The organism is Psychrobacter pulmonis (assembly GCF_904846465.1).
Taxonomy (GTDB): domain Bacteria; phylum Pseudomonadota; class Gammaproteobacteria; order Pseudomonadales; family Moraxellaceae; genus Psychrobacter; species Psychrobacter faecalis.
This window is the reverse complement of record NZ_CAJHAT010000001.1, coordinates 1-57,671: the sequence shown is the minus strand read 5'-3', so window position 1 is coordinate 57,671 and position 57,671 is coordinate 1. Positions and strand designations below refer to the sequence as shown.

General features: G+C 44.7%; 45 protein-coding genes, 2 tRNA genes and 1 rRNA gene (1 of these 48 running past the window's edge). 16 read left to right on the top strand and 32 right to left on the bottom strand.

Annotated features, from left to right (window positions below; translation table 11 throughout):
* The 3 genes in view from JMX70_RS00240 to JMX70_RS00230 are tightly spaced (each overlapping or abutting the next) and all read right to left on the bottom strand, a layout consistent with a single transcriptional unit that may run on beyond the window.
* A protein-coding gene (locus JMX70_RS00240) for an SDR family NAD(P)-dependent oxidoreductase (protein WP_201588619.1) crosses the window boundary here: on the bottom strand, nt 1-515 show its 5' portion. 298 nt of this gene lie to the left of the window's left edge; only the first 515 of its 813 coding nucleotides appear in the window; it begins with the start codon at nt 513-515; the stop codon falls past the left edge of the window.
* Nucleotides 512-1,714 (bottom strand): patatin-like phospholipase family protein, encoded by a 1,203-nt coding sequence (locus tag JMX70_RS00235; protein ID WP_201588616.1) that lies wholly within the window; start codon nt 1,712-1,714, stop codon nt 512-514. The genes JMX70_RS00240 and JMX70_RS00235 overlap by 4 nt, the downstream gene beginning before the upstream one ends.
* Nucleotides 1,707-4,478: an alpha/beta fold hydrolase gene (locus JMX70_RS00230; RefSeq protein WP_201588613.1), complete on the bottom strand. Its 2,772-nt coding sequence runs from the start codon at nt 4,476-4,478 to the stop codon at nt 1,707-1,709. Before JMX70_RS00230 ends, JMX70_RS00235 begins: the two co-directional genes overlap by 8 nt.
* A 223-nt stretch (nt 4,479-4,701) precedes the next feature.
* On the opposite strand from JMX70_RS00230, the gene JMX70_RS00225 reads away from it, so the two are divergent.
* A complete protein-coding gene (locus tag JMX70_RS00225; protein WP_201589612.1) occupies nt 4,702-5,610 on the top strand; it encodes a lysine exporter LysO family protein in 909 nt (302 codons plus the stop codon).
* A gap of 25 nt (nt 5,611-5,635) precedes the next feature.
* Here the strand turns inward: JMX70_RS00225 and JMX70_RS00220 are convergent, their stop codons facing one another.
* The 4 genes from JMX70_RS00220 to JMX70_RS00205 form a co-directional block, all read right to left on the bottom strand.
* Entirely contained in the window at nt 5,636-6,328 is a 693-nt protein-coding gene (locus JMX70_RS00220; protein WP_082894253.1) for an OmpA family protein, read from the bottom strand.
* A 66-nt stretch (nt 6,329-6,394) separates the two neighbouring features.
* Nucleotides 6,395-7,030: an OmpA family protein gene (locus JMX70_RS00215; protein ID WP_068404156.1), complete on the bottom strand. Its 636-nt coding sequence runs from the start codon at nt 7,028-7,030 to the stop codon at nt 6,395-6,397.
* 39 nt (nt 7,031-7,069) lie between these two features.
* Complete coding sequence (locus JMX70_RS00210) at nt 7,070-8,362, bottom strand: FAD-dependent monooxygenase (protein WP_201588611.1); 1,293 nt, start codon at nt 8,360-8,362, stop codon at nt 7,070-7,072.
* Between the two features lie 97 nt (nt 8,363-8,459).
* On the bottom strand, nt 8,460-9,707 hold the full coding sequence (locus JMX70_RS00205) for a UbiH/UbiF/VisC/COQ6 family ubiquinone biosynthesis hydroxylase (protein ID WP_201589610.1): 1,248 nt from the start codon (nt 9,705-9,707) through the stop codon (nt 8,460-8,462).
* Nucleotides 9,708-10,277: 570 nt separating this feature from the next.
* Here JMX70_RS00205 and JMX70_RS00200 point away from each other — a divergent pair.
* Entirely contained in the window at nt 10,278-11,411 is a 1,134-nt protein-coding gene (locus JMX70_RS00200; RefSeq protein ID WP_406947858.1) for a PhoH family protein, read from the top strand.
* Nucleotides 11,412-11,538: 127 nt separating this feature from the next.
* Nucleotides 11,539-12,195, top strand: coding sequence for an rRNA maturation RNase YbeY (gene ybeY / locus JMX70_RS00195; RefSeq protein WP_201588605.1), 657 nt, complete (start codon nt 11,539-11,541; stop codon nt 12,193-12,195).
* 15 nt (nt 12,196-12,210) lie between these two features.
* Here ybeY and JMX70_RS00190 read toward each other — a convergent pair whose 3' ends face one another.
* Nucleotides 12,211-13,086: a mechanosensitive ion channel family protein gene (locus JMX70_RS00190; RefSeq protein ID WP_201588594.1), complete on the bottom strand. Its 876-nt coding sequence runs from the start codon at nt 13,084-13,086 to the stop codon at nt 12,211-12,213.
* 123 nt (nt 13,087-13,209) lie between these two features.
* Entirely contained in the window at nt 13,210-14,097 is an 888-nt protein-coding gene (locus tag JMX70_RS00185) for an energy transducer TonB (RefSeq protein ID WP_201588592.1), read from the bottom strand.
* Between the two features lie 550 nt (nt 14,098-14,647).
* On the opposite strand from JMX70_RS00185, the gene JMX70_RS00180 reads away from it, so the two are divergent.
* Nucleotides 14,648-15,427, top strand: coding sequence for a hypothetical protein (locus JMX70_RS00180; protein ID WP_201589607.1), 780 nt, complete (start codon nt 14,648-14,650; stop codon nt 15,425-15,427).
* Nucleotides 15,428-15,558: 131 nt separating this feature from the next.
* On the opposite strand, the gene JMX70_RS00175 is transcribed toward JMX70_RS00180, so the two are convergent.
* The 14 genes from JMX70_RS00175 to ndhC form a co-directional block, all read right to left on the bottom strand.
* Nucleotides 15,559-16,401 (bottom strand): ferredoxin--NADP reductase, encoded by an 843-nt coding sequence (locus tag JMX70_RS00175; protein ID WP_201588591.1) that lies wholly within the window; start codon nt 16,399-16,401, stop codon nt 15,559-15,561.
* Between the two features lie 216 nt (nt 16,402-16,617).
* Entirely contained in the window at nt 16,618-18,096 is a 1,479-nt protein-coding gene (locus tag JMX70_RS00170) for an NADH-quinone oxidoreductase subunit N (RefSeq protein WP_102077392.1), read from the bottom strand.
* A gap of 3 nt (nt 18,097-18,099) precedes the next feature.
* Entirely contained in the window at nt 18,100-19,728 is a 1,629-nt protein-coding gene (nuoM, locus tag JMX70_RS00165; RefSeq protein ID WP_068406513.1) for an NADH-quinone oxidoreductase subunit M, read from the bottom strand.
* A 1-nt stretch (nt 19,729) separates the two neighbouring features.
* The gene (nuoL, locus tag JMX70_RS00160; RefSeq protein WP_198329005.1) at nt 19,730-21,604 is read right to left on the bottom strand and encodes an NADH-quinone oxidoreductase subunit L; all 1,875 of its coding nucleotides are present in this window, start codon (nt 21,602-21,604) and stop codon (nt 19,730-19,732) included.
* A 4-nt stretch (nt 21,605-21,608) separates the two neighbouring features.
* A complete protein-coding gene (gene nuoK / locus JMX70_RS00155; protein WP_102077418.1) occupies nt 21,609-21,917 on the bottom strand; it encodes an NADH-quinone oxidoreductase subunit NuoK in 309 nt (102 codons plus the stop codon).
* 98 nt (nt 21,918-22,015) lie between these two features.
* On the bottom strand, nt 22,016-22,783 hold the full coding sequence (gene nuoJ, locus JMX70_RS00150) for an NADH-quinone oxidoreductase subunit J (protein ID WP_201588589.1): 768 nt from the start codon (nt 22,781-22,783) through the stop codon (nt 22,016-22,018).
* Nucleotides 22,780-23,328, bottom strand: coding sequence for an NADH-quinone oxidoreductase subunit NuoI (nuoI, locus tag JMX70_RS00145; RefSeq protein ID WP_068406521.1), 549 nt, complete (start codon nt 23,326-23,328; stop codon nt 22,780-22,782). The genes nuoJ and nuoI overlap by 4 nt, the downstream gene beginning before the upstream one ends.
* A 68-nt stretch (nt 23,329-23,396) precedes the next feature.
* On the bottom strand, nt 23,397-24,392 hold the full coding sequence (nuoH, locus tag JMX70_RS00140) for an NADH-quinone oxidoreductase subunit NuoH (RefSeq protein ID WP_102077419.1): 996 nt from the start codon (nt 24,390-24,392) through the stop codon (nt 23,397-23,399).
* Between the two features lie 49 nt (nt 24,393-24,441).
* Nucleotides 24,442-27,528 (bottom strand): NADH-quinone oxidoreductase subunit NuoG, encoded by a 3,087-nt coding sequence (nuoG, locus tag JMX70_RS00135; protein WP_201588587.1) that lies wholly within the window; start codon nt 27,526-27,528, stop codon nt 24,442-24,444.
* A gap of 10 nt (nt 27,529-27,538) precedes the next feature.
* Entirely contained in the window at nt 27,539-28,963 is a 1,425-nt protein-coding gene (gene nuoF / locus JMX70_RS00130; protein WP_201588584.1) for an NADH-quinone oxidoreductase subunit NuoF, read from the bottom strand.
* Nucleotides 28,960-29,469 (bottom strand): NADH-quinone oxidoreductase subunit NuoE, encoded by a 510-nt coding sequence (gene nuoE, locus JMX70_RS00125; protein ID WP_068406529.1) that lies wholly within the window; start codon nt 29,467-29,469, stop codon nt 28,960-28,962. Before nuoE ends, nuoF begins: the two co-directional genes overlap by 4 nt.
* A 174-nt stretch (nt 29,470-29,643) precedes the next feature.
* A complete protein-coding gene (gene nuoC / locus JMX70_RS00120) occupies nt 29,644-31,425 on the bottom strand; it encodes an NADH-quinone oxidoreductase subunit C/D (RefSeq protein WP_201589604.1) in 1,782 nt (593 codons plus the stop codon).
* A 142-nt stretch (nt 31,426-31,567) separates the two neighbouring features.
* A complete protein-coding gene (locus tag JMX70_RS00115; RefSeq protein ID WP_068406534.1) occupies nt 31,568-32,236 on the bottom strand; it encodes a NuoB/complex I 20 kDa subunit family protein in 669 nt (222 codons plus the stop codon).
* 124 nt (nt 32,237-32,360) lie between these two features.
* Nucleotides 32,361-32,972, bottom strand: a complete 612-nt coding sequence (gene ndhC, locus JMX70_RS00110; RefSeq protein ID WP_102077400.1) for an NADH-quinone oxidoreductase subunit A — start codon at nt 32,970-32,972, stop codon at nt 32,361-32,363.
* A 943-nt stretch (nt 32,973-33,915) separates the two neighbouring features.
* Here ndhC and JMX70_RS00105 point away from each other — a divergent pair.
* The 5 genes from JMX70_RS00105 to argB all read left to right on the top strand — a co-directional run bounded on the left by JMX70_RS00105 (nt 33,916) and on the right by argB (nt 40,956).
* Complete coding sequence (locus tag JMX70_RS00105; protein ID WP_068406542.1) at nt 33,916-35,949, top strand: UvrD-helicase domain-containing protein; 2,034 nt, start codon at nt 33,916-33,918, stop codon at nt 35,947-35,949.
* A 93-nt stretch (nt 35,950-36,042) separates the two neighbouring features.
* Nucleotides 36,043-37,446, top strand: coding sequence for a magnesium transporter (gene mgtE / locus JMX70_RS00100; RefSeq protein WP_191692301.1), 1,404 nt, complete (start codon nt 36,043-36,045; stop codon nt 37,444-37,446).
* A gap of 149 nt (nt 37,447-37,595) precedes the next feature.
* Nucleotides 37,596-38,060, top strand: a complete 465-nt coding sequence (gene dut / locus JMX70_RS00095; RefSeq protein ID WP_201588581.1) for a dUTP diphosphatase — start codon at nt 37,596-37,598, stop codon at nt 38,058-38,060.
* 129 nt (nt 38,061-38,189) lie between these two features.
* A complete protein-coding gene (locus JMX70_RS00090) occupies nt 38,190-39,938 on the top strand; it encodes a phosphohexomutase domain-containing protein (RefSeq protein ID WP_201588578.1) in 1,749 nt (582 codons plus the stop codon).
* 106 nt (nt 39,939-40,044) lie between these two features.
* Complete coding sequence (gene argB / locus JMX70_RS00085; RefSeq protein ID WP_201588575.1) at nt 40,045-40,956, top strand: acetylglutamate kinase; 912 nt, start codon at nt 40,045-40,047, stop codon at nt 40,954-40,956.
* An 81-nt stretch (nt 40,957-41,037) separates the two neighbouring features.
* Here the strand turns inward: argB and JMX70_RS00080 are convergent, their stop codons facing one another.
* Nucleotides 41,038-41,409 (bottom strand): arsenate reductase, encoded by a 372-nt coding sequence (locus tag JMX70_RS00080; RefSeq protein WP_201588572.1) that lies wholly within the window; start codon nt 41,407-41,409, stop codon nt 41,038-41,040.
* Nucleotides 41,410-41,636: 227 nt separating this feature from the next.
* On the opposite strand from JMX70_RS00080, the gene leuS reads away from it, so the two are divergent.
* From leuS to JMX70_RS00045, 7 genes are all read left to right on the top strand, one after another.
* On the top strand, nt 41,637-44,354 hold the full coding sequence (gene leuS, locus JMX70_RS00075; protein ID WP_227671099.1) for a leucine--tRNA ligase: 2,718 nt from the start codon (nt 41,637-41,639) through the stop codon (nt 44,352-44,354).
* Nucleotides 44,355-44,451: 97 nt separating this feature from the next.
* Entirely contained in the window at nt 44,452-45,171 is a 720-nt protein-coding gene (locus tag JMX70_RS00070; RefSeq protein ID WP_227671098.1) for an LPS-assembly lipoprotein LptE, read from the top strand.
* Nucleotides 45,172-45,333: 162 nt separating this feature from the next.
* Entirely contained in the window at nt 45,334-46,413 is a 1,080-nt protein-coding gene (locus tag JMX70_RS00065; RefSeq protein WP_201588569.1) for a DNA polymerase III subunit delta, read from the top strand.
* A gap of 326 nt (nt 46,414-46,739) precedes the next feature.
* Nucleotides 46,740-48,137 carry an efflux RND transporter periplasmic adaptor subunit gene (locus JMX70_RS00060; RefSeq protein ID WP_191692458.1) on the top strand — a complete coding sequence of 466 codons (1,398 nt, stop codon included), beginning with the start codon at nt 46,740-46,742 and terminating at the stop codon, nt 48,135-48,137.
* A gap of 100 nt (nt 48,138-48,237) precedes the next feature.
* The gene (locus JMX70_RS00055; RefSeq protein ID WP_201588566.1) at nt 48,238-50,232 is read left to right on the top strand and encodes a MacB family efflux pump subunit; all 1,995 of its coding nucleotides are present in this window, start codon (nt 48,238-48,240) and stop codon (nt 50,230-50,232) included.
* A gap of 365 nt (nt 50,233-50,597) precedes the next feature.
* Nucleotides 50,598-50,673 (top strand) — tRNA-Lys (locus JMX70_RS00050).
* Between the two features lie 156 nt (nt 50,674-50,829).
* Nucleotides 50,830-50,905, top strand: a tRNA-Lys gene (locus JMX70_RS00045).
* 96 nt (nt 50,906-51,001) lie between these two features.
* Here the strand turns inward: JMX70_RS00045 and JMX70_RS00040 are convergent.
* The 8 genes from JMX70_RS00040 to rrf form a co-directional block, all read right to left on the bottom strand.
* Entirely contained in the window at nt 51,002-51,784 is a 783-nt protein-coding gene (locus JMX70_RS00040; protein WP_201588563.1) for an MBL fold metallo-hydrolase, read from the bottom strand.
* A gap of 264 nt (nt 51,785-52,048) precedes the next feature.
* A complete protein-coding gene (locus tag JMX70_RS00035; protein WP_201588560.1) occupies nt 52,049-54,136 on the bottom strand; it encodes a catalase in 2,088 nt (695 codons plus the stop codon).
* A 457-nt stretch (nt 54,137-54,593) separates the two neighbouring features.
* Nucleotides 54,594-55,244 carry a DUF938 domain-containing protein gene (locus JMX70_RS00030; RefSeq protein ID WP_201588558.1) on the bottom strand — a complete coding sequence of 217 codons (651 nt, stop codon included), beginning with the start codon at nt 55,242-55,244 and terminating at the stop codon, nt 54,594-54,596.
* 12 nt (nt 55,245-55,256) lie between these two features.
* Complete coding sequence (locus tag JMX70_RS00025) at nt 55,257-55,721, bottom strand: flavodoxin family protein (protein WP_201588555.1); 465 nt, start codon at nt 55,719-55,721, stop codon at nt 55,257-55,259.
* Nucleotides 55,722-55,744: 23 nt separating this feature from the next.
* Nucleotides 55,745-56,152 carry an OsmC family protein gene (locus JMX70_RS00020; RefSeq protein ID WP_201588552.1) on the bottom strand — a complete coding sequence of 136 codons (408 nt, stop codon included), beginning with the start codon at nt 56,150-56,152 and terminating at the stop codon, nt 55,745-55,747.
* A gap of 541 nt (nt 56,153-56,693) precedes the next feature.
* Nucleotides 56,694-57,041: a hypothetical protein gene (locus tag JMX70_RS00015; RefSeq protein WP_201588549.1), complete on the bottom strand. Its 348-nt coding sequence runs from the start codon at nt 57,039-57,041 to the stop codon at nt 56,694-56,696.
* 86 nt (nt 57,042-57,127) lie between these two features.
* On the bottom strand, nt 57,128-57,301 hold the full coding sequence (locus tag JMX70_RS00010) for a hypothetical protein (RefSeq protein WP_201588546.1): 174 nt from the start codon (nt 57,299-57,301) through the stop codon (nt 57,128-57,130).
* Between the two features lie 252 nt (nt 57,302-57,553).
* A 5S ribosomal RNA gene (rrf, locus tag JMX70_RS00005) occupies nt 57,554-57,668 on the bottom strand.
* Nucleotides 57,669-57,671 lie beyond the last annotated feature (3 nt).

Genomic DNA, 57,671 nt, shown 5'->3' with positions numbered 1-57,671 from the left:
ATCATCGCGCGTTTGCTTTTGGCATAAAGACTGGCGTAAGGATAATCCATTGTACCGGCGATAGAAGCAATACAAATTAGGCTTAGGCTGCTGTTTTCGTTGAAATCCAACGCACAGCTTTGCCGCCTTAATTGCTCACTTGCCCATCTAAAAACCTGCTCAAACGCTTGCAGATTAATTGCTAGCATTTGATCGCTGTCCGCTTGACTCAGATGGTGAACACGCTCATTGGTATAACTACCCGCACTATAAATCACTCTTTGAAAACTGATATTTGACAAGCTCTCTAACAAACTTTGTGTTTGCACGTTATCAGTCAAATCACAGCAATAAGTAATAATGTTAGGATGCTGACTATTGAGACGATCTATCTTTGCCGTGCTATGACCAATCACACTCACTTGCCAGCCAAGCGCCTGATGATGCAGTGCCAACGCCAAACCAAGACCACTCGTACCACCAACGACAATAATGTGTGGTTTATCTATTGAGGCGGGCTTTGTGGCATTCTTCATAGACTATGCTGCTGTATGTAGTCAGTGGTTCGCTGATAGCCATACTGCCATTGCGCCTGCATTTGCTGCACAAAGCCATCATAGTCACTGTGAATGAGCTCAACGGTCATTTGTCTGATGTTAAAACGCTTTTGTACATGCTGCCTTGCCAACTGCTGAGCATTATCTGCAAAAGGTAACCAATGGAGTTGATTCACTCGAGGACTGGTTTCAACAGAATCAGCGCGGGTTAACGTTTCTGTTGAATCCAAACCCTGCACCTGTACCAAACGCTCGTTGGGGTCAAAACCAAAAACACGTTGAATGGCTGGTGCGGCAAGCCATGAATCATAACCTGCCTTGGTTTCTGCAAATACGCTATGACCCAATTGACACGCCAGCTCAATGGGCGTGAGATTAATCACCCCACCTAAACACCAACCAAGCGCTGCAATATGCGTCGGTGGTAGGTAATACATATCTGCCATAGAAGCACGAATCGCAGGGGCAAAATCCCATTTGGTCAGCGTTTTGACAGACTGAGTTATACGTCCAGTAGCAAATGTATGAGCCGGTGAATTCAGTTTTTCTGCAATGAGATCTAATGCTGCCAATCGCGGCGGAGCAAATAATAATTCTTGTAGCCTAAAATCATTGTGAAAAGCATTATCAACAGTAGTCCCTTGGCTAGCTGTTGGATGCAGGCGACTGGCGATAATAGCTATCTCTGGCGCGGTAGGATTACACAAATTATTATTTTGCTTGAGAGAAAAACCAGACAACTCGTCAAGCCATTTTTCTTCCTTATCAACTCGAAACATCGCTAGCTGCTGCAATTCATCCAAAATCCGCTCATAGTTATCTACTTGCCGCAGTCTTTGTCCGTTAGCTTTTTGTTTTGTGAGTCGCCAGCGCTTGAAAGCCTGAGTCATGCAACGTATTTTTAATCGCTTACTTACTTCGTCTGGCGCGACATGTCTGATGGCAGTAATGACACGATACAACTCACGACTGCACATGAGCTCCTGCAAATCCCTGGGATCGGGCGCCAAATTAACCAAATAAGCCGATAGACTACCACCGCAGGTGCCAACAATCATATCCGGCGTCAAATCATGAGCCACCAATGCTGCATAGCTACCTAAATAATAGCCAAAACGGGAACCGCCCCCTGAAAAAAGCTGTACACGCTCATAGGGTTTGGCATGCGTATTATTCATGATTGGTTGAGGCGACTTTAATCGCTAGTGACACGGTAAAAATACCAAAGCGATCGATACGCATTGCTATTTTTTGAAAGCCAGCACTCTCAACCAACTGATCCATCTCTGCTTGTGAACGACAACGCATCACCCAATCGCTGCCACGATGATTGTTTAAGGTTTTACTGATAAATTCTTGTTCAGGATGCCAAGGCTGATTGGTATAAAGCAAATAACCACCAGATTTTAAACTATCGTAAATGCCTACCAAAGCCGTCGTTGGTAGCGTATTGTCAGAAAACAATTCAAAAACACCAGAGGCAATGGCGATATCGAATTTTGTTTCATCGGCACTGCCAGTCTCTTTCTGCTCATTAACATAACTGGCAGGGTTAAAAGCATCTTTTTGACAGGCAATCACGCGATCAGCAATTTCTAGCTGCTGTGCTTTTGACTTTAACGCTTGAATATTATGCTGCTCATAATCACGTAGCTCAGCATGCAAGGCTGTAAACTCTGTCAACAAATCAAACGCATAAAAGCCATGGCCACTAGCAATATCTAGCAATCTTGGTTGGTATGACTTAGCACTATTTTGGTTCTTATTTTCAATATCTGCTAAAGCTTGACGTGTTAGCTCTAATATATGCTCACGGCGGATACGAATCCCTTGCCAACCGATATTATTGAGATAAAATTTATCGACTGCCTGTCCAAATTTATTCTGACCACTCGGCTGATTGTAATAGACATGATCGAGCGAATGACCCGAATCAAAGCCATGCGCAAGCCCTGTGGCAATGGCATCGCTGACATGACCAAATTTTTGCATGGCAAATCGGGTAATGGCAAAGCTTGGGTTAAAAGGTTTAATCGCTAAGCGATCAACCTTATCCTTACTGGCACTGTTTAGATGAGCGGCGCTCAAATCCGATGCTTTAACGTCCGTACTGAATACCTGCTCAGCGAACTCGATACAATCAGCGAAGACGTCTGCTTTATTGGTTTCATGAAAGATCGCATGATAGCTGTCTGGATATAATTGCCAACGCTTAGTAGTCGTATTAATCGCGTCATAAAAATCGCGTTCAGCCTGCTTATCGACCACATAATCCTTGCCTGCGCACAATACAAACGTCGGTACGGTAATGGCACCAGCATCATCGAGCAAGCGTTGACCCGTCGCATGAGTATCAATGAGCAAGTCAGTCGAGATGCTATTGGAGATAAGCGGGTCGGCATTGTAGGCGTGCTGTGCGTCTTTATCATGGGTCAGCACTTGCGCTTTGACGTAGCTACTCACGCGTGACATCAGTCCAAGCGCGCGAGCCACCTTTAACGACGGTATGGCAAAGGGTAGATACAAACGAATCTTCAATGCAGGTGTACCCAAAATCATCCCGCGGATATTGGGCGCGTAATCATGTACCCATGCTGCCGCGAGTACCGCACCGATACTACTGGCGATGAGTAAAGTATCGTCAATGGCAATGCCAGTTTGAGCAACGACCAATTGCACAAAGTCGTTTAAATCGCGCTCTAGCTCGGTGACGCTCTCGGCATGGTCTTTGATACCGCCTGAGCGCCCATTACCGCGTGCATCCCAAGCAAATACCTGATAGCCAGCCGCAGCAAACTGCTGTCCTAACTCTTCCAATCGTCCTGAATGCTCATGACCACGATGTAACAGAATGACTTGGCGCTGTTGTGTGTGTTGCTGACTGATTTGTTTTATAGCCTCTAGAGGCATCGTCAGCCAGTAACGATAATATATTGCCGTGCCATCATAAGCATTATAACTACTTTCACCATGAATAGTTTTGGGTGAGAACTGCTTTGATGAAGGTTGCTTTGATGAGAGTTTCTTTGATGACGTCTTTTGGGATGGGTCTTTATGATTACTATCGTTAAGCAGATTTATTTTATTTTCTGCACTATTAGAGGTCGCTGACATAATATTGGATTCCAAAAGAAAAGCATTAGTAGAAGAATGAGGTAAAGCGTTATGAGCGATGAAACCATCAATGACGCTAGGAGAAAATTCAGCATGGTTGGAAATGTTTGAATGATGACAAGTATTTAAGGCACTCAGTGTTGATTTAGGCACTGGCGGTTTACGCATTACGTATAAATTCACCATATAACGCAAGCGATTGAGGCAAGTTTTTAAGAGCATTGCTTCTGTCAGTAGGCACAGCTGCCCTATTCTTATAGGTGATAGCGATAACGGTACTTTGACACCAACCAAGATGCCAAGCACACCCAGCAAAAAAGCACGGTCACTTTTGCCTAATGGCCCATGGTTGGCTCGAGTACCTAGCGCTGTATTACTGGCTATGCCCAGTAGCTCGGTACCAATACTAAAACCAATCAAACCGACAATATGGCGCTGACTGTGAGATAGGTTTTCTGCGATATTTATCAGTCCAACGGGCGTTTCTTGATTATCAATATGCGGCAACAGACTGGCCAATAATGCTGTATCGGCAACAATATCGCCCAATTCATTAAGCACTGCACCAAGTTTGGATGCCTGCCCGTGCTCACGCGCCATCATACCATCAATAGCATTGAGCGCCATACGCACAAACAATGATGACGGCATTAACAGCCATAGCGCTTGATTTCTGGCTGCGGGCTTAGCTATCACATAGGCCGTTCCCACACTCAACAATACTGCTGAAACCGTCACTTGGTTGGCGGTAACACCTTGCCCAGCTAGAGTATCGCTTATAGGACGCAATTGATCTTGGAATTGAGACTTGAGTTGATATAGCGACATAATACGTGCCAAAACGTTTGATGCCTTCAATGTAGCAACAAAAGTTTGTCAGGTAAAGAATAACCAGCCACTTAGAGGTCATTTACTACTCAAACAACCGTCATATTTTGCGATGAATATGATGTGCTGATAGCCGTATTTACGAGCTAATATGATACAATCCCCAGCTTCTGAGAAATGCCCTCCCAAAAACGCCTTGTTTAAAAATGACGAGTCTGCCGACATGCAAAGCCTAATTACCCTTGTTTTGGTATTAATGCCAATGTTTATTGGCTTTGCCATTCCCTCAAACCCAACCATGACTAAGCTTGCCGATAAAGGCTTGTCTTATTTGGTCTTTATCATTTTAGGGTTGATTGGTATTGAGCTGGCGCAAGTTGAAGGGCTTGGTAGCCAAATAGGCGAAATTGCGCTTTATGTGACCATATTGTCGATACTGACGATTGGCACCGGCTTATTTGCCTTGATGCTGTTTGACCGTCTGCGTCCATGGCATGCCAAAAAACCCAGCGTCAAATCTAAAGAGCACCGTGTCAGTATTCGCGGCAGTCTAGCACAAGTATTTTGCGTGGCGATCGGTTTTGTGATTGGCTATTTCTTGCCAGCCGATTATATGCCACCCGAAAACACTATGACCGCCATGTTGATGATATTAATCTTGCTTGTTGGTATTGGCCTCAAAGGCTCGGGGATTACCTTAAAAGAAGTATTACTCAATAAACGCGGTGTTGAGATGAGCGTGATCTTTACGCTCTCGGTATTGGTCGGCGGGCTTATCTTTGCGCTAATGTTTAGCGATGTCTCTTGGACGAAAGGCTTGGCACTAGCATCAGGGTTTGGGTGGTATTCGCTATCAGCAATTATCATGACCGATGCTTATGGCGCGGTTTGGGGCAGTGTGGCGCTATTTAATGACTTGGTACGTGAGTTCTTTGCGCTATTATTTATCCCCGTCTTTATGCGCAAATATCCATCAGCAGCGGTTGGTCTTGGCGGTGCGACCAGCTTGGATTTTACCTTACCAATTATTCAACAATCAGGCGGGCTAAAAGTTGTGCCACTGGCGATTAGTTTTGGCTTTATTATTAATATTGTCTCGCCAGTGTTGATGGTGCTGTTTTCGGCTTTTTAAAAATCAACCGTTTTTTTTGACGTTATTATTCAGATTTAAATATCTCGCAGCGCTTTAGATATGGTTCATAGTTTTTCCAATCACTTGGGTTTTCTATATTGGCTAGGTCGTTGACTTGCGTACTTGCTTTGACAGTTACCCTTCTATCTTTCGACTCTATACCTGCAAGATCACTTTCGCTAAAGTCTGTAGCTATAAACGGATATCTATCTGAGCAATCATAAGTGGAGATACGATCAGAGGTAATGTGATGCTTTTCTACTAACCTATTCCTGATATTAATGGCACGGTTACGCGATAAATTATTTTTATTAGGCGTTATCGCAAGCTCGTTTGATGCTACATGACCAAAAATAAAAACCTTGGCATCTGGTTGCTCATGAAGGTTTTCTTCAATTATTGCAAATGCTTGATCATATTCGTCAGATAATTGACTGCTCATCGGTTCAAAAAATCCTTGCAACTGCATTTCTAGCGAACCTGTATAAACCTCTACTGGACAGCCTTTCGCATCGACCACTACGTTAGGTGGCGTGTCAGGGCACTCGTCTATATCATCAAGCACTCCATCGCCATCTGGATCAATCGCTGCTTGCATCGTCCTGATGTTTTCATGTTGAGGTAACTCTTTAGACGGCGCAGTTGAAGTGGTTTGGCAGCCAGCTAACGCTATAGATGTTGCTAGCAGCAATAAAGTGCTACAGTTATTCATTCGCATGGTTACCCTCTCTGAATACCTTCAAAAACAATTCTTTGTTTATGTTGAGATGACAGCTATTTATCATTAAAATTCAACGCAGATTCCGTCTTTTAAATTGATAGGATAGTCACTGTCAGGCTCAGTTAATAAACCATAAACCCGACGATTAAAAGCTCTGCCCTCCTCAGTCTCATTAGGTGCAATGGGCGCTCTAGCGTCACAATTTAAAGTCATCAATCGACTAGATTCTATACTATGCTTTAATAAAAGGTAGTTTTTGATTATCAGTGCTCTGTTTTTAGGTAATGAGCTTAACTCTTTATTAATTTCATCCTCTGAAATGTGCGCTTCAATTTTAAAAATAGCGGTATCATACTCTTTCATTCTTGCGGCTACTTTATCCAGTTCAGCCTGATATTTAGAGGTTAGTTCACTGCTACCTTTAGCAAAAAAGGCACGATACTCCATTTGTAAGCCAGTTCCAATAGTGGTAAGAGGACAACCATACGGATCAACCTTGACCCCTTCAGGAGTGTTCGGACAATTATCTATGATGTCAGGGACACCATCATTGTCTGTATCTGCATGTGGCTCTATCATGACTTTAGGGATGTTATATGATTCTTTGTGGATTAAACCTTTTGTTGGTACGGATTGGCAAGAAGTTAACATAAAACTAGCTATTACCACTCTTATCGTCATCCATAACTTAGTTTTCATACGCCATCCTTAGTTCAATTATTAGCTTCAATTAAAACGCTAAACCCCACTCGCTTGCTTAGCAAACAACCGCATCAATGGTTTAATTTTGCTGACGCGATACATACCTTCATTACGAAGTTGTTGAATCGGACGCATCTGCGCAAGCGAGCCGGCAAACAGCCAATTAAGCGCCGAAAAGCTATGCATCATCAGGCTATTATGCGGACGACGCAGACGCTCATAGCTTCGTAAGGTTTGGTTCGTACCCCACAGCTTATTGCCACTGCGCGCATAATCATGGCTGAGTTGTTCGCTTAACACTTTTACATCAAGCATTCCCAAATTTAGCCCCTGACCTGCCAGCGGATGCACACCATGTGCGGCGTCCCCAATTAATACTAGATTATCGGCGACATAGCTTTTTGCTTGCTGCGCGGCTAACGGAAAGCTGGCGATGGATTCAATCTCGCGGATAGCACCCAGCTCATAATTACTGGCAGCAGCCAATTTATCAGCGATGTAGCGCGGCGTTTCTTCCAACAATGCCAATGCTTGGTTGCGGGGTAATGTCCATACGATCGACTGCCAGTGTTGTGGATTGGCTTTATCTTCATCCGTGATATCAGCAAGCGGCAACAATGCCAATGTACCTGTCGGTAGCATGGCTTGACGGGCGGTTGCTCGGTGCGGCTTATCGGTTTGAATGGCACAGCAAATCGCCGTTTGCTTATAATCAAGCACATCTAGCTCAATGGCCGCCTGCCTGCGTACAAACGAGCCGCGACCGTCAGCACCAACTAATAAACGCGCGTCAATCACACTGCCATTATTTAAGGTCACACGGTAACCTTGCGCGCTACCAAGCCAGTCCATGTCGACAACCTTGTGCCCATCGATAACGGTTAAATATTGACTGACATCAGATGCAGATAAACGCTGCCACAATGCATATTCGATAACGGCTGGCTCAACCATACTACCGAGCATTTTTGTCTCAGAGTTATGATTGCTGTTACTGCTGTCATTACCATTATTAGCATCATCACTATCGCCGAACAGTAACTCGCCGCGACCGTTTAGCTGCCAAACCTGCATTTGGGTATAATCGGCTTTGCGCTCTGATGCCGCTATCTTTTGCCAAGCGCCCACGTCTTTGAGTAAGTTGATACTGGCAAGACTTAATGCATAAACACGCGCATCCCGCTTGCCAAGCACTTGTTGCCAATCTGCCTCGCTACGTTTAGGGCGCGCATCAATAAGCGTCACTGGCATCTCAGCTTGTGCCAGTTTTAGCGCAAGGGTTGCACCGACGATACCGCCGCCGATAATGAGCGTATGGTTATTTTTCATAAAACATCCTTTGTCGCGTTATTCATGCTATCTGCCATATTGATGGGATTTAGCAGCAGCTGAAATGTTGGATTTTATTTTTAAAGGCTGATAAATACTAAGATTTCAAGCCCATCGCATAGTTGGCAATCAATGGCTTAATATTTGGCAGTTTATCAAAGGCAACTAGAGCCACGTTACGTGCCAGCTTCACGGCTGGATTTGGATGGGTAAAGCCATGGACGACGGCATCACAAAAGCGAATGACGCGTTTTTGATCGGTTTGACGGGCTTTTTCATAGCGCTCAAGCAAAGTCGGATTACCGATATCCTCACCTTTTAGCACCTGTCGACTCATCATTTTTGCCAGTACATGGGCATCACGCATACATAGGTTAAACCCTTGTCCAGCGACCGGATGTAAGGTGTGAGCCGCGTTACCCATGATGACGCAACGACCGTCAACTTGTTTGTCAGCCAGTACCCGTGTCAATGGATAAGCGCCGCGGCGACCGGCTTTTTTAAACGTACCAGCGCGCTCGCCAAAGGCTTGCTGCAAAGTCGCTAAGAAATGCGCATCGTCTTCTAAATATTGCGTTTCTTCCCCAGTTGGACAAACCCAAACTACTGAGCGTCGATAGCCTTTTTGGTACTCATTATTGCCGTCGCCTTCTGGATCAGTCAATGGCAACACCGCAAGTGGCCCTGCCGGACTAAAACGCTCAATGGCGATATGTTCATGCGGCTGATCGGTTTCTACCACCCCAACGATAGCGGTTTGCTTATAGTCATAAGTCGTAGTGCCGATATTTAACAACTGACGTACGGTAGAGTCACGACCATCACAAGCGACTAACACGCTGGCTTGTAATTGCTGCTCATGCTCTTCTTCACCATAATAGCTAAAGCTTAGCGTCACGCCATCGTTTTGTTGATCAACGGCTATCACATTGGCATTATCAATCAAAGTAATCAGCGGTTCTTGCTGAGCCGCGAGCAATAGCTTACGTCCAAGCCACGCGTTTTCCATCACTTGCCCAAATGACTCGACCTGCTCCTCAGCTTTATTTAATTGCGCGCGCCCAAAGCTACCTTGCTCACTAATCTGTACCGCATCAATCCGGCAAGCATGACTTTGTAGCTCATCCCATAGCCCAATCTCTTGATAAATCTGTACCGTACGCCGTGACAGTGCGGTATTGCGACTGTCTAAATAATGCGTGCGTTTAGCGTCATCATTTGGACTGATGGTTGGATAGCTATTTTTCTCTAGCAGAGTGCTAGCGATACCATGATGGGCGAGTAACAGCGCAAACGACAAGCCGACATGGCCGCCGCCGGCGATAAGGACTTGCTGTTCAGTCATAGCCGCTTTATTAGGCTGTTCAGATTTAGCAGGATTGGTTTTTGATAAATTTGCTTCAGTATGTTGCATGGTTATTATTCCTATTATTTCCCATTTAGCACGCGTTTAGACGCGATGACTTTACATTCAAAAAATATCTTGTTCTTCTACCTTTACAAACTTAGCTTTTACACCGCCATTATCTAAGCTCTAGATTACCACAAATCATCCCTTATTCTGTGCTCCTGACCATAACCATAGTGGCTATTTAGTTTTGTTGCCGTTTTCGCTCTAAGGTGTATCATCTACAGTTGCAATCACCATACAAAAACAAAGCCCTGCCTGCCTGTAAATGGCTTGAATTTTAAATTCTATCTACCATAATGAAGACAGGGCATTTACTTATCACCGTCATCTTATCAACAACTATTTTTAGCAAAATTTTGCCGTCATATTTATTAGCACTACTTTTAGTATTTACATAACCGTTATAAACGCAATGAAAAAGCATTGAAACACGACGTATTATTTTATTTTTAAAGCCCGCCTGACTATCATGCACAGAAGCACTAATGCACTGAAGTAACGAACATGCAACGGGCAACCAAATACAAGGATAATCGCTTGACTGATTCCATAAGCCGCCGTATACATTTTGAATCGTTGTCCCCAGCACAGCTGAAAACCGTGCTCGGCGAATATAATAACCACATGAAATATATCCAAGAACGCCTCGATATTAAAATCAGCCAACGCCAAGGCGACTTCTGTTTAAGTGGCGATATTTTGGGCGTTGAGCGCGGCGAACGCATCATTTATAAAATGGTCGATGAAGCGCAAAACACCAAAGATATTAGCGCCGAAGAGCTGCATCTTATTATCCAATCGAGCATCGCCCGCGATGAAGATATAGAGGCTGATAAGCAATCGGCTGCCGAGGAAGATGCTGATAATTTAGAAACCGCTACTGACTTTACGCCCATTAGTCTGCGTACCCGTAAAGGTAAAATCATTCCGCGCGGTGGTAATCAGCAGCGTTATGTCAGAGATATTTTAGCCTCTGATGTGTCGTTTGGTATTGGGCCTGCTGGTACGGGTAAGACCTATCTTGCTGTTGCTTGTGCGGTCGATATGCTTGAGCGCAACGAGATTGAGCGTATTTTATTGGTGCGTCCGGCGGTAGAAGCTGGCGAAAAACTGGGCTTTTTACCCGGAGATTTGACCCAAAAAATCGACCCGTATTTACGTCCTTTATATGACGCTCTTTATGAGATGCTTGGCTTTGATAAAGTCGGTAAAATGCTTGAAAAGCAAATTATTGAAGTAGCCCCCCTTGCTTATATGCGCGGTCGTACGCTAAATAATTCGTTTGTTATCTTAGATGAAGCGCAAAATACCACGCCTGAGCAAATGAAGATGTTCTTGACGCGCTTAGGTTTTGGCTCGCGGGCGGTTATTACTGGTGATATCACCCAGGTCGATTTGCCGCGTGGACATAAATCAGGTCTGGCGCAAGCGATGGATATCTTAAGCGGTATTGAAGAGATTCATATCACTAAATTTGACTCAAAAGACGTCGTGCGCCATCAATTGGTGCAAAAAATCGTTGAAGCTTATGATGTTTTTGATGAAGAGCAACTTGCCTTACAAGAAAAGCGTAAGTTTGAGCGCATGAAAGAGCAAGAGCGTAAACAAGCCATTTCTGACGCCGCCGCTAAGTTATAATCTATTTTAAAAATCCATATTTATATACGAAAAGACCGGATTTGATATCCGGTTTTTTAGTGTTAATCATTTATTGCTAGTTAATCAATCTTAGATATTTTTACATTGACATAAAAAGGAGGGTGACATGAGTCCAGCCGGACAGAATGACGCTGACAATCACTTAGATGAGAATATTAATAGCCATTTTAATCATGATGAGAAAGGTGAGAACTTAGGCGCACTTAATACTAATGACAGCTTAGCCGTGCTTGATATTAGCGCCGCCGATAGCATCGATGACGAGATACTTGAGAGCTTTTATAATCGCGAAAAACTGTTAAAAGTCATGATGGCGACATTGGAACATATCGATGAGCGTATTAACCATGGTCTGACGCTGCCTTACTTTGCTGATATCGATAGTGAGATATGGCAAGAAAAAACCAAAGCGCTCGATATTTATATTACCGATGCCCTCGAAGGTCAAGAGCTAAATTTAGAGGCGCGCGGCAAAGATTATGCCACCAATATTTTATCCTACCCAAGCGACTTGCCAGCGGCAATCATTGGGCTGATGCCAACGTTGCCGCTAGGCGAGCTGGTGATTTGTCATGCTGTGGTGGTACGTGAGGCAGCTGAGCAAAAAAAGACCGTGGCACAGCATATCAGCCATTTATTGATACACGGTATACTGCACCTACTGGGCTTTGACCATGAGCTCGGACAAGCTGAGCAAGATGAGATGGAAAGCTTTGAGATTGCTATTTTGGCAGGGCTAGGCCTACCAAACCCTTATCTCTAAGATTTTTAGCCTTGTTTAACCTTTCTTTAACATGGTTTTTTGCGCTTGATCCATCTGATTAATCATCTGATCTAAGCCTTTGACATGCACACTGCGCTGCGGGAATGGGATGTCAATCTTGTTATCATCAAGCGCGTTTTTGAATTGTTCTAATAAATCACACTGCATCGCCCACCAATCATCATTGGTGGTCCAGACATTCAAGGTTAAATCGACTGAATTATCGCCCAAATTGGTCACGCGTATCACAGGCGCTGGATCCGTAAAGGCCATTGGATTGTTTTTTGCCAAATTTAGCATAATATCTTTGGCAGTTTTGATATCGGCGTCATAACCAATACCAACAGTGATATCGACGCGGCGGTTGGGTAACGCCGTATAGTTAATCACCGCCGAGGTAGTGATATCACCATTTGGAATGATAATGTCGTGATTATTGATGGTCGTCAAGTGGGTATTGACCAAGGTAATCTCGGTGACCGTACCAGTATAGCTGCTAATTTGTACATAATCGCCGCGCACAAACGGACGAAAGGTCACAATCATGATACCAGCGGCAAAATTCGATAGCTGGTCTTTCAGTGACAAACCAATCGCCACCGCCGCGCCGCCCAAGATAGCAACGACCGAAGTAGTCTGCACGCCGACTTTGCTAAGCGCAGCCAAAATCACGATGACCAATAATATGCCATATAATACGCGGCTTAAAAAATTGGCCGCTGTCGCCTCTAAATGGCTGCGTAGCATAATGCGATTGCTGATAGCAACGATTTTCTTTGCTAACCAGCGCCCTATCATAAATATTAATAAGGCAAATGCGATTTTAAGCGCAATGCTGAGCGCACTTTCTGTTAAGGTAGCAAGATCGACGGTAAAACCTAAAAATTCCATACTGGCTCTTTATTTCCAAACTGTTTTATCATTAATTTTTGTCTTTTTAATGTTTATTATCATTTAACCTTTTTTAAAAAATGCATAATAACTATATAAGACCGGCACTAAATTTAAACAAAGTTAATAGGTGACGTCTACTCTATCACTGTAACGATAGGTACGTATCAGACGCAGCTCAACAATATCATTCATATCTTCGGTAAATTTACCAAAGGGCGCCGCTTGTCTGACCGACTGCTTGGCCGCCTCATCTAGTATCGTCGAGTTTGAGCTCTCAAGTAAACGAATGGCTTTAATATTGCCATCATTGCTGATAATTACCATCAAACGTACCTCACCGGTGATACCTTGGGCGCGTGCTTGCGCAGGATATTGCAAGTTACCAACGCGCTCGACGTGCTCGCGAAAGGTATTGATATAATCAGCAGCGGCGCCGCGGGTGGTCGAGTTGCTATCGACGGTCACAACTTTTGATTTGGTCGCATACAGCTGTTGCCGCTGTGACAGCTGCGCCTCTAAAGTCGCGATTTGCTTACGCAGACGCTCTTCTTGCGCCTTCATATCATCTTGCTCTTGCTTGCTGTCATTATCAGACTCGACGCTCGCTTGACGCCAGCTGAGGGTGGTACGCAGATAGCTTTCTTGATAGCGCTGCTGCCGAACTTGACGCTGCAGGTCAATCACATCTTGCGTCTCGCTCATTTGCTCGGCTGCCACCGGACTACTCTGGTCGGTTTCTTGGCGTATTTGCTCTTGCACCGTGCCGCCGCCTTGTTGGGACGCATTGGCAATAAACTGCGCATCTTCATTTGGCTGCATATTCTCGGTCAAAGCTTTTGCAACATCCTGCATCATGCCAGCAGGGTCTTGCCCCAGCGAAAAACTAATGCCAAAAATAACCAGCGCATGGACGCTGACGGCTATCACCACCGCCATCGGCAAACTGATATCGCGCTTGGGCGCTTGCGCTGAAAAATGATAGCTTTGCGAGTCTTTAATCGAAGTCACAGTGGGTCTCAGCTGATGAATATAGTAGATTCCATTTAGAAACGTTATAGGACTGCTGGAATAAATTTTGCGAAGCCTCTGGAGTGCGAAGCACACAGCAAGCGAGGAAAATTTATTCTAGCAGAGCGCTATTTTAAACCAACCACTTTTATATTGAATTGGCTATATAAGGGCGGTCGATACAAGGCGTCATAAAAGCTCTTAGATAAACTAAGCACTCGTCGACCAATGCCGGCGCTATCATACCATGAGTTAGAATTGCGTCGCTAGCACAAGCGTATACCGTCGCTACTCAATCAATCACTTACCTACAGACAGGTTTACGTGTCGGTTTATCCGCTGCTAACCTAATAATCTGCGTTTTTAAAAAGTAACCTCGCACAGGTTTTGTAGATTTGATAATAAATAGCCAAACTGCCCAATGATACAAAACGTAGACGTCCATTTTGCCTACTGTCATTTTGATATATACTGTTTTATAAACACTTTTGCGCCTGCTATTAAATAATGAATAATTATAAGGATAATAAGTTTGAGTAACTTTGAGCATATGGACAATATGGATAATTCAGACAGTTTTGAGGATTTATTTGACAGTATCGCTGACCGTTTTGACGAGTCCTTTAGCGATGGCTGGGAGCGTCTTAGCCAAGCCGTCAAAACTATCTATGACAGAACCACGGATAAATTCGAGGAAGAGCTGTCCTTGCCGGTTGCCCAAATTTACGTCAACGATGCGCTGCAAAAATTTGTCACCGATAACGTCAAAGCCATTTTAGAGCTGCGCGTTGAGATACATGACGACTGGTTTCGCTTGTATTGTACGATTGATGTCGGCGGGATTTATGCAGAAGTAGCGAGTAATTTTAGCTTGGTTCATGTGCAGCTTGATCGCAACGTCCAACGCTTTGTTTTTGGACAGCTGACTTATACCGATGTCCTTAACCTACGCTGTGAATCCTTTATCAAACGCCAAGGGCTTAAACTGTTTATTTGGTTTTATCATAGCGTGCTGAAAAAAGACCCCTTAGGTTTCATTTTGTCTTACATCAATATCGCCCGTGCCAAAGAAGAGATTATCTACCTTGATATCAATCGCTGGCTAAAAAAGAACAAAAAAATAATGAGCACCTTATATAAAGTGCAAGTCAATTATGGTGAGCTTGAAGAAGAGCAGTTGGTGCTTAAAACGCAAATTAATTATCGAGATTTGCTGGCCAGCAATGCCAATGAAGATATCATTAGCGATAAGGATGAGCCTGAATTGATGCAAGGGCCTATCAATCCGATTGCTGATGCTACTGAGCCAAGTTTAGAACCTTCTTTATAAGCCTGTTTTTATGAATACCTTAAAAGTTCCCTAAACGCTGACTATAAAAAAGCTCTGCCCTTTAAAGATAGGGTCTTTAAGGGGCAGAGCTTTTTAGTGAATACTGTTTATACTAATTTGCAATCATATCACTACCAATAGTTTTCCACCGCGATATTGCCCTCGCCGCGGCGGTTCATCACCAAGCCTAAGCTCTTTAGCGTCTCTTTGGTATCTTCGACCATTTCTGGGTTACCGCATAGCATAACGTGCGTGCTATCAACGTCCAAATCAATGCCAGCGCGCGCTTGCAACGTGCCATCTAATAAGAGTTTTGGCAAGCGCTCAGTTAGTGCACCCTCGACAGGCTCGCGGGTAACGATAGGAATAAAAATAAGCTTGGCTGGATTATCCACCAATGTGCCAAAATCTTCTTGTAAGCTTTCAATCTTCTCAATATAAGCAAGCTCTTCTTCCGAGCGCGCGCTATAAGCCAAGACGATATGTTCGTAGTCTTCCCAAGTTTTTAAGTCTTGCAGCATCGATAAAAAAGGCGCTAAACCTGTACCAGTTGCCAATAACCATAAATCTTTTGGCAACGGTTTTTGATAACGAGCTAAAGTTAAAAAGCCAAAAGGCATGGTGTTTAGTAATAGCTCATCGCCGACTTCTAGGTGTTGTAGCTGCGAGGTAAAGGCGCCATCAGGGATAACAATAGAGAAGAATTCTAGGATTTCATCGAAGGGTGAAGAGACGATTGAATATGCGCGGAAGATATCCTCATCCAATATTTCGTTCAGGTCTTCGTCTTCTTCAGCATCAGCTACTTTACTCAATTGCTTATAGTAGTTTAATTGACTGGGATTAACGCCCAAACGCACAAATTGCCCTGCGGTAAATTTAAAACTATCAGGACGACTGACGGTAAAGCTAAAGAGATTGGGCGTCCACGTGGTTTTACTGAGCACTGTTACTTTTTGAATATTGTCACTCATAATAATGATTCACCCTCGTTTTTTATGATTTATGATTTATGATTTATGATTTATGATTGCTTATGGTTATAGATGGCTATGTTTTTGACTTTTTAAAGGCTCTAAAACAAAAGATGCGCCAAGCTTATCATAGAGCTGGCGCATCTTGGTTTTCTAACCGTCATTATCAATAAGCAGCGGTTATCAATATCGAAAAACGCTGCTCATATTTTATACTTACCAAATACGAGCCAAACTTGCCCATTCAATCATACTATTCGGCAATATACCAAAGAAGAGAATGATGGCGGTGACGGCGATAACCATGATACCACCGGTACGTAAGCCCCATTGCTTTGAGACGTCAAATTCAATAAATTGTTTTGGACGTTTAAATAGCGTGAGCATGACGCGCAAGTAATAAAACAGACCAATGGCACTACCCAAGATAATCATGCCAGCCAAGAACCAGTTGGTACCTTGAACGGCGGCTAGAATCGCAAATAGCTTAGTGATAAAGCCTGCGGTCAATGGAATACCTGCCAATGACAACATCATAATGGTCATGACAGCGGTCAATACCGGACGACGCCAGAACAGCCCTTGATAATGGGTCAATTCATCTGCTTCACCCGCCAAGCGATACGGGCTCGACATCAAAGTAACAACACCAAAGGCACCGATAGAGGTAAAGGCATAAATCGCCATATACATGCTTGAGATACTATCAGCGGCTGAGCCAATGCTGACAATCACGATAAGCACATAACCCATATGAGCGATCGACGAATAACCAAGCAGGCGCTTAAGGCTGGTCTGACGTACCGCTAATAAGTTACCCACTAGTATCGATAAGGTTGCCATGACCATTAATAGCATCTGTACTGATGGCAGCGCCAATAGCGACGTATCAATTAAGAAGCGGACGGCAAGCGCCATCATCGCCACTTTGGTGACCGATGCCAAATAAGTAGCGACAGGTGCTGGTGCGCCTTCGTACACATCTGGCGTCCATATATGAAATGGCGCGGCAGACAGTTTAAAAGCAATACCAAACATCATCATCGCCGTACCGACGATCAATAATGGTGACTCAAAGAGATCGACCAACGTCATGCTAATAGGCTTGAAAGCAAGCGAACCCACTTCTGCATAAATAAACGCCATACCCATCAGCAGCGTTGCCGATGCCGTGGCTGAGAGCACCAAATACTTTAGCCCCGACTCAAGCGAGCGCTTACGCATATAGGTATAAGCCAGCATGCCGTATAACGGAATTGATAGCATCTCAAGGCTCATAAAGAATGAGGCTAAATGCTGAGCGCTGACCATCAGTAGCGCACCAACAGTCGATAGCAGCATGAGCAAATACAGCTCTTCTTTATGATCATCTAAATCAGCTAGATAGGCATAAGACAGCGTAAAACAGGCCAAAGCACAGATTAAGATAACTACCATATTAAACTGAGCAAAGTTATCAATCACAAATAACTGCTCAGCTGTTGGCACAAGCGTACCGCTATCGATGATACCAGCCATTTGCCCAAGCAAGGCAAACAGACCTATGTTTAAACCAACCACCGAAATGGTACCGATCACCATATGTGAGCGCTTAATAGTAATGGCAATCATCACCACCAATACAGTCAACACTACCGCAATGATTGGCGCATAAGGCATCAGCCCCATCAAATCATTCATCGTAAATTCATTCATGACTTAACGTGCCTCCATTGCATCAAGCAGCTGCGATGCATCTACTTGTGTCACTTGACTGTACATATATGCGTTATTAATCCACTGCATGGCGTGACTTGAAGTATCAAGGAACGGCTGTGGATACAGTCCGAGCCAGACCAAACCTGCTGCCAACATAAGTAGCAACGACAGCTCGCGTTTACCCAAATCTTTCAATGGACGCGACGGCAAACCATGGGTTTCGGTTTCTCGTAACGCCACTTCTTTAATATTATTGCTACCGAACATGGCACGGTGAATCAAGATAAGCGAGTATAAACCTGCCAATACCAAGCTAAAGGTCGCAAATACCACAAACACTGGATAATCAGCAAAGGCGCCAAATAAAATTAAGAACTCGCCGATGAAATTACCGGTACCCGGAATACCAAGTAAAGCGGCACAAAAGAACATCAGAATCGGCGCATAATAACGGAACTGACCCCACATACCGCCCATCAAGGTCAAATCGCGCGTATGCAAGCGCTCGTATAACTGCCCTGCCATAATAAACAGTGCGGCCGAGCTTAAACCGTGCGCCAGCATTTGAATCATCAACCCTTGCAAGCTAATTAAGGTACCCGCGTAAATGGCCAAGACCACAAAACCCATATGCGAGATACTGGTATAAGCCAGTAAGCGCTTCATATCAGTTTGCATAAAGGCCAGCCATGCCCCATAAAAGATACCTATGGTACCCAAGGTCATCGCTATCGGCGCAAAATCTTGTGACGCTGCTGGGAATAAAGGTATGACAAAACGAATCAAACCATAAGCAGCAGTCTTAATCAAAACCCCTGCCAAATCCACCGAACCTGCGGTTGGCGCCTGCGCATGGGCGTCAGGTAGCCAGCCATGAAAAGGGAAAATCGGTAACTTAACAGCAAAGCCAATAAAGAAGCACAGCATGATCGGATATTCCCAGCCGCCAAGTGAGGTGCCGAGTAAGTCATTATAATTAAAGCTGACCACGCCTTTTTGCGCATAGCTGATAATGACCAATATCAAAATACCGACCAGCATGATAAGACCAGAGGCTTGGGTATAAATAAAGAATTTGGTTGCCGCGTATTCTTTGGTCTTGCCGCCGACCACATCATGACCCCAAATAGCGATCAAGAAGTAAATCGGAACCAGCATCATCTCCCAAAAGAAGAAGAATAAGAACAGATCAATGGCTAAGAAAACGCCAATCACGCCGCCCAAGCTCCATAAAAGGTTAAGATGGAAGAAACCAACGCGGCGTTGAATCTCATTCCACGAACAGGCAACCGCCGCAATACCGAGCAGGCCTGTTAAGCCAACCATCAGCAGCGACAAACCATCTAGTGCCAAATGAAAGCTGATACCAAAGCTTGGTATCCACGGCACCATGAATTCTGCAACCCATGGCACGTTTGCCTGAGGCGCAATCACCTGCTTACTCATGCCGCTATAATCGCCGTATTGCCACAATACCAGTGACAAGGCAAAGGTCAACGTCATACCGATTAGGGCAATCCAGCGCGGTAGACGTTTATTAAAGCGTTCGACCAACCAACATAGCAACCCTGCGATAAAAGGAATTGCGATTAATGCTGGTAGCATCCACGTTTGTTGTAACTCTATCATCTTATACCACCGTCATCATTACCAGCACCAACAGCACAGCCACGCCTAAGCCAAAGCTTGCAGCGTAACCTCGAAGTGACCCTGTTTGCGTCGCAGACAATACCTTATTACCAGCGGATGCCAGTTTAGGCAAAATAAGCCACGTTTTATCGATAGGGTCGGCTTTAAATAAGCGGCCGATGAACAAAAAGGGTTTTACAAAAACTATATCGTATAGCGCATCAAAGCCCATACCGTGATAGCACCAATGATATAACGCTGCGCCTATAGAGGTACGCTTAAAGCGGGTCAGCATGCGACCTTTATCGGCGACATATAACAGTGCTGCGAGAATTAAGCCTGCAAGCATCGCACCCATAGCGATATATTCCGCTGTATGTTTGTCATGCGCTTGACCAGCTACTTCTAATAAATGCCCAACGCTTTCTGGCAAGACGCCTTGTAATGGCGGCGTAATCCACGCACCAACGGCAGTTGATAATACCAGTAGCACCGTCAATGGCAGCCAATATGACACACCAGATAGTTTATGCGCGTGGGTTTTCTCTTCACCAAAGAAGATAATCCAAATCATACGGAAGGTATAAAGCGCAGTTAAGAAGGCACCGAATACACCCATATAAAATAGAACTTGGTGACCAGTTGCATAGCTCTCCCATAGAATTGCTTCTTTAGAATAAAAACCAACGGTAACCCAAGGTATCGCTGCAAGCGCACCGCCACCGACGATATAGCACCAAAATACTAGCGGTATCTTTTTGCGTAAACCGCCCATCTTAAAGATATTTTGTTCATGATGTACCGCAAGTATGACCGCACCTGATGATAAAAATAGCAAGGCTTTAAAGAAAGCATGCGTCATCAAATGGAAAATAGCTCCTTGCCATGCGCCAACGCCGAGTGCCAAGAACATATAGCCAATTTGGCTCATGGTCGAATAAGCAAGGATACGTTTAATATCCGTTTGTGCCAGCGCACAAAATCCAGCAACGACGAGCGTCAATGCACCCACTGCCCCAACCCAGTACAAGAGTACGCCCGGGGTAAGGAGAAATAATGGATGTAGACGTGCAATCAGATATACACCTGCGGTCACCATCGTCGCAGCGTGAATCAATGCCGATACGGGTGTTGGACCTGCCATCGCATCAGCAAGCCAGGTATGTAGTGGCAGCTGCGCTGATTTACCCATCGCCCCACCAACGAGCATAATAGTGGTCAAAATCATCGTTGGATTATTGATATCAAAGATTTCTGGCGCGCGGGTGATAATCTCTTGAATATGCAAGGTGCCAAATTCGCGGAATAATAAAAACAAACCAAAGGCCAAAAACACATCACCAACACGAGTGACGGTAAAGGCTTTCATCGCTGCCCGACCATTGGCGCGGTCTTGATAATAAAAACCAATCAAAAGGTACGAGCAGATACCGACGCCTTCCCAGCCAAGATAAAGTAAGAACAAGTTATCGGCCAATACCAGCAATAACATACTGGCGACGAATAAGTTCATATAACTAAAAAAGCGCGCAAAGCCTGTTTCACCTTTCATATACCAGGCGGCAAACAGATGAATCAAAAAGCCGATACCGGTAATAACACCCGTCATCGTCAATGCCAAGCCATCAAAGCTTAAGCCAAAACTTGGCGCGAAATCCCCAACTTGAAACCACGTCCATAGCGGAATCTCGATGACTGTACCGGCAGGATTACTGGTCAAAAAGGTATAGCTAACTACCAGCGTGCATAGCGCTGATAGCAGCATGCTACCGACACCAACAATCGCTGCCACCTGCTCGCTTAATTTGTCGCGCATAAAGGCTAAAATCAAAAAGCCAACGAGCGGGAATATAAAGGTTAATGGTAATAAACTCATGACATCATCCTTTCATCTCATTGGCGCTATCGACATCGAGATGCCCACGCTGATGGTAAAACCGCAATAATATTGCCAAACCAATGGCTGCCTCTGCTGCTGCTAGTGTCAAAATAAAGATAAACATTATCTGTCCATCTGGATCGACCCAGCGGCTACCGGCGACCACAAATGCCAAAGCCGTCGCATTCATCATGATTTCAAGGCTCATTAGCATAAATAAGAGATTACGCCGTACCATGACACCGCACAGACCGATTGCAAATAATATACCAGCCAAAATCAATCCATGGCTCATGGGTATCATACCCAGTACATTTTGCGCCTCAGTAGCAGGCTGCACAAAGCCTGCTACCTCGTGGGCAAACGGCACATTTACAACCTCCTGTGCCACGCTCGCTGCTAGTACCATCAGTCTGACTCCTTGCGCGTGACTTGTTGTATATCCGCTTGCTTACCGACATTCATACCGACATAGTCAAGCGGGTCAACCTCTTTATATTCGTATGGTTCAGCTCTGTTTAGCGCCTCAATATCAATCGGCATGCCATTATCATCATAATGTTTGATACTAGCGACATTTGGATTAGACGCTTGGCTTGCTTTGTTATTATGTCCTTTATCATAGCCTTGAGCGTCGTGACTGATAATCTCATCATCACTAGACTCTTTACCCAAATGATAAGCAGCCACCAAGGCAGCTAATAATAGCAATGCCGCCACTTCGACCAACATAACGTATTTGGTAAACAACACCGTACCGACGGCTTTAGCTGAAATGGTCGTACCGCCAATCATTGCCGTATCGGTATGGTTAAGCCCTATCAACGCATATAGCACAACCGCGATGACAATCGTTAACCCCGTCGGTACCGCCCAAGTGCCCGCATCAAGCCAGCGCTCTTCACGCTCATCATTACTCATGCCAAGATTTAGCATCATAATAACGAAAACAAACAGCACCATAATGGCACCGGCATAAACAACAATTTCAAGCGCACCAGCAAACGGCGCACCTAACACAAAGAAAATACCTGAGATAGCCAATAACGACACAATCATCGATAAAATAGCATGCACTGGATTGGCGAGAGTTACGACGCGCAAGCTGGCAAATATTGCCACCGCTGCCAGCGCATAAAACCCTGCCAATTCAGGACTGTTTAAAATATTCATCATGGTAGCAAGCTCCTTAGATCAATCGGTGCCGCTTCATTTTGCGCCGCGCCTTTTGGTTTATCTGCTACCGCCATACCCGTCACGCGATAATAGTTATAATCGGGATATTTACCCGGTCCAGAAATCAGCAAATGCTCTTTTTCATAAACCAAGTCTTGACGGACGTACTCACCCATCTCAAAGTCAGGCGTCATCTGAATCGCCGTCGTCGGACAAGCTTCTTCACACAAACCGCAAAAGATACAACGTGAAAAGTTAATGCGGAAAAATTCTGGATACCAACGACCATCTTCACGCTCTGCTTTTTGCAAAGAGATACAGGCGACCGGACAAGCCACGGCACATAAGTTACAAGCCACGCAGCGCTCATCACCATCAGGGTCACGCGTCAACACAATACGGCCACGAAAGCGTGGCGGTACTGGCACCGGCTCTTCTGGATAAAGAATAGTGTCACGCGGCCTGATTGCATGACTATTGACCATCCACATACTGCGGACAATGGTAAACATACCAATGACGGTCTTTTTTATCGTAGTAAACATGGGATTATTATCCTTATCAGCTTTACCCTAGTTCATCAGTAATGGCTAGTGATGGCTACTAGTAATGACTATAACGTTGGGGAGAAAATCAAAATCACTGCAGCAGTTACCAAGAGATTAATCAAAGTTACCGGCAGGCAGATTTTCCAGCCAAAGTTCATCACCTGATCATAGCGCGGACGCATGAGTGAGCCTCGAGCCAAAATAAACATGGTCATAAAGAATAGCGTTTTAATCATGAACCAAAAAGCTGGTGGAATAAAAGGAATATCTAAATTAAACGGCGCAAGCCAACCGCCAAAAAACAAACAGGTCATCAAGGCAGAAATCAGCACGACGTTGACATATTCACCGATAAAAAACATACCAAACTTCATGCCAGAATATTCGACATGATACCCTTCAGCAAGCTCTTGCTCGGCTTCTGGTTGGTCAAATGGATGTCTATGGGTGACAGCAACACCAGCGACCACAAAAGTTAAAAAGCCAAAAAACTGCGGAATGATATACCAACCGTCAATTTGCGATTCAACGATTTCACGCAGGTTAAATGAGCCCGTTAGGGCAACCACACCCATCAATGATAAGCCTAAGAAAACTTCATAACTGATGGTTTGCGCCGCTGAACGTAAACCACCGAGTAGTGAGAACTTATTGGCAGACGCCCAACCACCGAACATCACCGCATAAACTGCGATACCTGCCATGGCAAAGAAAAACAAAATACCGATATCCCAATCAGCTACCCCGAGGGTTGGCGAAACAGGAATAATGGCAAAGGATGCCAAGGCGGTAAACATGGCAACCGCTGGCGCCAAAGTAAACATAAACTTATCAGTAAAGTTTGGCGTCCAATCTTCTTTAAAGAAGATTTTGAGCATATCGGCGACCAGCTGTAGCGAGCCAAACGGACCGACACGGTTCGGACCATAACGGTCTTGCCAAAGCGCTAGCATGCGGCGCTCATAAACAATCATCAACGCCGCCACGATAACGACCACTAAAAAGATAACCAGCGCCTGCACGACCATAAAAAGTATCGACCAGGTATCAAAAGTCATCATACCAGCCAAAAAGCTTGGCACATCAGGGATAATACGGGTAACTTGCAAATTACACCTCCTGTGTGGTGGTCGGCGCACTGTTTATTGGCGTGGCGCGGTTATTGTTATTGGGTGTAACAGCGTTATCAGTGGCCATACTGCCCATCATCGTCACTGGCGCATCGACTTTGCGTACTGACGCTGGCATGGACGGATGGATAATACTCACCTGCCCAACCGGATAGCCGATACAACCTTCTGCTAAGTAACCAACCAGTTCAACGGGTAAGGTAATTTGCTGTTTATCAATCTCAATCGCCAGATAATCACCTGCTGCAAGACCCCATTCTTTGGCATCATCGATACCGACGCGCCATGTAGCGAGCGGCAATTGCTCAGCAACCACGTGGCTACGCGAGGCCATCATCGAGCTGGCATACAGGTTATAAACCGGCACCAGTTTGGCTTGTCCTTGCTGCATATCTGTCGTCGTTGCCGAGGTAGCTTCTGGCGCGACATATTGACGCGTAGCAAGGCGCTCTAAGCGATCAAATAAACGGACGCCCGGATCGCCATTTCTCAGGCTACCACCAACTTTATCTTGGTATTTATTCCACGCTTGCGGTGAGTTCCAACCGGCCGCACTGGCAAAAGGAATCATCGAGCTTGGCGTCTGCTTACCGCTATAACCTTCCATTGAGAAGGTTAAGCCGGTATCCAAATCTTTTGGTTGCATCGGCTCATGCACAGATACGGGCGCACGCATCGAGGTACGACCTGAGTAGCGGCGCGGCTGACGGGCAATTTTTAGACCAGTCATGCGGTAATCGGCGTCAGGAGCGGCGTCTTTAATACCTGCAAGCTTAGGATGGGTAGCGATTAGAGCATTGATGACATCATCAAGCAGCGTCCAATCGGCATCGCGACCTTCTAAGCTGCTATGCACGGCATGCAACCAACGCCAGCCTTCTTTGATACTGCTCATTGGATGATAATATTCGTTATCATAAACTTGGAAGAAGCGCTGCGCACGACCTTCAGCAGAGATAAGCGTACCATCTGCTTCTGCGAAGCTTGCAGCTGGCAGAACGATATCAACATCTTTATGCCAATCAAGCAATTGATGGTCAAGGGCGATGACGGTTTTATCCGCCAACAACTGAGTTAGCTTATGCGCATCAATGGCATCAGTTAACTGGTTTTCAGCCACGATAACCACATCAAAATCGGTCGCCAATAATTCTTCAACCGATTGACCACCAAGCATACAAACGCCAATACTATTGGCATCAGGAACCGCTAAATAAATACCGGCTTGCGCGTGATAATTTTTATTGACCTCTTTGAGCTCAAGCTTGGTTGCCGGCTCGCGCTCGATATCGTCTTGCGCTTCGGTATCAACGCCAGTCTCTGGTTTATTTGGTTTAGCAGATAAGTCTTTGTCTTCGCTTTGCTGCGCCGTTGCTGCTTGTGCTTCAGCAGCTTCGACCTTAGCGTTATGCGCTTCGACCTGCTGCTGCTCAGCGGCTTTAATCGCCGCACGCTTTTGGGTCAGCGCTTGGGTGATTTGCGCCGCTGCTTCTATCAAAGCAATCGATGATAAACTAGTTCCCGAGACCACCAACGGCTTATCAGCTTGAATTAAGTCATACGCGATTTGCTGGGCTAGCGCTTTCATTGGATCAGACGCTTCATCAGCATCTTGTTGGGCACGTTGCGCGTCTGCTATCTGGGCTAAATCATCTACAAGATTGGCAATCGCATCGGCGACTTTAAAACCAAGTTTGGTAATATCTTCTGGTGTCGCAACGACGCTAACTTTACTGATATCTTCTAGTTTGGTTTGGATAACATCGATGATATAGACCGGGCTTTGCACGCCTTGTCCAATACGTTTGACGGGCTCAGCTAGCCAAGATTGGGTTTTGGTCGCAGCAGCCATTTTAATGGCTTCGTTTTTTGCCGCTTGACGAATCGATAGCGCCACACGTGATGAGGTTTGGGTAATATCTTCACCCAATACCAATACCGCATCATGACTTTCAATATCAGCCATACCGGGGTTATAAATGCCTTCAGTGCTTAATACTTCAATACATTTATTGACCAGTGCTTGCTGCTGATGGTTTAGACCGGTTGAAAAGCTATCAAAGCCAACCATATTTTTTAGCGCAAAGTTGGTCTCAAGACTGGCACGTGGTGAGCCAATACCGATAACTTTTTTGTCTTTGATACGTTTGATGGTTTCATCAAGCGCATAATCGATATTGATTTTGACATGCTTGTCATTGATACGCTCAAGCGCCTGCGTTGGGCGGTCTGCGCGATTGACATAACCGTAACCAAAGCGACCACGGTCACATAAGAAGTAACGGTTTACTTCACCGTTATAACGGTTCTCGATACGGCGCAATTCGCCATAACGCTCGCCCGCTGAGATGTTACAGCCCGCTGAGCAGCCATGACAAATGCTTGGCGCGTATTGCATGTCCCATTTACGGTTATAGCGCTCAGAGTGGGTTTTATCGGTAAATACACCGGTTGGGCAGACTTCGGTTAAGTTACCTGAAAACTCGCTTTCGAACTGACCATCTTTATCACGACCAAAATAAACGCGCTCGTTTGAGCCATAGACGCCCAAATCTTCGCCGCCCGCGTAGTCTTTATAAAAACGCACACAGCGATAACAAGCGATACAGCGGTTCATTTCATGAGCGATAAATGGTCCAAGCTCTTGATTGTGATGCGTACGTTTGGTAAAGCGATAGCGACGACGGCTATGACCTGACATATAAGTCATGTCTTGCAGATGACAATGTCCGCCCTCTTCACAGGTTGGACAGTCGTGCGGGTGGTTGACCATCAATAGCTCAACCATCGACTTACGAAAGGCTTTGGCTTCATCGTCGGTCACTGAGATGTACATATCATCGCTTGGGGCGACCATACAGGACATCACCAAGCGCCCGCGACCTGCTTCCATATCTTCTTTATTTTGGTATTGCTTGACCGCGCACTGACGGCAAGAGCCGACTGAACCTAAGGCGGGGTGATAACAAAAATACGGCACATCAATGCCGAGTGACAAGCATGCTTGGAGCAAGTTGTCGCTGCTATCTACTTCGACAGTGGTTCCATCAATATGTATGACTGCCATGCCGCTCTCCTTATTTCACTTCTGGCTGTTGATGAGCTGCAGCCTCAATGACATCTTCGCCAACCGCCTGCGCAATTTTCTGATCAAACTCAGGACGGAAATATTTAATTGCACTCATCAGTGGCTCCATCGCACCCGGCGCATGGGCGCAGAAGGTTTTACCGATCCACAAGTCACGGGTTAAGCCTTCTAATTTCTCAACGTCACCAATTTGACCTTGACCATCGTTAATAGCGGTGAGCAATTTAACGCCCCACGGTAGACCATCACGGCATGGTGTACACCAACCGCACGACTCACGCTGGAAGAAAATCTCAAGGTTACGCAATAATGACACCATGTCTTGTTCTTCATCGACGACCATAATTAGCCCCGTACCCATACGGCTACCAGCTTTTTGAATGGTGTCAAAATCGACAACGGTATCTAAATGATCAGCGGTTAAAAAGTCGGTTGATGCGCCGCCTGGTAGCCAAGCCTTGAGCTTTTTACCTTCTTGCATACCGCCAGCGAAATCTTCGATAATCTCACGTGCTGTATAACCAAATGGTAGCTCCCATAGACCAGGATCATTGACCAAACCTGAACAACCAAATAGCTTGGTGCCTGGGGTTTCGACCACGCCTTTGGCTTTTGGTAAGTCTTGATACCATTTACTGCCGTGCAAAATAATCGCTGAAACGTTATGCAAAGTTTCAACATTATTAACGACGGTCGGACGTCCCCATGCACCTGCCACTTGTGGAAACGGCGGCTTAGTACGTGGATTGGCACGGCGACCTTCTAGGCAGTTAATCAAAGCGGTTTCTTCGCCGCAAATATAACGACCAGCGCCGGTATGAACGTGCAAATCAAAGCTAAAGTCTGAGCCTAAGATATTATCGCCAACCAAGTTATTGGCACGCAATTCTTCAAGCGCCGCCGTTAGACGCTCTGCTGCTAAGATATATTCACCGCGAATAAAGATATAACCGGCCGTTGCACCAATCGCGTAGGCAGAAATCAGCATACCTTCGATAAGCTGTAGCGGCAGACGCTCCATCAAGAGACGGTCTTTAAAAGTGCCCGGCTCCATCTCATCGGCATTACAGACTAAGTAGCGTGGACCACCATCGGGTGGTGCCATGAGCGACCATTTAATACCGGCTGGGAAACCTGCACCGCCACGACCTTTGACTACGGCTTCTTTAATGGTATTTAAAGTGTCGGCTGGCGATTGGTTTAAAGCCATTTTTAAGGCTTCAAAACCGCGTAGCGATTCATAAGTGGCTAAGTCCAATACCGCATCGTGATGGGCGAGGCGCCATGTAAGCGGTTTGGTTTCACTAGTTGCGGTTGCTTTGTCGCCATAAACAGGAATGCGCTGGTCATTTAATTGGCTTGGCGCTTTGCCTTGACCGCGACGAGCAATCTGCTCTGAAATGGTTAAACTCATGCGTATAGCTCCAACAATTGGGCGACTTCAGTGGGCTGCACAGGACCATAGGTGTCTTCATTGATTAACACAGAAGGACCTTTGTCACAGTTGCCCAAACAGCAAATCGGCAATAGCGTAAAGCGGTTGTCAGCGGTGGTTTGACCATAGTCGATGCCCAGCTGCGCTTTTAATTCAGCCGCCAGCGCTTCGTAGCCCGTTAAATAACAAGCGACCGAATCGCAAATAAGGATGACATTGCGACCGACCGGCTGACGATAGATACGGTTAAAAAAAGTTGCCACCCCATCCATGTCGGTCACAGGGATATTTAAAATATTAGCGATGGCATTAACTTGCGCATCATCGACCCAGCCGTTACGCTTTTGTACGATTTTTAGGGCATCTAAAGACGCTGCTCGCGGATGGGGATAATGATGCATAAACTCATGGATAGCCGCAATCTCTTCTGCGGTTAAGATACTTGCCACATCTACTTTTGGCATTTTATCGGAAACAATTCTCATAATCTTTTTCTTTCCTCACTCAGCCCACTGTGTATATAGCGCTTGGCGCAGCAACAGCGTTTTGGTGTGCCAGTCTGGCGATAACATATTAATAAAACTTGGCGTACTTTTAATATTTAACATCTACCATTTAACATTTATGAAAATTAATGATAAATGCAGCAGCCCAAACCGTTAACGGTCACAATCGGCCATGACAATATCAATCGAGGCCAAATACATAATGGCATCAGAGACCAACGAGCCATTAATCACCGATGGCATTTGCTGCAAATGCGCAAATGTCGGCGTACGGATACGAGTACGATAGCTCATCGTCGCTTTATCTGAGGTGATGTAATAACTGTTTAGACCTTTGGTTGCTTCAACGATGGTCGTACACTCACCCGCTGGCATTACAGGACCCCAAGAAACGGAGATAAAGTGATTAATCAAAGTCTCAATATCATTTAAGGTACGGTCTTTCGGCGGTGGCACGGCCAATGGATGATCTGCCTTATAAGGACCTTGCGGCATATTATCCATACATTGACGGATGATACGTAGCGACTGGCGCATCTCTTCGATTTTTACCATACAGCGATCATAAGCATCGCCGTTATAACCAACTGGAATCTCAAAATCGTAGTTCTCGTAGCCCATATACGGACGCGCTTTACGTAAATCAAAATCCAAACCTGTGGCTCGCAAACCTGCGCCAGTGACGCCCCACGCCAATGCTTGCTTGGTATTGTACTGGGCAACGCCTTGGGTACGACCTTTTAACACACTATTTTGCAATGCTGCTTTTACGTATTCATCTAAACGTTTTGGCATCCAATCTAGGAACTCACGAACCAAACGCTGCCAACCACGCGGTAAGTCGTGTGCTGTACCGCCGATACGGAACCAAGCAGGATGCATACGGTAGCCAGTCACCGCTTCGATGACGTCATAAGCTTTTTGGCGATCGGTAAACATATAAAATACCGGCGTCATACCGCCAGCATCCTGAATAAAGGTACCGACAAACAGCAAGTTATTGGTAATACGGAAAAACTCACTCATCATCACACGGATGGTTTCAGCGCGCGGCGGCACCGTAATCCCAGCAAGCTTTTCAACCGACATGATATACGGTAGCTCGTTCATGACGCCGCCGAGGTAATCAATACGGTCGGTATAAGGAATATAAGAATGCCACGTTTGACGCTCAGCCATTTTTTCGGCGCCGCGATGGTGATAGCCGATATCAGGAATACAGTCGACAACTTCTTCACCGTCAAGCTGTAGCACTAAACGGAATGCACCATGAGCAGAGGGATGGTTAGGACCAATGTTCAAGAACATAAAGTCTTCATCACGGCCCGAGCGTTTCATGCCCCATTCTTCAGGGACAAAACGCAGGTTTTCTTGCTCGTATTGTTGCTTGGCATTATTTAAGAAATACGGGGTAAATTCCGTCGCGCGCGCATGATATTCTTTACGCAGTGGATGACCTTCCCAATATTTAGGCAATAAGATACGCGTTAAATGCGGATGGCCACTGAAGACAATGCCGAACATGTCCCAGACTTCACGCTCATACCAGTTAGCATTTGGCCAAATTTTAGTCGCGCTTGGTACGTTGAGATCGTCCTCGCTTAGGGCGACTTTGATACGCACATCGCTATTACGCTCAAGCGACATCAAGTGGTAAAACACTGTAAAATCACTGTCTGGCAAACCTTGACGATGCTGACGCAAGCGCTCATCTATCGCGGATAAGTCAAAGAGCATAACGTAAGGTTTTGGCAATTTACGCAGGTATAATAAGACGTCTAATAAGTCGGCACGCGCCACCCACACCGTTGGAATCTCATCCACCGTGTGCTGTACGACAAACTTACCAGCATATTTTTCTTCCAGCTCTTTGATAACTGCTGGGACAGGTTTGATCTTATCCCTGTTGTTAGGATCCATGTTATTAGGATCCATGTTATTAGGATCTATGTTTTCAACTACCGTGACCATGAATGATGTCTTCCTTCATTAATCATAACCCAGCTATGTCAATCATAACCGAGCTGTGATAAGCGTACGCGCACTTCTAAGAATTATGAACAATTGAGCTAATAAACTAGATACTGTCTGGGCTACGCAAGTTTTTCACCGCAATACGGTCCGCTTGCTTACGGTCACGCTCAGGCGTCATTTGCGGCTGATAAATGCCCTGCTCATTAACATGAATACCCAGCGGACGACGCTCTTTGGTAATCGACTCTTGCAGCAGCATCAAACCTTGAATCAAAGCTTCTGGACGCGGTGGGCAACCGGGCACATAAACATCGACAGGAATGATTTTATCGACGCCTTGCACCACTGAGTAGATATCATACATACCGCCCGAGTTGGCACACGCGCCCATCGAGATGACCCATTTTGGCTCAAGCATTTGCTCATAAAGGCGCTGAATAACCGGTGCCATTTTCACAAAGCAAGTACCAGCAACAATCATTACGTCTGCCTGACGGGGCGAGGCGCGAATGACTTCGGCACCAAAACGTGACAAATCGTGTACGGCGGTTAAGGTGGTGGCATATTCGACATAACAGCAAGAGGTACCAAAGTTAAATGGCCATAGTGAGTGCTTGCGCCCCCAGTTTGCTGTTGAATGGACAAGGTCTTCAAGACGACCCATAAAGACGTTTTTATTGACTTCTTCTTCGATAGGGTCATTGACCGTTTGACTGGTCTGTGCAGGATAGATATCTGCATCAGGGTTGGCTTTTGTTAATGTGTATTTCATAACATACAACCTTTATTTTAAGCGCGGCGTGACAAGTATTTATCATCACTAGCACCATAACTTCTATTATTAATAAATGACCATTTAGGTATAAACAAGACTGCTATAAGCAATGAACTTAAAGCTAGTCTTGTTGTGCAGCAGTGGCAAAATCCACTGACGTCACATTACCCGTGGTATTAATATGATCGATATTTTGTAAATGGCGACGATTGGTCTCGATATTGTTTGAGACATTAATTTGCCCTGAAGACTGCGCCGGTATCTTGCCTGTTGGGTCAACCATCAGCTCATCAACGCCATCAAACTTGGTGATGTCGGCCAAATTAAAACCGGCTGGCGCCGCATATAGACGCGCTTGTTTACGGCGTTTATCCGCTGGTGCCCAGTTCATCGCGCCCAGACTCAGCTCATATATCAGACCGATGATTAAGATTGTGATAAAGATGGCGGCGGCAGCAAACCCTAACCAGCCGGCTTCGCGCACTGAAACGGCATACGCATAAAGATAAAGCGCTTCTAAATCGAAAATCACAAAGAAAATCGCCACCAAATAGAATTTTGCAGACAAACGAATGCGGGCATTGCCAGCTCCGACAACACCCGCTTCAAATATCTCTTCTTTTTGTGTGCCCTGAGAGCGACCGCCAAGCAAGCGCGGAACGACCAGCATAAAGACAACTAGCCCAATGGCGGCTAAAATAAAAGCAATTGCTGACCAATTAAAAGCAGACATGATAATACGTGCTCCTCACCCAATCGAGTGTCAAGCGCACCGCGAATACTCACAAATGATGGTGGTAATGGCGATAAGCATAACGCAGACGAAAACACAAAGTAGCTGTCATTGACTCATTTTTGAGCAAATATATTTAAACAACTCAAGGACTGTGATAAACCCATGACTATTATAGCTACTGTGCTGGTAATAACCAATTATCAAGCTTATTGACGACGATGTCAGACATGACCAACTATAGATATTCCGGCATGCACGCGGATAAAAGGCTGGTCGCCCAACGCATCTTTTAACAACGTAAGATCAACGTATTAAATCAATATCGTATTTATTGGCGTACTTAATTGATTTAATAGCTCATACACGTGGTCAACAATGACGTGACAACTGGCATAAATTATTTACGTACTATACGCATATCGGCAATCAAAAGCTAGTTTTTAACTGCATTGAATGGTCATTTTATCTGCAAAAAAAATATGTTTTTTTTACCATAAACTATGTTATAGACGTTACCTTATATTACGTGCGAATCTGAATTTTTATGTGGACGCTGCTATATATAGTGTAAGCTGCGCAAAGCAAACACTTTTTTAACTCAAAACCCGCTGCCAACTCCTCGCCCAAAGACAGGATTTTTGCTTTATAATAGCCCACCTCATTTTGACGCTTTGGCGTTATTTGAACACACATTTTGTTACCCTTTATTATTGGGTGTACTTTACCGAAAATATCGTCTTTATTAAAAATACCATCCTTATTGACGTTATGATTTTTATTATTATCATCTTAATAAAATCAGCGTTTGATTAAAATCATCGTTGTATCCCAAGCATCGCAGCCTTTTATCATATTTTGCTTAACAACGACTTTCGTCAACGATGCTACTATCCGTTATTCGTTTTATCTTCTTTTTTGCTTTTGTCTTACAGGTCATCTTATGAGTCAACTTAATCCCAAACAACAAGAAGCCATGCTTTATGTCTCAGGACCTTTATTGGTATTGGCTGGGGCAGGCTCCGGTAAAACCTCGGTGATTACCCGTAAAATCGCTTATCTCATCGAAGAATGCAACATGCCAGCCGAGCGTATCACCGCGGTGACCTTTACCAACAAAGCGGCGCGTGAGATGAAAGCGCGGGTCAGTAAATTGCTGCCAAGTGAAAAAACTCGCGGTCTGACGGTATCGACCTTTCACCAATTTGGCTTGCAGTTTTTGCGTTACGAGCTGATTCATACGCCATTGAAAGGCAACTTTTCCATCATGGACAGCGACGACAGTAAACGTCTGCTGATGGAGCTGATGATGCGTGACAATTTAAGCGGCGCCGAAAGTCGCGAGCTGGTCGGCAAAGCGATAAAAATGATTTCTGATTGGAAAAATGATTTGATTGAGCCGGATAAGGCGATGGAAACCTTGGACGATCCAGAAGATATGATTTTTGCGACGCTTTATGCTTTATACGAGCGTAACTTGCGCGCTTATAATGCCGTAGATTTTGATGATTTGATTGTATTGCCAACCAAAATATTACGTGAAAACGCTGAGCTGCGTGATAAATGGCAAAACCGTATTCGTTATTTATTGGTCGATGAATATCAAGACACCAATACCGCTCAGTACGAGATGATTAAGTATCTAGTCGGACCACAAGGGCGCTTTACCGTCGTGGGCGACGACGACCAATCTATCTATGCCTGGCGCGGCGCCAAGCCTGAAAATATGGCATTGCTCAAAGAAGATTTCCCGAAATTAAAAATCGTCATGCTTGAGCAAAATTACCGCTCGACCACGCGTATTTTGACCTCTGCTAACGCTGTTATTACCAATAACGAGCATTTATTTGAAAAGAAACTGTGGTCAGATAAAGGTCAGGGCGAAAAAATCCGCATCATTAATTGCCGTAATGACGATGATGAATCAGAGCGGGTGGCAAAAGAAATCGTCACCCATAAACTGCGCTTTGGTAATGAATGGGAGCAATACGCCGTTCTTTACCGTAGTAACTTTCAAGCGCGCATGCTCGAGGCGCAATTGCGTCAGCTGCAAGTGCCGTATAAATTATCGGGCGGTCAGTCGTTTTTTGCCCGTAGCGAAATCAAAGATATCATGGGCTATCTGCGTCTGATTTTAAACCCCGAAGACGACAGCGCGTTTTTACGTATTATCAATACGCCCAAGCGCGGCATGGGACCGGCAACTCTCGAAAAGCTTGGTCTATTTTCGCAAGAGCATAGCATTTCGCTACTTGCCTCTTGTACCCACGCTGGACTTGCTCATGTGTTGCCGTCAAAAGCCTATGGAACGTTGAAGGAGTTTGGCGATTTTATCGAGCATTATACCCGTGAGCTCGATCAGCACCCCGACCCCGTGCCTATCGTCCGTCAAATGATTGACGAAACCGGCTATATCGACTTTGTCCGTAGCGACGCCAAAACGCCGCAACAAGAAAAAAACCGCATCGATAATATCGACATGCTTTATACCAGTATCCAGTCATTGATTAATCGCGCCGAAGAAGATGAAGACCGTACCATTGATACTATTATTCGCAAATTGGTGCTCCTTGATATGCTCGAGCAACAGCAAGAAGAAGAGAATACCAATAAAGTGAACCTCATGACCTTACATGCGGCAAAAGGCTTGGAGTTTGATTTTGTCTATATCATGGGGCTTGAGGAAGAAATGCTACCGCATCGCAACTCTATCCTCAGTGAAACCATTGAGGAAGAAAGGCGTTTAATGTACGTGGGTATTACCCGCGCTCGCCGTGAGCTGACGTTGACGCTTGCGACCCAGCGCCGTGCAGGCGGGCAAATGCGCGTCACCTCTGAATCGCGTTTTTTGGATGAATTGCCAGAAGATCATATCGACTGGCCGGCCAAAGCGAAAAAGAAAAAAGCCAGCAAAGACCCTGAAAAAGTCGCTGATGAATACTTGGCCAATATTCGTGCTTTACTAGGTAATCGTTAAGTTTAAAACTTAAGCGATACCCTGTTTACCGCTCTTTACATGAGCGGTAAACTCAATTTTTATACGAATATCTTTTAAAAATTTGGAACCTTTATGCCGACCTCGACGACGAATCCTGAACGACCATTGACCCGACAGGCTGACTATAATCCGGCAGAAGCAAGCGGTGAATATAAGTTATTATATTTGCAAGAATTGGTAGCAGAAAAAGCGTATGCGGCGATTACTGAGTTTTTAGAAAAGCAATCAGAATATGAGATTGCCAGCCTATTAGAGTCTTTCCCGAGCCAAAATCGCTTACTGATTTGGGCGCAAGTACCAGAAAATATCAAAGGTGAAGTACTGGCTGAGCTGGAGTTTGATACCCGCCAGCCGCTGTTGGAGAATGTTTCTTCAAAAGAGATATCGCTGTTTACCCAAGACCTTGATGCGCAAGATATCTCCGAGATTTTAGACACCGTTACCGAAAGTGTGCGCACCTCGGTGATGGCAACCTTGGATGAAGACATCCGAGTGCAGGTCAATAAACTCGATACTTATGAAGACTGGGAAGTCGGCAGTTATATGGATCCTGACCTCATTCAAGTCAGGGACGACATCACCCTTGCAGAAGTGCAAAGCTGGCTGCGAGAGAATGCTGATTTGCTCGATGATGAAAGCCAAGAGCTATTAGTCGTCGACCAAAGCCAGCAGCTGCTTGGCCTGTTAAGTCTGGCGGATCTGATTAAACACCAGCAAAGCACCTTAGTCGCCGACTTGATTCATAGTGCCATCACTGTCAATGATCGCTTAGATATTCAAGATGCGGCGTCGATTTTCCGCTCAGAGGACATCCGCTTTGCGCCAGTGATTAACAGCCACGGCGAGCTGGTCGGACAGTTAAACGGCGAAGATATCATGGAGATTATCCAAGATGATGTCGATAGCACCATGAAAAACCTTGCTGGTGTTAGCCAAGATGAAGAGCTGTTTGCGCCTATTTTAACCAGTGCCAAAAGCCGTAGTATTTGGCTCGGTATTAATTTATGTACCGCGCTATTGGCGGCCGCTGTGATTGGGCAGTTTGAAGCGGTATTAGCAAAGGTTGTGGCACTGGCGATATTGATGCCGGTGGTTGCCAGTATGGGCGGAATTGCAGGCTCGCAAACGCTAACGGTGGTCATTCGCGGGATGGCAATGGGTCAAATCGGTGGGTCGAATCGCCTATGGTTATTAAATAAAGAGCTGTGGGTTGGGGCGATAAACGGTATCATATGGGCGATAATCATGGCGATTATTGCGCAATTGTGGTTTCATGATGTTAAAATCAGCGCCGTCATCGGGCTTGCCATTGCGATTAACATGACCGCCGCCAACGTTTCGGGCATTAGTATTCCGCTGATGCTCAAACGTATGAATATCGACCCTGCGCTGTCCGCCTCGGTTATCTTAACCACCGTGACTGATATTGTCGGCTTTATGTCGTTTTTGGGCTTGGCGAGCGTGTTGATTCTTTAGTCAACCGCCCATGAAAATCTGGAAACTAAAAGTTAACAATCAGCAGCTATTTATCATAATAATAGTTGCTGTTAAGCATTTAAAATCTAACCGTTAGAAATGCGATTCATTCTGTTTATACAACCATTACATCGTTAAGTGAGTGCGTTATGCAAGCTGTACAAGTTAAAGTTTTAAACCCTAAAGTCATTGAAGATAAAGCGTTCTCGCTACCGACGCGCGCTACCGATGGCAGCGCAGGTATCGACTTGCGTGCTTGCATTGACGAACCGTTGACCATTAAAGCTGGGGCGACGCATTTGATTGGCACTGGCCTCGCCGTTTATATCCAAGACCCTAATTTTGCGGGTATGATTTTACCGCGCTCAGGTCTCGGTCATAAGCATGGTATCGTCTTGGGTAATTTGGTCGGCTTGATTGATGCCGATTATCAAGGTGAGCTGATGGTTAGTATTTGGAATCGCAGCAATGAAGATTTTGTGCTAAATCCTGCCGAACGTATGGCGCAATATGTGGTTGTACCAGTCGCCCGTCCGGAGTTTGAAGTGGTGGCAGAATTTAGCGATACTAGCGCTCGCGGTGCGGGCGGTTTTGGCCATTCTGGTCGTCAGTAGCATTGAATATAAGCATTAAACATTAAGCATCATTGGATTTTCATTTAGCATCAAGCGCAGCAATAAAAATAATCAGCGATTTTTCATTCACCACTAGCCCATTTATCACGACTATAAGGAGAGTAAGCGATGCCGTCTTTTGCTGCGCAGCACTCCTTATTTCGTGCTTATGATATTCGTGGGTCGCGCCAGCATTTTACCGATGATTTTATTCATGCCTTGGGAAATGCTTTTGCGTATCTTTATCAAGCTCAGCCAAGTATTCATAGCGAAAACATTGACGAAAGTAGTAGCCAAAGCACTAACGAAAAAACCATTGTCGTTGTTGGTCATGATGTGCGTGACGGTAGCGGTAGCATGGCGCAAATACTTGCTGATATCTTGTCTCAGCATGGTCTACAAGTCATCCAACTAGGACTTGTTACCACGCCAATGATGATTTTTTGGGCGGAGCAATATCAGGGGCATGGCATTATTGTCACTGCCAGCCATTCTGCTAAAGATATTTTAGGAGTGAAATGGCTCGTCAATCATATCTCGCCTAGTAGCGCCGATATTCAAACGTTATATCAACAACTAGCTAGTTATAATTCGCAAAATTCGTCTGTAAAAACCAATGACCAGCCTGTGCGTTATAAACAACAGCAGTTACCTGCTAATCAAGTCACAAGCGCTTATAGCGACGCTATTACTCAAGTTTTTAAGCAAATCTATCAGCATGACAATCAGACAAATAGCCATAAAGCAGAAGATAGTCAACTACCCTCCTCTAAACTTGATTTAGTGGTGGTGATTGATTGTATGCATGGCGCCACCAGCAATATTGCCAAGCCTTTATTTGACCATTTTTGCCAAAATATCATCATGATGAATGATACGCCAGACGGTAATTTTCCTACTGGCAATCCGGACCCGACTGAGCCGCAGCGTCTTAAACAGTTACAGCAAAGCGTACTGCTTCATCAAGCAGATATCGGTATCGCCTTTGATGGTGATGGCGATCGGTTAATGGTGGTCGATAATCGGGGCAAAGTCGTCACTCCTGACCATCTGCTTTATCTATTAGCAAAAATAGCGGTCATTGAGCGCCCACAAACCTTAAAGACTTTGCTAACAAGCGCGCAAGTGCTGTTTGATATTAAATGCTGTCATCATCTGCCAAAGCTTATCAGTGAAATTGGCGCAACACCTGTGCTTAGTAAAACTGGCAGCAGCCTCATGCGCCAGCAAATGCAAGATTCTGACGGTCAAATTATCTTTGCCGGTGAGTTATCTGGGCATTTTATTTTTAATGATAGCCGCTTTATACTTTACGATGACGCCATGTATGCAGCACTACGACTGCTCCATTGGTTGGCAAAATCTCAAGGTACTCAGTCAACTCGTACAAAAAGCCTAGCCGATATTATTAAAGGTTTACCGGTTATCGTCAGTACCGCTGACCATTATTTACCGCTACCAAAAACCATAGCTAACGACTGCTCTATCGTGCAGCAACTGGCAAGATTTTGTCAGTATTTACAGCAATTGGTTCACGCGACATCAGCTGCGTCTATACACCAACTAGACCCGCAAGCTGTGGTCGCCTGTGCGCCGTCACTTTGTACGTGCGCGCAGCAAAGCCAATCTACTACTTTAGAGCAGGCGCAAACGCTATTGCCAGTGGGCACCAAGCTTAGCTGTATCGATGGCGTGCGCTTAGATTTTGCGCGCGGGTTTGGCGTATTGCGCCAATCAAATACCAGTCAAAATCTGACCGTGCGCTTTGCTGGTGATAGCATCGACGACCTTATCGACGTTCAAACGAGATTTGCCGCCTTATGCCTCCCCTTTAACAAGACGCTAGCGATGCAAATCTTGGCTATTGTTGCTGAATAGGTATTATTTAACTGATTTTTTACCATTTATTTTATTAGAGAACGCCAAAGAGAAACAAAAACTCTCAATCAATTCACCGCTTAACCCTGTCTTTTAGGAGCTTGTCATGACGCTTAATTTGGATGATGCCAAAATTACCGCAGAAGTATTAACCACGGCGCTGCCTTATATTCAACGCTTTGTTGATAAGCTCATCGTCGTCAAATACGGCGGCAATGCCATGACCGATCCTGCGCTTGAAAGCTCGTTTGCCCGTGATATCGTGTTATTAAAAACGGTTGGCATGCATCCTGTGGTCGTGCACGGCGGCGGTCCACAAGTCGATAATTTGTTAAAAGAGCTCGGCCGTCAATCTGATCGCATCGACGGCATGCGCGTGACCGACAAAAGCACGATGGATATTGTTGAGATGGTGCTCGGCGGTAGCGTCAATAAATCGATTGTTAGCTTAATCAATAAGCACGGTGGGCGCGCGATTGGTCTGACGGGTAAAGACGCCAATTTAATCTTAGCTAAAAAACTTATGATGGAAAAAATCGGCGCAGATGGTGTGGCAGTTCCTGTTGATTTAGGCTTTGTCGGTGATGTGGTCAGCGTTAATAAAGATGTGATCAATATGCTGATTGCCTCTGATTTTATACCTGTTATCGCGCCGCTTGGGGTTGATTCTGAGGGCAACACTTATAATATCAACGCCGATCTGGTCGCCGGTAAAGTCGCAGAATTTTTGCAAGCAGAAAAGCTGATGCTCCTAACCAACATTAAAGGCGTGTTGGGCCGTGACGGTGAAGTGGTCACTGGACTCACCCCAAAGAAAGTCGATGGTCTTATTGAAGATGGTATTATCTCAGGTGGTATGATTCCTAAGATTCAATGCGCGCTTGACGCGGTACGTAGCGGCGTAAAAAGCGCGGTTATTGTTGATGGTCGTGTGCCACATGCCACGCTGCTCGAGATTTTTACCAACGAAGGCGTCGGCACCTTGATTAGCCGTGATTTAGATTCATCAATGAGCTAGTGAGCTGTGGTAATTTTTAGTATACAAAAGCCCGAGCTTAACATTTAAGTTCGGGCTTTTGCACTTGGTAAAAAGCTTCCTTTACGAAAAAATTTTATCAAACTCATCTTCATCAAAACCGCATAACAGTATCGGCTGAATTTTATCTGCCAGTTGACCTTCAACGATCGGACGCTTAATCATACTGGTATTTTCTATCAGCAAATCAATGGCGTTATCCACATCGCTATCGGCCGCTTGTTTTTGCTCATCGGTGAGCTTACGCCAAGTGGTGCCGCGTTTATTTAGAACTTTATCGATACCAAGCTCGTTTACCCAACGCTGTACGCTTTCCTTATCAATGCCTTGTTTTTTATAGTCATGAAAATCGTAGCTAACGCCTAGCTCATCAAGTTTGGTAAAGGCTTTTTTCATGGTGCTACAAGATTTGATACCGTAAATGGTGAGGGTCATAGAAACTCCAAATCAATGATCATTATTTTGTTTATTATACCTAACAGTGATGAGCATTTGGTTTATGAAGACGAAAACAATCATAAGCGTATTTACTTTGCAGGTTTATCGCCTTTACGGTGAGTAAACGCTCTATCATATCGTCGCAATTTTTGCCAAATTACGCTATGCTATGGCATTGTAAAATTTTACCCAATTTATCTGTAATAACCTATTCCGAGCCAACTATGAGCAACGCCGTGACAGCAGAAACTGCTAATACTACCCATACCAATAATACTTCTATCAATAACGCCCAGTATCAGCCACAACTGATTGAAGCGGCGCAGCAAGCCAAATGGGCAACTGACAAGCGTTTTGAAGTCAGTAATGAGCCAAGCGACAAACCAAGTCGCTATATGCTGTCGATGTTCCCTTACCCAAGCGGTAAGCTGCATATGGGTCACGTGCGTAACTATACGATCTCTGATGTACTGAGCCGTTATTATCGCCTAAAAGGCTATGAAGTCATGCAGCCAATGGGTTGGGATGGTTTTGGTCTGCCAGCAGAAAACGCCGCGATTGCCAATCAAACACCGCCTGCCGAATGGACGTTTGCCAATATTGACAGTATGCGCGCGCAGCTTAAATTGCTTGGCTTGTCTATTGATTGGTCACGCGAATTTGCCACTTGTAGCCCTGAGTATTATCAGTGGGAGCAGTGGTTGTTTTTGCAGTTATACAAAAAAGGCTTGGTTTATAAAAAGCTTGCCACCGTCAACTGGGATCCGGTCGACAATACCGTGTTAGCCAATGAGCAAGTCATCGATGGTAAAGGCTGGCGTAGTGGCGCAGCAGTCGAAAAGCGCGATATCCCAATGTATTACTTTAACATCACCGATTATGCTGATGAGCTGCTTGATGATTTAGACCAGTTAGAAGGTCACTGGCCATCTGAAGTGCTAACCATGCAGCGTAACTGGATTGGCCGTAGTGCCGGTATGGAAGTCCATTTCCCTTATGAGCTGGCTGGCGAAACCAATACCTTAGATGTGTTCACGACTCGTCCTGATACTTTGATGGGTGTGACTTATGTCGCAGTCGCGGCCGAGCATCCGTTGGCACAATACGCATCTGAACAAGATGAAGCGATTGCCCAATTCTGTGCCCTTTGCAAAAAAGGCTCGGTTGCTGAAGCTGATTTGGCTAAAGCCGAAAAAATCGGTATGGATACGGGTCTTACCGTCACTCATCCATTGACTGGCGAAGAAGTGCCTGTATGGGTTGCCAACTATGTACTGATGAGCTATGGCTCAGGTGCGGTGATGGCGGTTCCTGCTCATGATGAGCGCGATTACGAGTTTGCCACCAAATATAATTTGCCAATTAAGCAAGTGATTGACATTCCTGCTGGCTATTTTGATAAGGTAGAAGAAGACGCCAAAGCGAATGATACTGAGAGCAATCGTGCTTACACCGAACGCAATACCTTAGTCAATTCAGGCGAATTTGATGGTCTAGATTTTGAGCAAGCGTTTGAAGCGATGCTAGCTAAACTTGAGCCACAAGCACTGGCGAAGAAAAAAATCCAATACCGTCTACGTGACTGGGGTGTTTCTCGCCAGCGCTATTGGGGCTGCCCTATCCCAATGGTCAACTGTGAGCATTGCGGTACGGTGCCGGTTGAAGAGCAAGATTTGCCAGTGGTCTTGCCAACTGACGTCGTCCCTGACGGTCGTGGTAATCCACTAAAAAACATCCCAGAATTTGTCAATACCACTTGTCCTAAATGCGGCAATCCTGCTGAGCGTGAAACCGATACCTTTGATACCTTTGTTGAATCAAGCTGGTACTATGCGCGCTTTGCCAGCCCACACGATACGACCAATATGGTCAACAAATCTGCTGCCAATAAATGGTTGCCGGTTGACCAATATATCGGCGGTGTCGAGCATGCGGTTATGCATCTACTTTATGCACGCTTCTTCCATAAACTGATGCGCGATGAAAACTTGGTCTCAGGTGATGAGCCATTTGCCAATCTAATGACCCAAGGTATGGTACTTGCCGGCACGTTCTACCGCGTGAATAGCGATGGCAGTACCACTTATTACTTTACCGAAGACATCGATATTGACTTTAACGAGCGTGGTCAGCCGATTAAAGCCATTTTAAAATCAGACGGTCAGCCAGTGACGATTGGTAAAATCGAAAAGATGTCGAAGTCAAAAAACAACGGTGTCGATCCTCAGATTACCATTGATAAATATGGCGCGGATACCGTGCGCCTTTATACCCTATTTACTGCGCCTGCCGACCAAACGCTAGAATGGTCAGACGATGCATTAAAAGGTCCTTATAACTTTGTGAAAAAAGTTTGGCGTATTGCGACCGAGCATATGCAAGCACTTGCCGACGCAAATTTAAATCTTGATACGCTAAATAATGAAGCACTCAATACGGATAACTTAAGCAAAGAAGCAAAAGCCCTACGCCGTAAAACCCATGAAACGATTGGTAAGATTGATAGTGATTTGGGCAAACGCCTAGCACTCAATACGCCAGTTTCTAGCCTAATGGAGCTTGCTAACGAGCTGAGTAACTTTAAAGCAAACAGTGAGCAAGACCTGCAAGTCCAGCATGAAGCACTGATTGATTTATTGATTATCCTATCGGTATACGCGCCACACATCGGTGAGCATTTGCTTGAGCAGTTAGGAATGGATACCGTCACCCTAAACTATCCAGAAGTCGATGCAAGCGCTCTAGTGCAAGATATGATTACGATGGTGGTGCAGGTTAACGGTAAAATGCGCGGTAAAATGGATGTCGCGCCTAATAGCGATCCTGAGCAGCTGAAAGCGCAAGCAAAAGCGCTTGAAGGCGTGGCAAAATTCCTTACAGGCGAGATTAAAAAAGAAATCGTCGTACCGAACAAACTGGTTAATATTGTGGTTGCAGGCTAGATCTTTTAAGGATTGGGCTTTTAAACGCTGTGACTTCAATCATGGCGTTTTCAAACTCTCTTTCTTAGGTCTTCTTATCAAAATAAGGATAGCGATTATGTCGTATAAGCACCGAGCTTTGCAGGCACATCAAGCAAAATCAGACGGAAAAAGCAGCATGATTCGTAAATCAGGCACCCAAAAACTGCTAACAGCGCTACTGACAGCTTTGCCAATATTTGCGGTATTGGGTGCAGGTGCCAGTCTCAGTGGTTGCGGTTTTCAGCTACGCGGCTATGATGCACCCATGCTATTTGATGTTGCTAAGACAGCGGTAATTATCGAAGATAATCGCACCTCGTTTCCATTGAAACGTCCCCTAACACGGCGTCTACAATCATTGGGTGTTGAGGTTATTGATAATATGACCTTGGCTGATGTGGCCAGCAATAACCAAAAAGCGGGCGCAGAAACCATTGCAGCAATTACAGTTAATAATGTCCGTTTTAAGCGTTATGAGCTGGTTGGTGTCTTGACAGAGATTCGCTTGGTGATGTCAGCTGATGTCAGCTATCAAAGCGTAGAGAATGGCAAACCTGTGACACTGACCAACCCTATCCAAGTTGAGCGCAGCTATCAATATAATGAGGCATCGGTGAGTACCGATGATCAGCAGGGCGAGCAAATTCGTGATTGGCTTTACGACAGTTTAGCGCGCCGAATTACCGATCAATATGTGGCGATTGCGCTGCCTAAGATTGCCCCTAACAGTGGCAAACCAGCTATGCAAAATGGTAAAGGTTCAGCATCTACTGCTGTTATCGTACCGCAATCTTAAGGTTGCTATTTTTTCATTTTTAAACATTCATGTTTTAACAATATCATTGTTAAAACATAACCTTACTAACGCTGCCTTTATTTAAAGTGCTCTTTTTTTAAAGTACTTTTTTAAATAATGGCAGCGTTACTCCCCTATTCATAACCTTGTGTCATTCTCTCTATGCAAGATACTTTTATACAAGCTTATCCAAAACTGCTACAACCTTCCGTTGCAGTAGCAGGCTTGTGGCTGGCACACGGTGATGAGCCCTTACTCAGTCAATGGCTTATCGATGCGCTGCGTCCGCATTGGCGCGCGCAGAATTACGCCATTAAACGTATTGAGCTGGTGTCAGTAAAGAGCTGGCAGGAAGTATTGTCAGAGCTTGGCAGTCAGTCTTTATTCGATGATGCTAGTGCGTTGATTGTCACGGGTAACCATAAACCTGATAAAGCCGTTATTGCCGAGCTAGAACGTTTTGCCGTCGATGCACAAACAGGAGCGCATAGTCATAGCTTGTTATGGCTCACGCCAAAGCAGGATAAACGCGCTCAAACCAGCAAATGGTTTGCGCCATTTGCGCAATATGGTCACGTTATTGACTGCAATTTGTATAACGAGCAACAACGTCAGCAGTTATTGCAGATACAAGCCCAGCAGTTTGGCTTAACCTTATCGCAAGAAGCTTGGCAACTCTTGATGTCACATACCGAACATCATCTGCTTAGTGCCTATCAAACCTTGTGGCGGCTATCGTATTTATTTGCGCCGCAATTGATGGCAGAGGTTGATAGTAAAAATACTAGTCATGAAAACCCTTCTAGCCAGCCTCTGACAAACGTGGCATTAGATATTAATGATTTACAAGCGGCATTGGTCAGTGATGCGCAGTTTAGCGTGTTCGATTTATCCGATGCCATGCTTGCTGGCAATAGCGCCCAAGTTGCCAAAATTATCTTTCAACTTAAAGCCACCGATGAACCAACCACTTTGGTTTTATGGGCGATTAGTAAAGACATGCGCCAGATTATGCAGCTAATAGACGGCCAAGACCCGCAAGCACTTGGCATTTGGCGTAGCAAACAAGGCCTATATCAGCAAGCGTGCCGCCGCCACTCAAAAGCTCAAACGGCCACTTGGCCAGCATTGCTTTATAAATGTGACCAAGCGATTAAGGGTTTGGTGCGCCAACCAGCGTGGGAATTATTATTACAAGCAGCGCTTGAGCTATCAGGGCAACGTCTGTTTAAAGCACATTAAATGATCAGGCAAGCATATACAGATTTCAATAAAAAAGCAGATAGCGGGATAGGAATGAGTTTTTTGCAGCCTCTGTCGGCGTAGGCACAGCAAGCAAAAAAAACGTCTTCCTGTCCCGCGTCATAATCTAAAGCATTTATTATTAAACAACTCATCACTTTTTCTTATTTAACCCTCTGTATAGGGTTATTTTTTTGTTTAAAATTTAATAATTATTACCGCTACAATTCTTCCTCTTAACGTTTCGCAAACTAATTGCCATTCCCTTTTGGTCGCCAAGCCTCTACTATAGCTACACTTGATTTAACTGTGATTGGATTGTTGTCATGCGCAAAATGAGCAAAAAGTCTGCTATTAAATGGGGCGTCATTGCCCTTGTCATCGTAGCTTTAGGGGCTTTAGCCTACAAAACCTTTAAACCAAAAGACACCACACCCAACTATCTAACGGCGACCGCTGAGATTGGCGATATCGAAAATAACGTCATGGCATCGGGTAAAGTAAAGGCGTTAAATACCGTCGATGTGGGTGCGCAGGTATCTGGTGAAGTGACGCGGCTGTTTGTCGACGTCGGCGATGAAGTCAAAAAAGGCGATTTAATTGCGCAGATTGATCAGGTGACGCAAAAGAATAATTTAAGTAATGAGCAAGCGAGCCTCGAGCAAAGTGAAGCGGCGTTACAAAGCGCGCGTGCCGAGTCGCTAAGCCGTCAAGCGAGTCTAAAAAGCGCACAGGCGGATCTTGCCAGCCGTCAAGCTGAATTAAAGCAAGCACAAGCAGATTTCTCACGCTTGCAAGGTTTACTGGCTATCGATGCCATATCACAGCAAGATTACGATACGCAAGCGACCAAAGTTGCCACCGCACAAGCATCAGTCGCCAATGCCCGCGCTGCTATCGATACCGCAAAAGCAGCGATTGCAACAACTGAGGCCAATATCAACAGCCAACAGGCAGCATTACGTAAATCTCAAACCAACGTTAGCACTGCGCAGGAAGATTTAAGCTATACCACCATCCGTGCGCCGATGTCAGGAACAGTGGTATCGGTGACCACTGAGCAAGGGACGACGGTCAACGCCAATCAGACTGCGCCAACCATCGTTACCTTAGCGGATTTATCCACCGTGCGTATCAATGCGCAAATCTCTGAAGCCGACGTTATTAACGTCAAAGCAGGCTTGCCCGTTTATTTTAATATCATCGGCAATCCCGACCAAAAATACGACGCGACCCTCAAAGCAATCGAACCCGCTCCTGAGAAAATCAGCGACACCAGCTCGACCGATGCCGCTATCTACTATGTCGGTTATATTGAAGTCCCTAATACCGAACGCCGCTTTCGTATCGATATGACCGCGCAAGTTTATATCGTCATCAACCAAGCAAAAGACGCGCTACTTATTCCTTCTGCTGCCCTGCAGCCTGCCGGTAAATCTCGCAAGTCTGGCAATGCTAAAAAGGGCGCAGCTACTGCTAATACTGCCGCAAGTGGTGATAATAACTCTCGCCCAGATAATGACTCTGGTGCAACCATGGCGATGGTACGTGTCCTTAAAGCCGATGGTGAAGTCGTTGAACAAACGGTCAAAGTCGGTATCAATAACCGAGTTAATGCGGAAATATTAAGCGGTCTAAAAGAAGGTGATGAAGTTATATTAAGCGAGGAAGGTGCTGATAAAGGCAAAGGCAGTAAAGGTGGCAGAGGCGGTCGACCCTTCTAGTATTTAAAGTTTGCTAAGAATATTTAAATAAATCGACGCCAGCAGTACATCAACTTTGGCTTTGATAATGACTTAAGATTTGAGATAAGCAGGATAGCAAATGAGTAATCAAGACCTGACGCTTAATGCCACTGGCAAGCCTTTGATGGAAGTCAAAGGCTTGATTAGAGAGTTTCCAGCTGGTGAGCAGACCATTCGCGTCTTACATGATATCAATTTGACCATCAACCAAGGTGAGATGGTCGCTATCATTGGTCAATCGGGCTCAGGCAAATCCACCTTGATGAATATCTTGGGATGCTTAGATCAAGCGACGGCGGGCGACTATAAAATATTTGGTCAATCGGTCAGTCGCCTAGATGCCGATGAGCTGGCAAAACTACGCCGTGAGCACTTTGGTTTTATTTTTCAGCGCTATCATTTATTGGGTGACATCAACGCCCGCGACAACGTTTCTGTACCAGCAGTCTATGCGGGGATGGATGGGCAAGCACGCAGCGAGCGTGCCGAAAAGCTATTGTCAGACTTAGGACTGGGCGACAAGGTAAATAATCGTCCAAGTCAGCTTTCAGGTGGGCAGCAGCAGCGTGTCTCTATCGCAAGGGCACTAATGAATGGCGGCGATATCATCTTAGCCGATGAGCCAACGGGTGCGCTTGATAGTAAATCGGGCGAAGATGTCGTCCAAATCCTCAAAGATTTAAACGCCCAAGGTCATACCATCATCATGGTCACCCACGACCCTAGCCTTGCCGCCCAAGCTGAGCGTGTTATCGAAATCAAAGACGGTTATATCATCGCTGATTATAAAAATGACGATTATCAACATGCAGAACCACAGCCAGCGGCTGTCATAGATAAGCACCGTAAAAGCGTCTTTAGCAGCTTTATCGACCGCTTATTTGAAGCGTTTAAAATGTCCTTGCTTGCCATGCGCGCCCATAAAATGCGCACCTTATTGACGATGTTAGGGATTATTATTGGTATTGCATCGGTGGTATCAGTCGTCGGTCTCGGTAAAGGCTCACAAGAGCAGATATTGTCCAATATCAGCTCTTTAGGTACCAATACCATCACCGTCACCGATGGCTACCCCTACGGCGACCCTAGGCGGCAGTACAACGATGACAATCTAACCCCGCAAGATGCCCAAGCGGTCGCTGACCAGCCGTATGTGGTCAGTGTCAGCCCGCAGCTCAATAGCAATATGAACGTCCGCTATCGTAATATCCAAGAAGCCGCCAGTATCAGCGGCGTTGGTAAAGACTATCTTGATGTCAGCGGTGAAAAACTAGCTCTAGGTCAAGGTTTTGATGAACAAAGTATCCTACGCCGTACCCAAGATATCATTATCGATGATAATGCCAATAAAACCTTTTTCCCCGACAATGCCAATCCGATTGGCGAAGTCTTACTCATAGGCAGCGTTCCTGGGCGCGTTATTGGCGTCTTAGAGCCAAACGATGGCGGCTTTCGTCGTAGCGTTGATTCGCCTACGCTCTATATGCCCTACACTACCATGATGTCGCGGCTGATAGGCAGCGCTTATATTGAAAGCTTTGTCGCGCTGATTGATAACAATATCTCCTCTGCCGCCGCTGAAGCTGCTATCTCTGAGCTTATGATAGGTCGGCATGGCACCGATGATTTTCGCATCCGTAACTCAGACTCGATTCGCCAAACCATTGAAGCGACCACCGCAACAATGACCTTGCTGATATCTTCTATCGCTATTATCTCGCTAATCGTCGGCGGTATTGGCGTCATGAACATCATGCTGGTATCAGTGACCGAACGCACCAATGAGATTGGCGTACGTATGGCCGTTGGAGCGCGTCAAAGCGATATCATGCAGCAGTTTCTCATTGAAGCCGTTTTGGTCTGTATTTTAGGCGGACTATTGGGGATTGGGCTGGCGTTTGCCATCGGTGAAATCATCAATCGTGTTGGTGGTGACAGCTTCCAAGTCATTTATTCACCAACATCTATTATTGCCGCCTTTATTTGCTCGACGCTGATTGGGGTTGTTTTCGGCTTTTTGCCCGCTCGTAACGCTGCCAAATTAGATCCCGTAGAAGCACTATCTAGAGATTAGAATAATTTTATGACCAATTATTAAAGATCAATATTAAAAATTAAGGGCAAAAATAGTGCTCGAAACGTAATTTTTATAAAATTCTAAGGTGTCTAAAAGACAGTTAACGCTTAAACTTAAGAAAATAGGATTAATTTACACCGATTTGCACTTTTTTTAGCATTCGGGGTTGTAATTGTCATAATTATATATATAATGTGCTCTCACGTTTAGAGATACAAATAATCTAAACGGGTAAACAAGCTTATTGCCTCTTTTGATATTGATTCTTTAATATGAAAGAAATTAAGCTTTAAGAGTTTTAATTAATAATTAAAACTCTCTTGTAGAGCTAAAAAAGCAATGCTTTTTTTATACACTCTTCAGGGCCGATAGCTCAGTTGGTAGAGCAGTTGACTTTTAATCAATTGGTCCCGCGTTCGAGTCGCGGTCGGCCCACCATATTTAGTATGATGCTTATCATGTATGCTACCCTATCCGGTAGTAACGTAATAAGTTTAAAGACATTGTTTTTGATGTCTAGTTTTAATAAATTTTCCTTTAAGGAAATTTATCTTGCGAAGCTAAAATTGTCATGCAATTTTTTAACGCTTCTCAGGGCCGATAGCTCAGTTGGTAGAGCAGTTGACTTTTAATCAATTGGTCCCGCGTTCGAGTCGCGGTCGGCCCACCATATTTAAGAAAGCCCAATCATTTAATGATTGGGCTTTTTTTTATGCTCTTTTTATTTTGGTGAAGCTTTAGTTTATAGCGTAAACGTTTTTAGCTTTCAACGTTTACGCTTACGGAGGCTAAAGCCATCATCTTGGCGCCAAAGCAATTTATGTTTAATGGTATCTTTGATGGTGCGCCGACGCTTAGGCGCTTGTGCAATCAGCCGATCAAAAGTTGCAGCATCGATACCCAACTCATAGCCATGCGCCATCATGACATTAGACGGTTGTAAGTCTTTTACCTTTTGTAGCGACTGGATATAAACTTTGGGATCATAAATAGGAAATGGCGCGACAAACTTATGGCGCAGCTTGATGATTAAATCGGCGGTATAAACTTGTCGACTTGGCAGATGGAATAAAGACAAATCACGATCTGTATGCCCTGGCGTTTCAAACACCTGCCAATCATCAAAATGCGGCACGGTATCGCCATCACTAACGGTCAAATCAGGCTGCAAATGCGCAGGATACCAGAGCCTTTTAAAAGGACGTCCTTGACGCTTGGCCACATAGTGAGCCAGGCCCAAATCTATCAAATGCATGACTTGCCCACCGATGCCGCTATACCACTGCGTGTCTCTAGCAGCCGAGACAATCAAGCAACCAGTGGCTTTTCTAAGCTTATGCGCGCCGCCGGCATGATCTGGATGCATATGAGTAACGACCACTACTTTTAAATCAGTAATAGGACGCTTTAGCGTATCTTTAATATAACCCAACACTAGCACCACATCAGGGCGACAACCGCCGTCCAATAGCATTAACTTATCTGGATAAACCGCCAGATAGCTACTTTGAATATAGCCATCCAAACGTACAATTTGACATAAACTCATTTATCTTCCTTGACCGCTTTTCTTGTCATTCCTATGATTTATTCACAAATGATTTATTAATTTTATTGCTAATACGATAAAAACCTGTCCTTTAGTATAACGCTCGCTATCCTAAAATAAATGTCTTTGAGTGAACGCTTGTGACTAGAGATAAATCGCTGATAACGCATTGATAGGATATTTAAAACGTTACCCAATAAAAAACCCAGCGCAGCGGCTGAGTTTTTTATTATTACAAGAGGGAGTTAATAAGCTAAATGTCAATTAAGCCAAGTCGCGTACCTTTGGCTCACGCTCCCACAAGCGTGATTTGGCATTTTCAATAAAGCTATCAAGCTCAGCGAGTGGCGTCACAAACGCATCTTTTTCAACGGGTAGTTTACTTAAGATAAACTCATCGGTCGCACCGCAATAAGCAATCGCTTTACAGTGCACATAAGCATCATTGAACCAATCCAACGTTGCGCTGTCTTTAGCCAGCTTCTTCGCTTGGTCAGGCATGATGATACTCACCACCGCATCAAACATGACTGACGGACCACCAGCGACACGCTCATCGGCTTGTATGATAGTGCCATCATCTAAAGTGACTTCTTTATTTGGTGCCACAATCTTAACGCGAGCGCCCTCTGCCATAGCCGCCTCTTCAAATTTCTTAATCTCACTATGCTTTGAGCCTTCTGCGACTAAAATCCCAATCATTCGTGCCTTTAAACTCTTTGGCGTACGACCAATGGTTTGTAATAGCTCAGAGGTTGGCAAATCTTGTACTGGCGCTGCTGGTTCTATTGCTTCTGGTAGTTTCATTCCTAATGCCGTTGCCACACGATTTGCCAAGTCTTCGTCAATGTTCACTAAATGACCAAGCATTCGTGTTCGTACATGCGGGGTATCTACTTTGCCAAGCTCAAACGCATAAGCAGAAGCGATATGAGCTTGCTCAGCTGGCGTCTGGCTACGGTAAAACATACGCGGTTGACTATAATGGTCCGCAAAGCTTTCAGCGCGTACGCGACCTTTAAGGCCATCATCCAACTGCTCATGGAACGACTCAAAGCCTTTTTTTACGCTTTCACGTGGGCGCTCAGGATCTAAACTTTGTGGATCATACAGAGTACGAGTTTTCGGTATTTGCATTTGCATATGACCGTCTTGCTGATTGTTTGCAAACGGACATTTTGGCGCATTAATCGGAATCTGCGCAAAGTTTGGTGATCCCAAACGCGACAGCTGCGTATCTAGATAGCTAAATAAGCGGCCTTGCAATAATGGGTCGTTACTAAAGTCGATGCCCGGTGGCAAATGCGATGGGCAGAAAGCCACTTGCTCAGTCTCAGAGAAGAAGTTATCTGGATAGCGATTGAGTACCATTTTACCTACGATGCGCACGGGTACCAATTCTTCTGGAATCAGTTTGGTCGCGTCTAAGTGATCAAATGGGAACTCATTGGCTTCTTCTTCAGTAAATAACTGAACACCGAACTCCCACTCTGGATAATCGCCATTATTAATCGCTTCAAATAAATCACGGCGATTATAATCAGGATCGGCGCCCGAGATTTTGACTGCTTCATCCCAAATCAGCGATTGTACCCCAAGGACTGGTTTCCAATGGAAACGTACAAAGGTGCTCTTGCCATCTTTATTAATAAAACGATAACTGTGAATACCAAAGCCTTCCATCATACCAAAGCTACGCGGTAGCGCGCGGTCACTCATCAGCCAAATGACATTGTGCATGGTTTCAGGGCTAAGCGAGACAAAATCCCAAAAGGTATCATGAGCAGAGGCTGCCTGCGGAAAGCCGCGATCTGGTTCTGGTTTCACCGCGTGTACCAAATCAGGGAATTTCATCGCATCTTGAATAAAGAAAATCGGCATATTATTACCGACGATATCCCAGTTACCCTCTTCGGTATAAATCTTCACCGCAAAACCGCGCACATCACGCGGCGTATCTTTTGAGCCCTTATTACCCGCTACGGTAGAAAAACGGGTAAACAAAGGCGTCTGCTTACCCGTTTCGGTAAGAATTTTCGCTGTCGTATACTCTTCTAATGATTCGGTCAGCTCAAAATAACCATGGGCGGCACTACCACGCGCATGCACCACACGCTCAGGAATACGCTCATGGTCAAAATGCGTAATTTTTTCGCGTAAAACAAAATCTTCTAATAACGTGGGGCCACGAGTATTGGCTCTAAGCGAGTTTTGATTGTCAGAAATGACAACACCTTGCTGAGTGGTCATCGCTCTTGTATCACCATCGGTACGCTGATGCGTTTCACCGCCATTACCACGTTCGGTATTCATATTTTTAGCGGGGTCGGTATGATCAATATTCTTCTTCATAAAATATCCTAGCTAATGAGTAAAATGGACTACAGGTAGCCTACCAAATAAGCACCAACACAGTTTTATATCCTTAGAGATAGCTTTGACTTCAGATGTCGTTTAATTGTCTGTGTTCAGCGCGATTGTTTCTTAATAGATGAGAAAGCTGTTAAACATTAAGTCATGACAGCATTAATAATGCTCATCAATTATATTACTCAAAATCTGCCGTCGGTATGTCACATATATCGTTAAGCGTGTTGATTTTTGGTTACGCATCAGCCAAATCACGTCTGTTTGCAGACACGTTTTTATAGTGAAATGATGATGAGGATAAAGACAGAAAAAGCTGATGAGCAGCTATGTATGAAGGGTGACTAAACGCTATAAAAAGGACTTTAAGGTTTTGGCGGATAAATATGATTAGAATGACTTAGAAGATAGGAGTGAGTTTTTAAAATATACTTTTAAAATATTACGGCATGTCAGCGCTCTTCTGAAAAACCAATATCTCATTATTGGCGGGCATTTTATAGCGATTTATTAGCAATAAATGCTGTTTTTCTGCCACTGCTGTGATGTCTTCTAAAGCACGAATGCCGCTGTTGCTATCACGCTGCCGAAGACTGTAGTCAAATTGACGATTACTTTCACTGCTATAACGGCCATTTTCGTTAAAGGGCCCATAAATAATGAGCTTACCCTCTAAAGGTAGCATATCACCAACCGTTTCAAATAATCGAGTAACCAGCGACCAAGACATAATATGCAGAGTATTGGCGGTAAATACCGCATCGTAAGGCGCATTGATAGTCTTATTTATCGGTATTGAATCAGATGCTACGTCAAAGCTTAGCGGCGCATATAAGTTCGGGGCAGGATACGCAGCATGCCAAGCATTGATAATGGCGTGATTGGCGTACACATCACTGGTCTGCCAGTGTAAATGCGTCAAACGTGGCGCAAAATAGACACTATGCTGCCCCGTTCCTGAACCCACTTCTAAGACATGATGCGAATTTTTTAACTCTTGCTGTAAGACTTCTAGTATTGGCTGCTGATTATTTTCGCAAGCTTGAGAAAATGGTAGATTAGAAATTATATTACCTAAGTTATCCTTAACCATAAAAATACCTTATTAATAAATGCCCGCTTCTACCCCAGCTGCCAGTGTCATCGCCAACTCTTCGACTTGCTCAGTAAATACCTCTTGCCAATCACCTTGTAAAATCAGCGCTTCTTGAATCCATTCCCAGCGCAACCCAGTGGTAATGGTCTTTATGGCAAGTTTGGTACCCGTACCAACATGACCTGCGCGAACATACAGCGCAAACGGCATGCCCTGCTTCTTCTCTAACACCGGATAATAACAGCGATCAAAAAAGTCTTTGGTCAGCCCCGCCATATATGCCAAGTTCTCAGTCGTGCCTAATAATAATGCATCGGCTGCCAACACATCTTCAGGTTGCGTATTTTGAGGATATTTAAGTATGACGTTGATATCTATATCGGTGTGATTGGCACCATCGTAGGCTGCTTGCGCTAGTTTTTTGGTATTCGGTGATGGCGCATGCGCGACAATAAGTAAGGTTTTGCTAGCCATTTCAATCACCTTTATAGAGGTTACTAGTTTTTGGTATTAATAGTCACTCTTTGAATGATATCAGGATGAATGCTTTTCGCAACCGGACAAGTAAGCGCAGTGTTATAAAATATCTTTTGCGTCTTGTCATCTAACTCTTGATTAAAAGTGATCTCGACATGTATTTCACTGACACGTCTTGGCTCAGCAGCCATTATTTTAGTCACCTCAGCTGTGGTACCTGCAATGTCGATTTCCATATCACGCGCTTTGATACCGATAATCGTCAACATGCAACTGGCTAAGCTGGTCGCCAATAAGTCAGTCGGTGAAAAAGCTTCGCCTTTGCCCTGATTATCAACTGGCGCATCAGTGATGATTTCATTGTTCGACTGCAGATGGATGGCGGTAGTACGTAGGTTACCTTGATAGGTTACTTTTGAGGTTGTCATATAGTTCCCTCTGATAGTTATCGTTATTGGATAGATGCTATGTAAAACTTTTAAAGAGTGCAGTTACTGAGAATATGTGCTTTAGAACAATTAGTCAAAAAAATTAGTTTTAGAGTGATAAATTTTCAGAAAAAAGTTTGTCTACACTGTGTTATTAGTAGTGCAAAAATAATTGGTTAAAATCAGTGAAGAATGAGAAAACTAAATATTTTTAGTACTATTCTGATTACTTGTTATGGTTTCTTACGTCTTGACCTTATAGCATAGTTACCAATAGCCCATTAAAAATGATGCAACAATTGATGCCAAAACCCCTAAACCAAAACCAAACCAACGCTCTTTATTAGTATTAGCTAATACCCTTGATTCTTGCTCAGCAAACATCGCGACAACAATTTCTTTTGTAATTGGCTACTTCTAAAGCTCTATTTCTAAAATCCAAACTAACTTCATTTTAATTGGTGATAATAAAAGCTTGATAACTAGGACAGCTTTTTATATCCAAGATTGTGGGCGCTTAGTTAATCTATCTAATAAGCATTTAATAGCAGAAATTATGACCCTGTTTAACCTTCCATTTTCTGCCTTCCTGATCCTCTACCTCTTGTTCAAATATGGGAAAACTACCCATTGATAGAGGAGGAAGTTTATAAATACTAGATTGATCTTTGTCCCAAAATACAACACCATAAGTCGCAAATGCCTCAAATCGAGAAAAGCTACCTACTGCCGAATTTAAATCCGAACCACTGATAACCGTCGCAACGACAGAATACCCCTTTGACCAACCAAAATCTTTTCGATATTTAACACATGCTTCTTGTCTTTCAGCAGCTATACTAATTGAAGAAATAGATAGTAAAAGGAAGAGTAAAATAATATTTTTCATAGTTATTAATCTTAATGCTGTATTGATATTGAAAAAAGCAACTCATCAATATTAAGAGATAGAAAGTGATTCGATTAAATTATATTTTAATTTGTGACTGAGCAAACAGAACCGAAGTTCATTTTTACTACCTTACCATCACTATATTTGCAGTACCTATCAGTATTTGAAGTCCACTGCTGCATAAGTACTCCAGCAAAAGCATTAATTGATAATAAAAGCATTAGAACGGTCACAGTTGCTTTGCTCTTTTTACTCATAATTCGAACTCCATTAGTGTTTAGCTTAATTACAGTTAAATATGAATACTCAATAAAGGTAAGTATCTATCATATAGGTAACTGTATCATTATTATAGGGCAAGCTAAACCTATGTTTATAGAAACTAGAATTCATGATGATAGTCTAAAGATAGTAGACAGAGCCATCATTATTACAATTGATGGTTTTTAAAAAACCCAAACAAAGAAAACCCCCTTACGCATTCACGTAAGGGGGTAATCGGAATAGAGAGCTGACGATGACCTACTCTCACATGGCCGGGGCCACACTACCATTGGCGCGATGATGTTTCACTTCTGAGTTCGGGAAGGGATCAGGTGGTGCCATCATGCTATTGTCGTCAGCAAA

Excerpts from the sequence above, each read along its gene's own strand:
- JMX70_RS00235 (WP_201588616.1), bottom strand. The coding sequence starts at position 1,714 with ATGAATAATACGCATGCCAAACCCTATGAGCGTGTACAGCTTTTTTCA.
- JMX70_RS00230 (WP_201588613.1), bottom strand. The coding sequence starts at position 4,478 with ATGTCGCTATATCAACTCAAGTCTCAATTCCAAGATCAATTGCGTCCT.
- JMX70_RS00225 (WP_201589612.1), top strand. The coding sequence starts at position 4,702 with ATGCAAAGCCTAATTACCCTTGTTTTGGTATTAATGCCAATGTTTATT.
- JMX70_RS00220 (WP_082894253.1), bottom strand. The coding sequence starts at position 6,328 with ATGCGAATGAATAACTGTAGCACTTTATTGCTGCTAGCAACATCTATA.
- JMX70_RS00215 (WP_068404156.1), bottom strand. The coding sequence starts at position 7,030 with ATGAAAACTAAGTTATGGATGACGATAAGAGTGGTAATAGCTAGTTTT.
- JMX70_RS00210 (WP_201588611.1), bottom strand. The coding sequence starts at position 8,362 with ATGAAAAATAACCATACGCTCATTATCGGCGGCGGTATCGTCGGTGCA.
- JMX70_RS00205 (WP_201589610.1), bottom strand. The coding sequence starts at position 9,707 with ATGACTGAACAGCAAGTCCTTATCGCCGGCGGCGGCCATGTCGGCTTG.
- JMX70_RS00200 (WP_406947858.1), top strand. The coding sequence starts at position 10,278 with ATGCAACGGGCAACCAAATACAAGGATAATCGCTTGACTGATTCCATA.
- ybeY (WP_201588605.1), top strand. The coding sequence starts at position 11,539 with ATGAGTCCAGCCGGACAGAATGACGCTGACAATCACTTAGATGAGAAT.
- JMX70_RS00190 (WP_201588594.1), bottom strand. The coding sequence starts at position 13,086 with ATGGAATTTTTAGGTTTTACCGTCGATCTTGCTACCTTAACAGAAAGT.
- JMX70_RS00180 (WP_201589607.1), top strand. The coding sequence starts at position 14,648 with ATGGACAATATGGATAATTCAGACAGTTTTGAGGATTTATTTGACAGT.
- JMX70_RS00175 (WP_201588591.1), bottom strand. The coding sequence starts at position 16,401 with ATGAGTGACAATATTCAAAAAGTAACAGTGCTCAGTAAAACCACGTGG.
- JMX70_RS00170 (WP_102077392.1), bottom strand. The coding sequence starts at position 18,096 with ATGAATGAATTTACGATGAATGATTTGATGGGGCTGATGCCTTATGCG.
- nuoM (WP_068406513.1), bottom strand. The coding sequence starts at position 19,728 with ATGATAGAGTTACAACAAACGTGGATGCTACCAGCATTAATCGCAATT.
- nuoL (WP_198329005.1), bottom strand. The coding sequence starts at position 21,604 with ATGAGTTTATTACCATTAACCTTTATATTCCCGCTCGTTGGCTTTTTG.
- nuoJ (WP_201588589.1), bottom strand. The coding sequence starts at position 22,783 with ATGATGAATATTTTAAACAGTCCTGAATTGGCAGGGTTTTATGCGCTG.
- nuoI (WP_068406521.1), bottom strand. The coding sequence starts at position 23,328 with ATGTTTACTACGATAAAAAAGACCGTCATTGGTATGTTTACCATTGTC.
- nuoH (WP_102077419.1), bottom strand. The coding sequence starts at position 24,392 with ATGATGACTTTTGATACCTGGTCGATACTTTTTATGGTCGTGCAGGCG.
- nuoG (WP_201588587.1), bottom strand. The coding sequence starts at position 27,528 with ATGGCAGTCATACATATTGATGGAACCACTGTCGAAGTAGATAGCAGC.
- nuoF (WP_201588584.1), bottom strand. The coding sequence starts at position 28,963 with ATGAGTTTAACCATTTCAGAGCAGATTGCTCGTCGCGGTCAAGGCAAA.
- nuoE (WP_068406529.1), bottom strand. The coding sequence starts at position 29,469 with ATGAGAATTGTTTCCGATAAAATGCCAAAAGTAGATGTGGCAAGTATC.
- nuoC (WP_201589604.1), bottom strand. The coding sequence starts at position 31,425 with ATGGATCCTAATAACATGGATCCTAACAACAGGGATAAGATCAAACCT.
- JMX70_RS00115 (WP_068406534.1), bottom strand. The coding sequence starts at position 32,236 with ATGAAATACACATTAACAAAAGCCAACCCTGATGCAGATATCTATCCT.
- ndhC (WP_102077400.1), bottom strand. The coding sequence starts at position 32,972 with ATGTCTGCTTTTAATTGGTCAGCAATTGCTTTTATTTTAGCCGCCATT.
- JMX70_RS00105 (WP_068406542.1), top strand. The coding sequence starts at position 33,916 with ATGAGTCAACTTAATCCCAAACAACAAGAAGCCATGCTTTATGTCTCA.
- mgtE (WP_191692301.1), top strand. The coding sequence starts at position 36,043 with ATGCCGACCTCGACGACGAATCCTGAACGACCATTGACCCGACAGGCT.
- dut (WP_201588581.1), top strand. The coding sequence starts at position 37,596 with ATGCAAGCTGTACAAGTTAAAGTTTTAAACCCTAAAGTCATTGAAGAT.
- JMX70_RS00090 (WP_201588578.1), top strand. The coding sequence starts at position 38,190 with ATGCCGTCTTTTGCTGCGCAGCACTCCTTATTTCGTGCTTATGATATT.
- argB (WP_201588575.1), top strand. The coding sequence starts at position 40,045 with ATGACGCTTAATTTGGATGATGCCAAAATTACCGCAGAAGTATTAACC.
- JMX70_RS00080 (WP_201588572.1), bottom strand. The coding sequence starts at position 41,409 with ATGACCCTCACCATTTACGGTATCAAATCTTGTAGCACCATGAAAAAA.
- leuS (WP_227671099.1), top strand. The coding sequence starts at position 41,637 with ATGAGCAACGCCGTGACAGCAGAAACTGCTAATACTACCCATACCAAT.
- JMX70_RS00070 (WP_227671098.1), top strand. The coding sequence starts at position 44,452 with ATGTCGTATAAGCACCGAGCTTTGCAGGCACATCAAGCAAAATCAGAC.
- JMX70_RS00065 (WP_201588569.1), top strand. The coding sequence starts at position 45,334 with ATGCAAGATACTTTTATACAAGCTTATCCAAAACTGCTACAACCTTCC.
- JMX70_RS00060 (WP_191692458.1), top strand. The coding sequence starts at position 46,740 with ATGCGCAAAATGAGCAAAAAGTCTGCTATTAAATGGGGCGTCATTGCC.
- JMX70_RS00055 (WP_201588566.1), top strand. The coding sequence starts at position 48,238 with ATGAGTAATCAAGACCTGACGCTTAATGCCACTGGCAAGCCTTTGATG.
- JMX70_RS00040 (WP_201588563.1), bottom strand. The coding sequence starts at position 51,784 with ATGAGTTTATGTCAAATTGTACGTTTGGATGGCTATATTCAAAGTAGC.
- JMX70_RS00035 (WP_201588560.1), bottom strand. The coding sequence starts at position 54,136 with ATGAAGAAGAATATTGATCATACCGACCCCGCTAAAAATATGAATACC.
- JMX70_RS00030 (WP_201588558.1), bottom strand. The coding sequence starts at position 55,244 with ATGGTTAAGGATAACTTAGGTAATATAATTTCTAATCTACCATTTTCT.
- JMX70_RS00025 (WP_201588555.1), bottom strand. The coding sequence starts at position 55,721 with ATGGCTAGCAAAACCTTACTTATTGTCGCGCATGCGCCATCACCGAAT.
- JMX70_RS00020 (WP_201588552.1), bottom strand. The coding sequence starts at position 56,152 with ATGACAACCTCAAAAGTAACCTATCAAGGTAACCTACGTACTACCGCC.
- JMX70_RS00015 (WP_201588549.1), bottom strand. The coding sequence starts at position 57,041 with ATGAAAAATATTATTTTACTCTTCCTTTTACTATCTATTTCTTCAATT.
- JMX70_RS00010 (WP_201588546.1), bottom strand. The coding sequence starts at position 57,301 with ATGAGTAAAAAGAGCAAAGCAACTGTGACCGTTCTAATGCTTTTATTA.